We start from the raw sequence: 57,671 nt of genomic DNA, 5'->3' as shown, positions 1-57,671 counted from the left end.
AATCTAATGAGAAACAAACTACCGTTTCAGCTTCTGAAAGAGCCGATTTTAAAGCAGCAAAATATTCTCATTTACACAATCATACCCAGTTTTCGGTTTTACAATCTACAATCGGAATTGGAAATATAGTTTCGGCTACAGCCAAAAACGGAATGCCTGCGGTTGCGATGACCGATACCGGAAACATGATGGGTGCTTTTCACTTTGTGAGTGCCGTTATGAACCACAACAAAGCGGCATCTACGAAAAATAAAGCACTAGTTGAAGCCGGTGAAGAACCAACAGAAACAGAGATAAAACCAATCGTTGGTTGCGAATTTAATATTTGTGACAACCATTTAGATAAAAGTAAAAAAGACAATGGAAATCAGGTTGTATTGTTGGCCAAAAACAAAAAAGGCTATCACAATCTCGCGAAAATGTCTTCGATCGCTTTTACAGACGGATTTTATTATGTTCCGAGAATTGACCGAAATGTTATTGAGAAATACAAAGAAGATATCATGGTTTTGTCTGGGAATTTATACGGGGAAATTCCGAGTAAAATTCTGAACATCGGTGAAAATCAAGCCGAAGAAGCTTTGATTTGGTGGAAAGAACAATTTGGAGATGACTTTTATTTAGAAGTAATGCGCCACAATCAGGAAGATGAAAATCGTGTGAACAAAACCCTGATTGAATTTTCGCAAAAACACAATGTCAAATTAATTGCGACAAACAATACCTATTATTTAAATAAAGAAGATGCCAATGCACACGATATTTTATTGTGTGTAAAAGACGGTGAAAAACAGGCAACCCCAATTGGCCGTGGCCGTGGTTACCGTTACGGATTACCTAATCAGGAATACTATTATAAGTCGGAAGAAGAGATGAAAAAACTCTTTTCTGATCTGCCGGAAGCCATTATTAATATTCAGGAAATTGTAGATAAGGTGGAAGGTTATTCACTTTACCGCGATGTATTGCTTCCTAAATTTGATATTCCGGAAGAATTTATAGTTGCTGAAGATGAAGCAGATGGTGGAGTTCGAGGTGAAAATAAATACCTGCGACACCTTACCATGGTTGGTGCAGCAAAAAGATATGGCGAAATTACAGAATCGATTCAGGAACGTTTAGATTTTGAATTACTGACCATTTCGAATTCCGGATATCCGGGTTACTTTTTGATTGTTCAGGATTTCATTGCCGAAGCCAGAAAGATGGATGTTTCGGTAGGTCCGGGCCGTGGATCTGCGGCAGGTTCTGCCGTTGCTTATTGCCTCGGAATTACCAATATTGACCCAATTAAGTACGATTTGCTTTTTGAGCGTTTCCTGAATCCGGATCGTGTATCGATGCCCGATATTGATATCGATTTTGATGATGAGGGTCGTGGTCGTGTAATGGATTACGTAATTAATAAATACGGAAAAAATCAGGTAGCGCAAATTATCACTTATGGTAAAATGGCAACCAAATCAGCGATTCGTGATACGGCGCGTGTATTGGATTTACCACTATTTGAAGCCGACAGAATTGCAAAACTGATTCCGGGAATGATGCCGTCTAAATGGAATTTAGCTCGCTTTATTTCTGAAAGTGAAGAGGAGGTTAAAAAAGCACTTCGTTCGGATGAATTTGATAATGTAAAAGAGTTGATCGCCATTGCCAATGAAGGCGATTTAGCAGGAGAAACCATTCAACAGGCAAAAATCCTGGAAGGATCGATGCGAAATACCGGAATTCACGCTTGTGGTGTCATCATTACGCCATCGGATATTACGAATTTCGTTCCCGTTACCACTGCAAAAGATTCTGATTTATATGTAACACAGTTTGATAACTCGGTTGCAGAAAGTGCAGGATTGCTGAAAATGGACTTTCTGGGTCTGAAGACCCTTACGTTGATAAAAGATACCGTAAAACTGGTAAAGTACAGAACGGGAAAAGAACTGGATCCCGACACATTTCCGATTGATGATGAAGAAACCTATGCGCTTTTCCAAAGAGGAGAAACCGTTGGAATCTTCCAATATGAGTCGCCCGGAATGCAGAAATACATGAAAGATCTGAAACCGACGGTTTTTGGAGATTTAATTGCCATGAATGCCTTGTATCGTCCGGGACCTTTAGAATATATTCCTTCTTTCGTAAAAAGAAAAAACGGCGAAGAAGAAATTAAATACGATTTAGATGCATGTGAAGAATATTTAGGAGAAACTTACGGAATTACGGTTTACCAAGAGCAGGTAATGCTTTTGTCGCAATCGCTGGCTGATTTTACCAAAGGTGAGGCCGACGTTTTGCGTAAAGCGATGGGTAAAAAACAAAAGGACGTTCTTGATAAAATGAAGCCTAAATTTGTGGAGCAAGCGGCGAAAAAAGGTCATGATGCCAAAATTTTAGAGAAAATCTGGAAAGACTGGGAAGCCTTTGCGAGTTACGCCTTCAACAAATCGCACTCGACTTGTTATGCATGGATTGCGTATCAGACAGCATACTTAAAAGCACATTATCCGGCAGAATATATGGCAGCCGTACTTTCTAATAACATGAATGATATCAAACAAGTATCATTTTTTATGGAAGAATGTAAACGAATGGGCTTACAAGTTTTAGGACCAGATGTAAACGAATCGTACTATAAATTTACCGTAAATGATAATTATGCCGTTCGTTTCGGGATGGGCGCTATTAAAGGAGTGGGTTCAGGAGCTGTAAACACAATTGTAGAATGCAGAAAAGACGGAAGATATAAATCGATTTTTGATTTGGCTAAGCGAATTGATTTGCGTGCCGCTAATAAAAAAGCTATTGAAAACTTAGCACTTGCGGGTGGTTTTGATTCATTTGAAGGAACAACAAGAGCGCAATATTTTCATGATGACGGCGACGGAATTACGTTTTATGAAAAGGCAATTCGTTACGGATCTAAATTTCAGGAAAACGAAAATTCATCGCAGGTTAGTTTGTTTGGAGAAGCAAGCGAAGTGCAAATTGCAGAACCTGTTGTGCCTCCCTGTGAAGACTGGAGTACAATGGAAAAACTCGCTAAAGAAAAAGAAGTTGTCGGGATTTATATATCAGGACATCCGCTTGACGATTTTAGATTTGAGATGAAATACTTTTGTAATGCCCGACTGGAAGCATTAAAAAGTATGGAATTGTACGTTGGTAAAAACCTGAATTTTGCCGGAATTATCAATAACGTACAGCATCGTGTGGCTAAAAACGGAAAAGGCTGGGCAATGTTCAATTTAGAAGGTTATGATGAAAGTTATGAGTTCAGAATTTTTGGTGAAGAATACCTGAAATTTCGTCACTTTTTGATTCAGAATAATTTCGCATTCCTGAAGATTTTGATAAAAGATGGATGGGTAAATCATGATACAGGAAAAAAATCAGAACCAAGAATGCAATTCGTTGAGATACGACAGTTGCAGGACATACTGGAAGCCTTTGCAAAAAAATTGGTAGTATTGTTAAACATACAAGATTTACAAACAGAATTTATTCACAAGTTAAGCCATTTATTTAATCAAAATAAAGGAGATAATTCGGTGACTTTTGAAATCATGGAATTAGAAAAAATAAAACGTTTGGTCGAGGTAGAAACGACTAATGAATTTGAAGAAACTGAAGACGCCGTTTTTGTTGATGAAGAAAGTGAAAACGAAGATGTTGAAGCTATATCAGAAACTAAAATGCAGGAAGTCAAAGAGGTTGAAGAAATCAAGGTGGTTACGAAATTAACGATGCCAAGCCGAAGATTAAAAATCAAAATATCTGCAGAGTTACTGCAGGAATTAGAAAAAATGCAGGTTAATTTTAAATTGAATTAAATTTTAACAGTTAAATTTTAAAAGAATGCATTTTTATAATGTTAAAATTATGCATGCATAATACTTTTTTAGTAATATTGCTCGAAATTACAACGTTTTCGTTGAAAGTGTAACAAAACAAACTAGAAGAATATGTTAAAATGCTCTAAGTTTGTATAAAAACAATTAAAATCAGAATTATGAAAAAGAACCTATTTTTATTAGGATTATTGGTTTGCTCTTTGGCTACAATGGCGCAAACTGAAAAAGCAGACAAACCGGAAAGCTGGTATTTTAAATTAGGTGGATCTTATTTTAATCAAACTGCTTCGACAGAATTTCCAACCGTTGGAGGTAATGCAGCTTTAGATAGAACATATGTAGGAGGAAAATTAGTTTCTGAAAAAAGTGTAACAGGTTCTTTCGGACAAGGTTTTAGAACAGGTATCACTGCAGGATATCGCTTTTCAACACGTATTGGAGTTGAATTAGGTGTTAATTATTACACTAGTAATGATAAGAAAATGGCTCAAACAACATCTGATATACCTATCACACCAACAGGAGTATATAGTTTCAAATCAGTAGGTCAAATCACTGCGTTTGATGTAGCACCTGCAATTGTAATGTTTTTAGGAGAATCTAAAGGTTTTGAACCATATACTAAAGTTGGAATTTTAGTGCCTATTCATGGAGATCTAGAAATTACTTCTGATGCATATGCACCAATTGCTTTTACTCCTCAAGGAGCTCCGGCTGCTTTTGGATATGTTCACAGTGTTGATAAAGTAAAACCAAATCCAACATTAGGATTTACTGCTGCTTTAGGTACAACTTACAAACTTACTACACATCTTTCAGCTTTTGCGGAGTTAGAATATCGTAACTTTACAGTACATGGTGACACAAAAGAAACAACTGAATTTACAGTAAATGGACAAGATGCTTTAGCAACCAGAACTACGGCTCAAATTCATACAAACTATCAAGATCACTTAGATGTTAATTCTAATAATGCTTTGTTTAATCCAAACACAGCTACTCCTGATCAAAGAGACACTACAAGACCTAATGATGCAATGGACGAATTAAGTTCGTATGTTGGAATTTCAGGTCTAGGTTTGACTTTAGGTATTAAATACAGCCTATAATACTAAAGAATTTATAGTTTATAAAAAAGAGGATATTCGTTAGAATATCCTCTTTTTTTGTTTTTGTGTCATTTCGACGGAGGAGAAATCACATAACGCTGATTATACCGGCGAATATTATTCTATTTCGAATTCCTAAATTCCTTCAAAACTTCATCGATAACCCAGGTTGTTCTTGCGCCAGAAGTTCCTTTTGATGGAGAAAATCCTTCATTACCTAAAAGTTCTGCAACTACAGTTTCGATAAAAGGCTGTTGAATATGAAGCGGGTTTTCAATCGTAATACTTTCTTTTTCTCCGTTTGTATATTGAATATGAATTGGATCATTTCCGAAAGTTGAAAAGGAAATTTTACCTTTATCGCCTACAATTTCAGTATTGTCATAACGTTCAAAACTGGCAAAATTCCATAAACCAGTTCCGTGAATTCCATTCTCAAATAGAAATGACATCGAAACCGAATCTTCGGCAGGATAAGCCAAAAGCTGTGAACTTGCATGCCCACGAACCGATTTAATCGGACCAAAAACAAAATCAAGAAAATCTAAAGTATGGCAAGTCAAATCAACAAAGATTCCGCCGCCAGAAATGTGCGGCAAAACTGTCCAGGGTAAATTAATATCGTCATCATAGCGTTCTTCAAACGGATGATATAAAACACAATTTACATGCCTGATTTTACCTAATTTATTTTGATCTATTATCTCTTTTATTTTTAAGAATCTGGGTAAACTTCTTCTATAATAAGCAACAAATAACGGAACATTATGTTCTTTGCAAACGCTGATCATCTCGTTGCATTCTTCAAATGTCAAAGCCATTGGTTTTTCTACGTAAACCGGTTTCCCTGCTTTGGCGCACAAAATAGTATATTCTTTATGAGAAGACGGAGGCGTAGCAATATAAACCGCATCAACTTCCGGATCGTTAATTAAATCAACTGCGTTCGAATACCATTTCGGAACGTTATGGCGTTTGGCGTAATCTTCGGCAAGTGCAGCGTCTCTTCGCATTACGGCAACTAAAGCTGAGTTTGGAGCCTTTTGAAAAGCCGGACCGCTTTTAACTTCAGTTACATTTCCACAGCCTATAATTCCCCATTTTACAATTTTCATTTTTCTGGTTTTTTAGTTCTTTCAAATTTAAAAAAAGGTTTGCCACGAATTGCACTAATTTCCACGAATTATTTTTTCACGCAGATTTAAAAAGGTTTGAGCAGATGGGCACAGATTTTTTATTGATTAAATCAGCTTACAGATTAGTAAAAAAAGTTGCCACGAATTGCACTAATTTCCACGAATTATTTTCACGCAGATTTTAAAAGATTTGAGCAGATGGGGACAGATTTTTTATTGATTAAATCGGCTTACAGATTAGTAAAAAAGTTTGCCACGAATTGCACTAATTTCTACGAATTATTTCCACGCAGATTTAAAAAAATTTGAGCAGATGGGCAAAGATTTTTTACTAATTAAATCGGCTTAGATCTGCGTGAAATACAAAATAAAGCCACAAATCCAAAAAAAATAATTTGCGGATTTGTGGCTAAAAATGAAGAGTTAAAAATTTTACTTTTTTGGTAATTCTTTAAATCCCATATTGTAAAGCGTGAATGCCTGAATGTCTACATTTTCCTGAATTGTTGCCGCAACAGATTTTCCTGCTCCGTGACCTGCTTTTACATCAATACGAATCAAAACCGGATTATCTCCCGTTTGTTTGTCTTGCAGTTCAGCAGCAAATTTAAAACTATGCGCAGGAACTACACGATCATCATGATCTCCAGTAGTTACCATTGTTGCAGGATAGTGAACTCCTTTTTTTACGTTTTGAACAGGAGAATATCCTTTAAGGTATTCAAACATTTCCTTGTTGTCCTGTGCAGTTCCATAATCATAAGCCCAACCAGCGCCGGCTGTAAAAGTGTGATAACGTAACATGTCCATAACGCCAACGGCAGGTAATGCTACTTTCATTAAATCAGGACGTTGCGTCATTGTTGCTCCAACCAATAAACCTCCATTAGAACCTCCGCGAATTGCTAAGAAATCAGATGAAGTATATTTTTGAGCGATTAAATATTCCGCGGCAGCGATAAAATCATCAAACACATTTTGTTTATGCAATTTAGTTCCTGCATCGTGCCATTTTTTTCCATACTCACCGCCGCCTCTTAAATTGGCAACAGCATACACGCCGCCATTTTCCATCCAAACGGCATTCGAAATACTAAAAGCAGGCGTTAAACTAATATTGAAACCACCGTAACCGTAAAGAATGGTTGGGTTTTTACTGTTTAATTTTATTCCTTTTTTATAAGTGATAATCATCGGAATTTTTGTTCCGTCTTTTGAAGTATAGAAAACTTGTTTAGATTCGTAATCTTCACTTTTAAAATCCACTTTAGGTTTTTGATATACTTCTGATTTGCCTGATTTAGGATCAAAAGAAAAAATACTTCCGGGAGTTGTATAATTGGTAAAGCTGTAATATAATGCTTTTTCATGCTTTTTTCCTCCAAATCCGCCTGCAGTTCCTACGGCAGGAAGTTTGATTTCACGAACCAGTTTCCCGCTATAATCATATTGTAATACCAGTGAAACAGCATCTTTAGTGTAATTGGCAAAAAAATATCCGCCACCGGTTGAAGGCGACAAAACATTTTCAGTTTCTTTGATAAAATCTTTCCAGTTTTCAGGTTTCGGATTGCTAAAATCTACTGAAACAACACGTTTGTTTGGCGCATTAAGATCGGTTTCGATAAACAATTTAGTTCCTTCGTTTTCTATAATAGAATTGTCGCTGTTAAAATTATCTACAATGGGAATAATGGCACTGTTTGGAATTGTTAAGTCTTTAATGTAAAGCTCATTTCCGTAAGTAGAATTGGCTGCTGTAATGACTAAATAATGATTGTCTTCGGTAACGTAACCTCCAATATATCTTCTTTTTTGATCGGCACCAAAAATCACTTTATCTTCTTTTTGAGAAGTTCCCAACTTGTGGAAATACAATTTATGCTGGTCTGTTTTCGCAGATAATTCGCTTCCTTTTGGTTTGTCATAACTGGAATAATAAAAACCTTCATTTCCTAACCATGAAACCCCGCTAAATTTTACATCGACTAAAGTGTCTTCAACAATTTTTTTTGATAAAGCATCAATGATAATTACTTTTCTCCAGTCGCTTCCGCCTTCAGAAATAGAATAGGCTGCTTTGTTTCCATCTTTAGAAAAATCTAAACCGCCAAGCGAAGTTGTTCCATCTTTGGAAAAAGTATTCGGATCCAGAAAAACTTCTTCTTTACCATTTTCATCTTTTCTGTAAATAACAGATTGATTTTGAAGTCCGTTATTTTTAGAATAATAAGTAAATTTCCCTTCAATTGAAGGAGCTCCTATTTTTTCATAATTCCAAAGTTTTTCCATTCGCGTTTTAAGTGCTGAACGAAACGGAATTTTATCTAAATAACCATAAGTAACTTCATTTTCTGCTTTTACCCAGGCACCGGTTTCGGCCGATTTATCATCTTCAAGCCAACGATACGGATCGCTTACTTTAGTGTCAAAATAAAGATCAACGGTTTCGCCTTTTTTAGTTTCGGGATATTTAATATTTTGTCCAAATGAAATTCCTGCAGTAGTTATTGCCATTATAAGAATTGTTTTTTTCATAGTTTAAGTTTGTCGGTTGTAACAAAAATAGCACTTTTCGTGGAATAAAATTTAACCGCAAAGTGCGCAAAGATTTTATCTCACAAGTATCTTTAGAAAACACAAAGTTTGCAAAGCTTTGTATTGATCCTAACTTTGTGAACTTTGCGTTTTTAAAAACAAGTATGTGTAAAAAACTTTGCGTTCTTTGCGGTTAAATTAAAAATTTATAAGTTGAAATTCACACCCAGAACAATATTTCTTCCAATGTTCGGAATACCATCTGTTTTTAATCTTGAAAGATGCGCGATGTAACTTTTATCTAATAAATTGTTTCCGTTCAGGTTTACATCAAAAGCTGTTTTTCCTAATTTTACAGTTCCTCCTAAACCTAAATTTACCAAAGTATATCCTTTAGAAGCCGTTTCGAAACCACTTACATTATCCTGATCAAAAGTCGAAGAAACGTTTAAAGTTGCATAACCTTCCTCTAACCAGTTTTTGATTTTAAATTCAGTTCTAATCGTATTATTCCAGTTATTGGCAGGAATTAAAGGCAAATAATCATTGTTGTCTTTTTTACCCGTTACAGTTTCAAAACTCGTTTCAAAATGCAGCCAGTCTAAAGGATGCGGATGAAAATGCAATCCAACTTCGCCACCATATAATTTTGCATTATCCTGAATATAAGCAAAAACATCATTATCATCTCGGGTTTCTCCAGTAGGTGATGTATAGATATAATTGTTGATATGGTTGTAAAATCCGTTTACGAAAAACTCAAAATGCGAATTTTTGTATTCTAAATTCAAATCAGTCTGAACGTTTTGCTCCGTTTTCAAATCAGCATTTCCAATTTCATATCTATTAGTTCCTTCATGAACTCCGTTTGAAGTTAATTCGGCTAAATTTGGCGCTCTAAAACCAGTTGCTACATTCAATCGAAGCGTTAACGGTTCTGCGAGTTTCGTTTTGTATCCCAAAGAAGCATTAAAACTATCGAATGATTTGTCTAAAGCCTGAAAATATCCTTCTTCACCTTCAATTCCGTGTGCTTCAGAGGTAATGTTTCTGTTGTCGAAACGTAATCCGGCTTGTAAAACGCTATTTCCCCATTCGTAATTTCCGGTTCCAAAAACGCCAAAATCATTTGTTTTTGCATCCGGAATTAAATATTCTTCACCAAAATTAGTATTGGTTTGGTGCATTCCCTGAACACCTAAAATGGTTTCAATTTTGCCTAATTTCGGAAAATGATATTTTACATTGTAGTTTAAAGTGTTCAGTTTCATGCGAAGAGAAGCAGTGTTGCTGTCTTCAAATTCACTTCTGTCATTGGCGATATAACCCAAATCAACGTCTAATTTTGAATTTTCAAAGAAGATAACATTGTTTAAACTCAATAAATGATTGAAAATTCCCTGTCTCGGAAATTGAGTGTCTTTGCTTGAAGATTGCTCGCCAATTCCGTCTTCCGGAATTCCTAAGTCTAATTTATTGTAATTGTATCGTAAAACACTTGAGAAAGTCGAGTTGCTGTAGCCAATTCCGGTTTTAAAATCGGTTTCGTTATAACGTGTGTTCGTTACGCGATCGCCGTTATCGCCAATTTTGTAATCAGAATGAGTGTTGAAACTTCCGCGAGCCAGAAACTTCCAATTATCTGTAGACGTTTTTAATCCAATTGATGAATTGCTTCCTTGTGTATTCGTGAAATATTTTTGACTAAAATTTGCTTTAAAAGTATTCGCATCAGCAAACTTTTCAGGATTAAAATATAAAACACCGCCCAAAGCATCAGAGCCGTATAATAATGAAGCCGGTCCTTTAATTACTTCAACACTTTCGATTCCGGCATCGTTTAAGCCTAAACCATGTTCGTCTCCAAATTGTTGATTTTCGATACGAACACCTTGCGAATAAACCAAAACACGATTTCCGCTAAGTCCGCGAATTACTGGTTTCCCGATAGAAGTTCCTGTCGAAATTTGCGAAACTCCGGGAATAGTCGCCAAACCTTCAATCAATGTTGAAGTTCCTTTTTGCTGCAACGTTTTGATGCTTTCATGTTCGACTTTCATTACGTTTTGCGATTGTAATTTGTTGAAAGGAGTTGAAACGACAACTTCATCCATTTCAAAAATAGATTCCGAAAGAACAACATCTAAAGTGTTTTCTTTTAATAATTTAGCGATAGTTTTGTTTTGTGTAGTAAAACCGACAAAAGCAAAAGCAAGGCGTAAACTTCCGTTAGGAAGATTTTTAAATTCGTATTTTCCGTTCTCGTCAGTTGTGGTTCCTTTATGTAATTCAGGAGCATAAACAGAAACGCCTGGCAAGGGGTTATTTTCAAGATTTGTAACGATTCCTGAAACAGAATTTTGAGCAGAAAGTAGGCCCGAAAACCCTAAAATAAGGGCAATTATAATTTTTTTCATTTGAAAATGATGCTATAGTTAATTGAATTTTTTCTCTTTTTAGATGAAAAAAATAAAATAACAGTAAAGCTTTCCAATCCTGAAACAATTGCAAGACTGGGAAACCCAAAGTTTTTTTTCGATAAAAGAGTTTGATTTTTATTTCGAATATTTCGAAATCTAAGAAACTAGAGCTGTGGGCGGACCACGTAATAAATAAGCGCTTTCTGAAGCCGAAAATATTTTTTCTGAAAGCGTAAAGAAATAAGGAATGTCCTGATTGAAAGTATGAAATTGAAAAGCAAATTCCTGAGGAACTATATAACTTGCAAAAGTAAAATGACATACATAACAAAGATCGTAATTATGATGCTCGTGTGTTATTTCGCCACTCGGATCACTATAATTGTGATGGCATTGTTTTTCTGAAAGCTGCTTAACAATATGCTCATAACTGTGTATCGACTGAAACAATATTGAGAACAATACTGTTAGAGCCAAAGAAACACTTAATATGAGTTGTCTTTTTTTCATGCAGGACAAAGGTATAAAAGAGCAATGAATAATCGATTTGTTTTTTTGATTCTATTGCATTTTTATTAAAAATTCTTCAGGAATAGATTGTATTCTTTATGAAAAAGAGCATAATTAATCCTATCTTGAACTATCATTATATTATATTTGTAAGTGAAATAAATCAACTCTAAAAAACGTTTACTTGAAAACCTCCTTAAAACCAAAATACAATATGCGAATCCTTTTTAGTTGTTTATTTTTAGTTTCTTTTTTTAATGTTTTTTCTCAGGAAGAAGAAAAACCAAAAATAGAACCTGTTATAAAAATCGATTCTTTGTATCGTGAAGATCAGTTTTATTTTTCGGTTACCTACAATCTCTTGTCCCAGATTCCGCAAGGGCTTAGACAGGATAAGTTTTCTGCCGGACTTTCTGCCGGATTTCTTCGTGATATGCCTATCAATAAAAAAAGAACTATGGCTATTGCTGCGGGTTTAGGATTAAGTTATCAGAACTTTTTTCAGAACCTGACGATTTCTAAAGATGGAAGTGGTGCATTGGTTTATAATGTAAATGACTATAATGAAATTGTATCTAATAAATACCGACAATATTTAGTAGATCTTCCTATTGAGTTTCGATGGAGAAATTCTACTTATGAAAGTACTAAGTTTTGGAGAATTTATGCCGGAATTAAATTAAGCTATGCTTTCTCGACCAAATCTACTTTAGATGACGGAGAAACTACGTATAAAGTCGTAAACAATTCTGATATTAATAAATTTCAATATGGTCCTTATATATCAGCAGGGTATAATACCTGGAACGTTTATATGTATTACGGCTTAAACCCTTTGTTTAATAATGTAAGAACCCTTTCAGGATCAGATTTGGAGGTAAAAACAATGAATATTGGTTTGATTTTCTATATTCTATAACCACAAATATAAGAAGAGCAATTGCGGAAATATTCCGATAAATGTGCCAATTAGCAATTCGTTGTTAGAGTGCGCTTCCATGACCAAACGAGACGACGCTACAATGCCAGTTAATAATATTAAAAGCGCAGCCCAATATGGATTTTGCATTTGTAAATGAATATTCAATCCGATTACAAAAATCGCAAGCGAACTAATAGCCAGCATATGCAGACTTGCTTTTATTTGAAAAAGCGAACAAACTAAAGCTAAAATTGTACTGAACAAAGCTCCCAGAAAAAAGAAATGAAGTTCAGGATAACGCGCTATAACAATGCTTCTTTTTACCAACAATATATATAGAAAACATTGTAAAATAAGTGGGATTTTGCGCTGCGAAGTTTCATGAATCATAACTGATTTTACATGTCCCGTTGAACGAAGCAACAAAAAAAACAATATTGGCACTATAACTGTAATGATCAGAATTTGAAACAAAACATAATATTTTTCCTGAGTTGTAAAAATATCCCCCTTACAAAACAAATAAAATAAAGTAGCATACATCGAGATAAAAATCGGATGCAAAATATAGGAGAAGACAGGAAGGATTTTTTTCAAAATGAGGAAAATTTTGTGGTCTTCAACAAATATAATAATTTTTTTTGCCACGAATTTCACAAATTTTCACTAAATTATTTTTAATTTTTTGCCACAGATTACAATTAATTTCATTGGATTTTTAATCTCTGGCTTATTTTTAAATCGCTTAATGGTTTCACGCAGATTCAAGCAGATATAAGCCGATTTGATTAGTAAAAAATCTGTGCACATCTGCTCAAATCTTTTTAAATCTTCGTGAAAATAATTGGCGAATTTGTGGTTAACTTTTTAAGCAGTTTAATATAAATAATTCCTGAAAATTTGTGAAATTCGTGGCAAACCTTTTTTTAAATTTGACAAAAGAAATTCCCTAAATGAGCATAAACTTAAAAAGCCTAATTTCAGTTCTCGACGCCAAATTTATTGGTCAGGAAACGGATATTTTTATCGATCATATTTCTATAGACAGCCGTTCGTTGCAAAACGGTTTTCAAACTTTATTTTTTGCTTTATCAGGTATAAATAATGATGCCCATTTGTACATTCCGGAACTTATAGAAAAAGGCGTTCAGAATTTTGTCGTGCAATATATACCGGATAATTATGAAGGAAAAGCCAATTTTCTGGTTGTAAATGATTCATTAAAGGCTTTGCAGGAATTTGCAGGTTATTATCGTGATCTTTTTAATTTTCCTATTATCGGATTGACCGGAAGTAATGGCAAAACGATTGTAAAAGAATGGCTCAACTTTTTACTGAGTCCGGATTATAATATTATCAGAAGCCCGAAAAGTTACAACTCCCAGGTTGGTGTTCCTTTGTCTGTAATTGCCATTAATGAAAAACATAATTTGGGTATTTTCGAAGCCGGAATTTCTACGGTGAATGAAATGGTCAATCTCGAAAAAATCATCAAGCCAAATATTGGAGTTCTAACCAATATTGGTTCTGCACACGACGAAGGTTTTGAAAATTTAGAACAAAAAATCAAAGAGAAATTACAGCTTTTCAAAAAATCAAAAATAGTCATTTATCAAAAAAATGAACTTGTTGATCAATGTTTAGTTGATTTTTCTAAAGAGAATTTTCTAAGTGAACGAAAACTTTTTTCCTGGAGTTTTTCAGATCAATCAGCAGATGTTTTTGTTTTAAAGAAAGAAACTAAAGACGACATAACGGTTATTAAATATGAATATAAAAACGAGATTTTTAATTTGGAAATTCCGTTCCAGGATTCAGCTTCTATAGAAAATGCAATTTCCTGTTTGTTGGTTTTGCTTTATTATCAATATAATTCCGCAACAATTCAAAACCGTATGCAAATGCTGTATCCGGTAGAAATGCGTTTGGAAGTTAAAAACGGAATCAACAATTGCAGTATTATTGATGATAGTTACAGTTCTGATTTTCAGTCGCTAAAAATTGCTTTAGACTTTCTGGAAAGCCAAAAAAAGAATGCCTCTAAAACGGTTATTTTATCCGATATTTTTCAAAGCGGATTTTCAAACGAAGAACTATATTCTAAAGTAGCGCAACTAATTTTAGATAACAAAATAAACCGAGTTATAGGAATCGGGACAACTATTTCTTCTTTTAAGGACAAATTCCCGAAAAGCATTATGTTTCAAAATACGGCAGAATTTACAGCCAATTTTGAAAGTTTAAACTTCGCAAACGAAACTATTTTAATAAAAGGAGCAAGATCATTTCAGTTTGAAGAAATCGTGACTTTGCTCGAAGAAAAAACGCATGAAACGATTCTCGAAATCAACTTAAATTCGATAAGTCATAACCTGAATTTCTTTAAATCAAAACTAGCCAGCGATGTAAAAATGATGGTAATGGTAAAAGCATTTGGTTACGGAAACGGTGGTTTGGAAATTGCAAAATTACTCGAACACCATAAAGTTGATTATTTAGGTGTGGCTTTCGCTGATGAAGGAATTTCACTTAAAAATGGCGGAATCAAATTGCCAATTATGGTTTTGAATCCGGAATCGACGAGTTTTGCCTCGATTATTCAATATCAGTTAGAACCCGAAATTTACAGTATAAAAGGCTTAAATGCTTTTTTGAAAATTGCTCGAGAAAAGAATTTAAAAGATTTTCCTATTCATATAAAGTTAGATACAGGAATGCACCGATTGGGTTTTGAAGCCAATACAATTGATGAATTAATTGCTACTTTGAAAGGCAATTCAACCGTTCGTATTCAGAGTGTTTTATCGCATTTGGCCACAAGCGACGATATGAACCATTATGATTTTGTGATTTCTCAGATCAATTTATTCGAGAAATTATCATCAAAATTAATGACAGAATTAAAAGTAAATCCAATTCGACATATTTTGAACACCTCCGGAATTAGTAATTTTCCTTCGGCTCAATTTAATATGGTCCGATTAGGAATCGGATTGTACGGAGTTTCGAATGATGCATCAGAACAAAAATATCTGGAAAATGTGGGCACTTTAAAATCGATTATTTCTCAGGTTCGCACCATTCCCGCAGGCGACAGCGTGGGTTACGGCCGCCGTTTTATGGCTGAAAAAGAAACTAGAATCGCCACAATCCCGATTGGTTATGCTGATGGAATTTCGAGATTATGGGGAAATGGAATAGGGTATGTTATGATCAAAAACCAGAAAGCACCAATTACGGGAAGTATTTGTATGGATATGTTGATGGTTGATGTGAGCAAAATTGATTGTAAAGAAGGCGATTCAGTAATTATTTTTGGAGAAAATCCAACCGTTACTGAAATTGCAAATGCTTTAAAAACAATTCCGTATGAAATTCTGGCAGGTATTTCACAACGTGTCAAAAGGGTATTTTTTAGATAATTTGCAGGAATTTTCCCGAAAATTATGTATTTTCGGCATTCAATTAATTTTAAACTAAATAAGAATTATGGGATTTGTATCAGAATTTAAAGAATTTGCAACGAAAGGCAACGTAATAGATTTGGCTGTCGGTGTAATTATTGGAGCTGCTTTTAATAAAATTGTAAGCTCATTAATTGATGATGTAATTACGCCATTAATACTAAAACCGGCATTAGATGCAGCGCATTTATCAACAATTGAAGAACTGACGGCTTTTGGCGGAGTTAAATACGGTGTGTTTCTTTCGGCAGTAATTAACTTTGTAATTGTGGCTTTTGTATTATTCCTAATCATAAAAGGATTAAACAACCTTAAAAAGAAAGATGTTCCGCCACCTGCACCAACCGGACCAACGCAGGAAGAACTTCTTATTCAGATTAGAGATCTGTTAAAAAATAAACAATAATATATTATACCGCTACACTAAGTCTAACTTAACCGCTTCTTAATTGAGGCGGTTTTTTTGGTTTTTGTTTGTTTTGTAACATTTTGTTATTTTTTGTGAATCGCGTTGTTTTGACTTTTATTATGTATACTTTTGCAGAGTAATTTAGATTAATTCATACTAAAAATATAAAAATGAGAATAGCGGTTGTAGGTGCCACTGGTATGGTTGGCGAGATAATGCTTAAAGTTTTAGCGGAAAGAAATTTCCCTGTAACAGAATTAATTCCTGTTGCATCTGAAAAATCAATAGGAAAAGAAATCGAATTTAAAGGTACTAAATATAAGGTTGTAGGATTACAAACAGCAGTTGATTTGAAAGCTGATATTGCAGTTTTTTCTGCCGGAGGAGATACATCATTAGAATGGGCACCAAAATTTGCTGCAGCCGGAACAACAGTTATTGATAACTCTTCTGCCTGGAGAATGGACCCAACTAAGAAATTAATAGTTCCTGAAATCAATGCTTCAATATTAACAAGAGAAGATAAAATTATTGCAAATCCAAACTGCTCTACTATTCAAATGGTATTGGCTTTGGCGCCTTTGCATGCAAAATACAACATTAGAAGAATTATTGTTTCTACTTACCAATCAATCACCGGAACGGGTGTAAAAGCGGTTAGACAGTTAGAAAACGAATATGCAGGAATTCAGGGAGAAATGGCTTATAAATATCCAATTCACAGAAATGCGATTCCACATTGTGATAGTTTTGAAGACAACGGATACACTAAAGAAGAAATGAAATTGGTTCGTGAAACTCAAAAAATTCTTGGTGATAATACCATCAGAGTTACGGCTACGGCAGTTCGTGTTCCGGTTGTGGGCGGACATAGCGAAGCAGTAAATGTTGAGTTTACAAACGATTTTGATGTACATGAAGTTCGTGAAATTTTACACAATACTGATGGAGTAGTAGTTCAGGATAATTTAGACACTTTTACCTACCCAATGCCATTATATGCAGAAGGTAAAAATGATGTTTTTGTTGGAAGAATTCGTCGTGATGAAAGCCAGGAAAACACTTTAAACATGTGGATAGTTGCTGATAACTTAAGAAAAGGTGCTGCTACAAACACGATTCAAATTGCTGAATATTTAATTGCAGCAGGTTTGGTATAATTAGAGGTTAAATAAAATTGTTATAAAGAAAGCCGTAATTACAGCAATGTGATTACGGTTTTTTTGATTGTAAAAAGAAATGTAAATTGTATTTTGCATTAACATAAAATCAAATTTGTCAAAGAAGAGTAAAAATTAAAATTATGAGAAAAGAAACAAGTCATTTTTGGTTTGGGAATTTTAAGACCGAAAATGAATATTTTAATTTTGTAGGCGAAAGTGAAGATTATTATCTAGATGATGATGACGATGATGAAAAATACATTTCAGAATTTGCAAAATCACAAGGAAAATATTTTTTAGATCATGATTTTATGGAAAGTGGATTTGCAGTTGAAGAGATTTCATTTGAAGAAAAATTCAAAATCTATTCCTATTCGTCCCAATGGATTAAAATAGCCAAAGAAAGGCTGGAAAATTTGAACTATGATTTATCTCAAATTAATACGGTTGTTTTTATAACAAAAGAGTTGATTAAAAATCCGGTGTCAATTGATAATCTATTATACATTGGAGAAATCGAGTATGAAATCTAAAATAAATAAAAAAAGCGAGAACCTAAATTCTCGCTTTTTTGATATTTAATACTCGGGAGCCAGTTCTAACTCTAATCCTTCTAATTCTGTAGTAATTGGAATCTGACAGCCTAAACGACTGTTAGATTTAACATAAAACGCTTCCGAAAGCATAGCTTCTTCTTCATCTCCCATTTCAGGTAATGCAACATCATTAAGAACATAACACTGGCAAGAGGCACACATTGCCATTCCTCCACAGGTTCCTTCAACAGGAAGTTCGTATGCTTTGCATAACTCCATTATATTCATTGCCATATCAGTCGGAGCTTGTAACTCGTGTATAACTCCTTCTCGATCTTTAATCTTTATTAATACATCCATTTTAATTTTGGAATTTTCTTTTTAGGATTTTATAACGTGAAAAAATCCTTCTATTTATATTAGCTAGGTTTTATGCTAAATGCATATTCTTTATTGGTTTCTTCCTTTGGACGCATTTTTACGCCAAGAATATTTCCGTTTTTCTCTAGTATAATAACTACCGCTATTACAGAATAATAATCTCTGTCAGATTGAAAGATTAGTGTTCCTTCATAAGTTGAATTTACTACACCTTGTTTATCTGTAGTAACAGAAACTTTTCTAGGATGTGAAAACTCTGCTGCGCTATAAGTTGCTTTGTTTGCAAATTTAGCTTTTCCATCACAAAAGTCATATAAAAAATCGTAATTACCGATTCTTAAACTTCCTTCTTCTGCTGACGGAATAGTTGAAAAAACAATTTGTCCGGCATACTTAAAATCAGTCCATTCTTCAGACTCGTTTAGCCAAGCTTTGTCAACTACTAATGTTTGAGGACTTTGTTGCGCATAATTAGCTGAAACAAAGAATAATAAAAAAAATAGAGCGTAAAAATTCTTCATATAATTCGAATTAAGGGGTTACGTCACAAATTTAATTTAAAATTGTAACAATCCTATACGAAATCTCTTAAATCTTTAGAGACTTTTTTGTTAAAATCGCAAAAATAGATTAAATATTGATCATTATCCTTAATATTTCGAAATCAAAATGATTAAAGGTCAATTATTCTTGTTAATTCATCATATTGAATAACGAACAAAAAAGCTTGATTTATTACATTATATTAACCACAGTTTCTATTTGCGGCGCATATTTTTTTATCGTTGTTTCAACTCCTGCTTTCAAAGTCATTTGATTCACACTACAGCTAATGCACGCTCCTTCAAGACGAACTTTAACATGTTTATCTTCATCAATTGAAATAAGTGTAATGTCTCCTCCATCAGAATTTAAGAAAGGTCTGATTTCGTCAAGAGCCAATAATACGTTACTAGTTAATTCTTCTGTTGTCATAATTTAGATTGTTTGATTTTTAGACTGCTAGACTTAAAATTTCCGAACTATAAATAATCCGGAAATCTAAATGATCTAAAAATTTATTTTTTGCCTACTGCTGAACATCCTGCCATAGTTGTAATTTTAATGGCTTCTGTAGCAGGTAAACTATCGTTTCTGTTTACTGTTTCCTGTACAACGTTTCTAGTTATCTCTTCAAAAATAGTTTCTATTAAAGAAGCTGTTTGCAAAGCTGCAGGACGACCATAATCTCCTGCTTCACGAATAGATTGTACAATTGGTACTTCTCCTAAAAATGGAACGTTTAAATCTTCAGCAAGGTTTTTTGCACCTTCTTGTCCAAAGATATAATATTTATTGTCAGGTAATTCTTCTGGTGTAAAGTACGCCATATTTTCAATAATACCCAAAACAGGCACATTGATATTATCCTGCATAAACATGGCAACCCCTTTTTTAGCATCTGCAAGTGCTACAGCTTGTGGTGTGCTCACTACAACTGCACCGGTAATTGGTAATGATTGCATGATCGATAAATGAATGTCTCCCGTTCCCGGTGGTAAATCGATTAGCATAAAATCTAATTCTCCCCAATCAGCATCAAAAATCATTTGATTTAATGCTTTTGCAGCCATTGGACCTCTCCAGATTACTGCCTGACTCGGAGCTGTAAAAAATCCGATTGAAAGTATTTTTATTTCATAGCTTTCAACAGGTTTCATTTTCGATTTTCCATCAACAGTTATTGAAACTGGCTTTTCATGTTCAACATCAAACATAATTGGCATCGAAGGTCCGTAAATATCAGCATCAAGAACACCAACTGCGAATCCCATTTTTGCTAAAGTTACGGCTAAATTTGCTGTAACGGTAGATTTTCCAACTCCGCCTTTACCAGAAGCAACGGCGATTATATTTTTTATTCCGGGAATTGCACGACCTTTAATTTCGTTTTTCTCAGGAGTTTCTACTTTAATATTTACTTTAATTTTAGCTTCTGGTGATACTAATTCGTGAATTGTTTTTTTAATATCATCTTCGGCTCTCTTTTTTATGTGCATTGCCGGAGTATGCAATACTAAATCTACTACAACTTCATCGCCAAAAGTTATTACATTGGCAACAGCTCCACTTTCAACCATATTTTTTCCTTCTCCTGCTACTGTAATTGTTTCCAGAGCTTTAAGAATTTCTTTTCTGTCTAATTTCATTTTTAATGTCGTGTTTCAATTGATTGAAATTAATCTAAAAATTGTTTTTATTTAAACTGATTTCAGACTGCAAAGATAACAGATTATGTTCGGACTTTAACTTTTTTGGATTGGATTTGTTGATATAGAGATTAACGAAAATGATTGTGACAGGTGGACAGAGCTTCTTTATAACATGATTTTATTATTGAAAATAAAAATACCCGCCAAATTTTATAAATCTGGCGGGTATTCAAAAAAAATGGTCTACAAGCTTTTATTCGTATTTTAAATATTTCAAAATATCTATTTTGGTAACTTGATAAGCTTTGGCAGAAACAATTACTAAAGTCAAAATTAATAAAGACAGTAGGGCAATAGTAAACGGAACAACCGAAATTCCAATTCTAAAGGCGAAATTCTCCAGCCATTTTTGCAGCAAAAAATAAGCAGGAACAATTCCGATTCCGAAACCAATTAAGCAAAAAACGATATATTGTTTTGAAAGTTCTTTCAGTAAAACATCGGTTTCTGCGCCAAGCGTTTTTCTGATGGCGATTTCCTTCAATCTTCTTTCCATAGAAAAAGAAGCCAAAGCAAACAATCCAAAAACGGCAATGATAATTACGACCAGATTCAAAATAAAAAACAAATCTTTTTGTTTCACTTGTTCCTGATAGGTTTTAGCAAATCCTTTGTTTACAAATTCATAATCAAAAGGATAATCAGGATTTACATTTTTCTCCCAATACGTTTTTAGCTTATCCAAAGTTTCGGTTAAATTATTTGGAGAAACTTTTATATAAACATTGCTAAAGTTGTTCCATTCTAATGTTTGAAGATTAATGAAAACCATTGGAGGTACTTTATCTTGGAGTCCGGTAATATGAAAATCTTTTACAACGCCCACAATTTTAAATTTCATTTCTCCCTTCTCATTTCCCCAGCCAGAAGTTATTACGGTATTTATCGGATTTTTAAGTCCGAGAGTTTTGGCAAGAGTTTCATTTATAAGCCAATTGTCAATAGTGTCAGAAGCAAATTTAGGAGATAGGTCACGGCCTTCTACAATTTTAATTTTCATCATTTCCAGAAAACCAAAATCCATTTCGACATTTCTTGGCTGAACAAAAATTCCGTTGTGAGTAAATCCGGAACTCGAGCTGGTACTGTTACCAAAAGTTCCTGCAAAAGTAGAAACCTGCTGAACTCCCGATAATTTTTTGAGTTCTTGTTTCATTGCGAGAAACTTATTTGTTTTCTGTTTGTAATCAGGATAATTAAATGGAATTCTAATGATTTGATCACCGCTAAAACCAAGCTCTTTGTTCATCATATAATTTACCTGAGAGTTCACAATTAAAGCTCCGATGATAAAGAATGCTGCAATACCAAATTGAAAAATCAGCATCGAATTTCGAATCCAGATTCCGCTTTTGCTTCTGGAGAAATTACCTTTAAGAACCTTTAAAGTTTCAAAATTTGAGATATAAATGGCAGGGAAAATACCCGCAAGAACGATTACTAATCCAAAAATAAAAATGAGCTGCAGGTAAAATTCACCGCCATTCATAGTCAAATTTTTCTTTAAAAAGACATTGTAATAAGGTAATGAAAGCTCTACGATTGCTAAGGCAAACAAAATTGCAAGTATCACAATTATCGCAGTTTCAAATATAAATTGAGCAATAATTTGTTTTTTACTGGCGCCAACAATTTTACGGACACCTACTTCTTTAGCACGTTTTATGGCAGATGCTGTGGCTAAATTAATGTAATTAACAAGGGATAACAGCAAAATTAAAACTGATAAACCAACCATAATGTAAAGCAATTGCAAATTACCTTTTCCTTCAGGGAAATTGCTTCCGCTTGATTTTGTTCCGTGTAGTCGTGCCGTTTTCAGTTGATCTATAATTACGGTAGTCTGTCCATATTCTTTAACAAAATCTTTGACTGATTTACCACTTGATTTTGCTTCCTTTAAAGTTCGATTTACATAATCTACATTTTGCATTTTCTTCCAAACAGTAGCAGGATCAGCGTTTTTCTTCATTTTAACCATGAGGCCATAATTAAAATTTCCCCAACTGTCTGCATCCTGGTCACGCCTGATTCCTCCAAAAACAAAATTTGGTTCAATAGAAGAAGGCCTTGAAAGGCGATAAATAGATTTTACAACATAAGAATTGCTCTTAAATTCAACAGATTTTCCTATCGGGTCCTCATTTTTAAAGAGCAAATTTGCCTGATCTTCAGAAATAGCAACACTGTATTTTTCTTTTAATATGTTCTTTTTTGCTCCTTTTATTATTTCAAAAGGGAAAATATCAAAAAAACCGTTATCAGAAACTGTGATTTTTTTATCAAATAATTTCTTATTTTCAAATTTGACAACATCTTCATTGTACCAAATATTCATAAAAGAGATTTGTTCAATTTCAGGAATTGTAGCTTTGCAAGTTTCACCAAACGGAATAGAATTCGTAGCCCAAATGTCGCCAGTCATTCCTATTTGGTTAAGTACCTGATAAGAGTTTTCTTTTTCGGGATTCCATTGGTCATAAGAGTTTTCATTATTCCAATATAAAATGGCGAATATTACTCCTGCAACTCCAATGCTTAACCCTAAAACATTTAAAAACGAAAACAATTTGTTTTGCCTTAAATGATATATAAATATTTTAAACCAGTTAAAAATCATTTTGTAATTTTTTAGTTATTTGATTTGTTTTTGGTAAACCCAATTAAGGATTTAAATAATTGCCAATATTTTGCAAACGAATCCTATCAGAATTACAATTGCAGTTACAATAAATTTTATCATTTCGTTTTATTTGGCGTCCATGAAAACATCAACATTTCTCTGATTCAATCTTTCAGAAAATATTACACCATCTTTCATATGAATCGTTTTTTGAGAAAACGAAGCATCATAATCAGAGTGTGTTACCATCAAAATTGTGGCTCCTTTAGCATGCAAATCAGTTAAAAGTTCCATAACCTCATTACCATTTTTACTATCTAAGTTTCCCGTTGGTTCATCGGCTAAAATTATTTTAGGATCATTAACCAAAGCTCTTGCAACAGCAACCCTTTGTTGTTGTCCTCCCGAAAGCTGTTGTGGAAAATGTTTTAATCGATGTGAGATGTTTAATTTCTCAGCAATAGTTTCAATTTTTTGCTTTCTGTCCGATGCTTTTACGTTGTTGTAAAGCAAAGGCAATTCGATATTATCATAAACAGAAAGCTCATCGATCAAGTTGAAATTCTGAAAAATGAATCCGATATTTTCTTTACGAACCTTAGCTCTTCCTTTTTCTTTTAAGCCAATCATTTCCTGATCTAATAATTTATAACTTCCATCAGAAGCACTGTCTAAAAGACCAATAATATTCAATAAAGTCGATTTTCCACAACCAGAAGGTCCCATAATCGTTAAAAAATCACCTTTTTTTATTTCTAAAGAAACGCCACTTAGAGCAGATGTTTCTACTTCTTCGGTTCTAAAAACTTTGGTCAAATTTTGAATGGTTATCATATTTTTTAAGGTTTTAATTGTTGTTAATATTGTTTTTTGATTGATGATTGAAACTTTATGAATTATATTTTGTTGCTGTTTTTTGTGTCATTTCGACGGAGGAGAAATCACATCCAGAGAGCAACGAGCCGGAATTCCCTTATGTGATTTCTCCTTCGTCGAAATGACAAGATTGCGTTTTACTGTGAGTTTATCGATAACTCTTCAATATCCTTATAATCAGAATATGATGAGGTTATCACAGATTCTCCTTCTTTTAATCCTTCGAGAATTTCATAATACGAAGGATTTTCACGGCCTAATTTTATATTTCTTCTTTCCGCTTTATTTCCTTTTACTACAAAAATCCATTTCCCTGCGGTTTCCTGATTAAAACTTCCTTTAGAAACTACCAACGTTTTGTTTTTCTCCGATAAAATTAATTTCACGCCAAAACTAAGTCCGTCCTGCAAAGTGATATTTTCTTTTGATGTAAAAGCCAGTTCTACAATAAAATGACCACTTTTGACCTCCGGAATTACTTTGGTTACTAAAACTTCAAGTTCTTTTCCTTTAAATTCTACCTGGCCTTTTAAACCTTCTCTGATTTTTTCCAAATAAAATTCATCCACTTCAGCAATCAATTTATAACCTTGTTTCGAGTCAATTTTTCCGATGCTTTCTCCAGCCTGAAAAGTTTTTCCCAATACAGGTTCAAAAGATGTTAATCGGCCAGATTCCGGGGCAGTAATCAAAAAATTCTTTTTATTGTTTCTCAAAATATCCAAACTCATTTCCATTGTCTGAATCGAACGATTGATCTGCGAAATCTGAATTTGATTCGTTTGTTTTTCCTTTTGAATACTTTGCTGAATCGTTCTTTTTCGTTCTTCCTGAAAACGTAAACCTTCTTTAAAAGTATTCCAGTCATTTTTAGAAATCACCTCTTTAGCAAATAATTTCGAGTTCATGTCATACAATCTTTTAGCATCATTATAATCATGTTCGATCAAAACTAAATCTTTATTTAAGTTCAATTCCTGATTTCTAATGTTTAGTTTTCCAGTATTCAAATTGTTGATTTGTTCAATAATTGCCGTTTCCTGAGTCAGGTAATTCAGTTCTGTGTTCGGATTGTATAAACGTGCCAACGATTGCCCTTTGGTAACCATCGCGCCATTTTCTACAAAAATCTCTTTTACAGATCCTCCTTCTGTAACATTTACAAGCATTACGTTTAAAGGTTCAACTTTAGCCTGAAAAACTACAAAATCTTCAAAAAAAGCTTTTTCGATTTTTTGAACCGTTATTTCTTCCGCTTTTACATTTAAACTTCTTTTGGTGTTAAACGAAAAAAAGATGATGACAGCCAAAACTAAAAAAACTCCAATTACTATTGAGAGATACCTAAATTTTCTATTTTTACGAGGAATTACCTTGTCCATTTTTTTAATAATTTACTGATTACCAATAGGTAAATACTGTGCCATAAAATTTATTATTTGTAAAGCACTGATTTTAAAGAAGCTTTAAAAAACATTTAAAAAAAGGAGTGTTCGATAATGAACAGTTGACCGTTCGAAATCGGACAAAAATAAATAACATGCGAAAAAAACAAGCTCAAATATTGATTGTTGACGATCAGGAAGAAATTCTTTTTTCGGCAAAAATGATTCTTAAAAAACATTTTGAAACCATTTTTACAACAAATAGCCCCAAAAAGATTATTTCTATTTTGAATGAAAATGAAATAAATGTGGTTTTATTAGACATGAATTACCGAATTGGTTTTGAAGACGGACGCGAAGGAATTCACTGGCTCAAAGAAATTAAAACACTTTCGCCACAAACCGTTGTGATTTTAATGACCGCTTTTGGTAAAATTGATACAGCGGTTGAAGGCATAAAAATTGGCGCTTTTGATTATGTATTGAAACCGTGGCACAACGAAAAACTTCTTGAAACCATTGAAAAGGCTGTTGCCGAAAGTCGAAAAAACAGCAAAAAAAGCAAAGATGAAAAAACAGAAAAACGCTATTTTAGTGGCACTTCTGCTAAAATAAAACAAGCGTATTCTATTGCTGAAAAAGTGGCAAAAACCGATGCGAATGTTTTGATTTTAGGAGAAAATGGAACAGGGAAATATGTTTTCGCCGAATTTATTCACCAAAATTCAGCAAGAAAAAACGAACCTTTTGTTCACGTTGATTTGGGTTCTTTGAGTGATAATTTGTTTGAAAGTGAACTTTTTGGATATACCAAAGGCGCTTTTACAGATGCAAAAACAGATACACCGGGAAGATTTGAAACTGCCTCAAACGGCACTATTTTTCTCGATGAAATAGGTAATATTTCTTTGCATTTGCAAGCTAAATTATTGCATGTTTTGCAAACGAAAACGGTTACCCGTTTGGGAGAAAGCAAACCAAGACCTTTGAATGTTCGAATAATTTCGGCTACAAACAGCGATATTAAAGCTGAGGTAAAAAACAAAACCTTTCGCGAAGATTTATTGTATCGCATTAATACAATGGAAATTAATTTGCCTTCTTTGCGCGAACGAAAAGACGATATTGTTCCGATGGCGCATTTTATCTTAGATCAGATTGCCGAAAAATACAATCAGGAAAACTGGAGTTTTGAAGAAAACGTTGCGACTTATTTAGAAAAATATCCGTGGAAAGGAAACATCCGTGAAATGGAAAATAAGATAGAGCGCGCTTTAATATTAGCCGATAATAATACAATTTCTGTAAACGATTTGGATATTCTTGATTTTGAAGAAATTCAGGAAAACGATGACAATCCGTTATCTGAAATGGAAAAAAATGCCATCGAAAAAGCCTTGTTTAAACATCACGGAAACATCAGCAAAACTGCTGAAGAATTAGGTTTGTCAAGAGCGGCGCTTTATCGAAGAATTGAAAAATATGATTTGAAAAATACCTAAATAGCTTTACCACAGATTAGATAATTAAATGATTTTAAAAATTATTTCACGCAGATTTTGCAGATTTAAGCGGATTATAATTAAATTAAAAATCTTTTTAGATCTGCTTAAATCTGCAAAATCTGCGTGAAATTTAAGCTTCAGACAAAGTAAAAAAATCCATTTTTAATCCTTTAATCTGTGGCAGCAAAAAAATAAATAATGAAAAACTGGAAGTTCTATAACGCCTTATTTGTCAGAGTTTTGTTTGTAATGATGCTCTTTTTCTTTTGCATTTTTTTGATTTATAAGATGTTTTATTACAACGCACTTTTAGTTGGTTTTTTTGCCATTATCATGTTGGCAGAAATGTATTTTTATGTCAAAAACAGAGTGCTTTTTTACGACAGAACATTATTGTCAATCTTACAGAATGATTTTACGACTAATTTTCCCGAAGAGAATAAAAAAGATGGTTTCAAAAGTTTATACCTTTTATACGAAACACTAAAGGTGCAACAGCAAGAACAAACCTCAAAAGAAGTGGTGTATCAGTCAATTTTGAATAGTATTGATACAGGAACTTTAATATTGGAAAAAGAAAATGAAGAATGGAATATTTTTTTAATGAACGATTGTTTTTCAGACTTGTTTAAAGTTCCAAAAGTAACTCATTGGAAATACCTTAAAAATTACCTTCCATCACTTTGTAATGAAATTGAAAGCCTTGGTTTTATGGAATTAAAATCTGCTATTTCTATTAAAATTGAAGAACAGGATTTGCAGACTTTTATGCTGCAAACGTCGCTTACCAAAACCTATAATAAAGAATATTTCATTATTTTATTAGATAGTATTCAGCGTGTTATTGAGAAAAAAGAAAAGGAAGCCTGGATCAACTTGATGAAAATTATTTCGCATGAATTAATGAATTCGTTAACCCCAATTCGGGCGCTTTCGCAGAATTTATTGCAAATTGTTGATCAGGAAGAATTAGAAAAAGATGATTTTGAGGATATTAAAAGCAGTATTTCAACAATTATAAACAGAAGTGATCACTTACAGGTTTTTGTCGAAAATTACCGAAAACTGGCAATGCTGCCAACGCCAAACAAACAGATGACGCCTATAAATGCACTTTTTGATGATTGTCTCCGAATCATGAATCCGATTTTAAAATCGGAAAATATTCAATTAATCAATGAAATTAATAGTTCGCGTTCGATTTTGATTGACAAAAACCAAATGGAACAGGTGATTATCAATTTGATTACAAATAGTATTTATGCCTTAAAAGACAAAACCGAAAAGAAAATGTTTTTGTCGAGTTATACCGAGAATAACCGTTTTTTCATAACGATTTCAGACAACGGAAAAGGAATCGATCCTGAAATAAGAGATAAAGTATTTCTTCCGTTTTTTACCACCAGAAAAGATGGCGCCGGAATTGGTCTTACACTTTCTAAAAATATCATTGAAGCGCACGGTGGTTATTTAAGCTATCAAACCGATGAGGAAAAAACCGAGTTTGTGATTTGCCTGATTTGATTATTGAACCATATAAGTGATGTAAGTTCATTTAAAAATAATGCGTTTTAATTTTAAAACCTATGTTTCTATGTGTTTAAAATAAATACAGTTTCAGCTTAAAACTAAAATGAACTTATATCACTTATATGGTGAAATTTTTAAAGCTCAACTTCAGGTTTCCAAAAGTGTTTGTCGAAATCTACAATTTGATTATTTACTACTTTAATTCCTTCACTTTCTAAAAGCTGCTGCATTAAATTAGTTCCCTCAAAGTGAAATTTTCCCGTCAAAAGTCCTTTTTGGTTTACAACTCTGTGTGCTGGGATATCGTCCATGTTATGACAGGCATTCATCGCCCAGCCTACCATTCGTGCAGAACGCGCTGTGCCTAATGCTCTTGCAATTGCGCCATAAGAAGTTACTTTTCCGTACGGAATTTGTCTGGTGATCACATAAACTCTTTCAAAAAAATTCTCTTCAGCCATAGGTTGGTTTTTTTGCCACAGATTACAAGGATTAAAATGATTTCACTAATGAAATTTTCACGCAGATTTTGCAGATTTAAGCAGATCTAAAAAAGGATTTTTTGATTTAATTTGCCTAAATCTGCTCAAATCTGCAAAATCTGCGTGAAACAAATTTTAAAAATCATTTTATATTCTTAACCGAAATAGTAATTCAGTATATTAAAAAGCGTCACGATAGCAACTAAACCGGTAATGCTTCCAATAATTGTATTCATGTTGCGCATTAAGTAATCGGTTTTCTTTTCTATTCTTCCAAAGAAGGCAATATAACTGTATAAAACAGCAAAAGATCCTAAAACCGAACCCAAAACAAAAGTAAAAATAGCGTTGGTTTCAAACACAAAAAGATGATAAGAAGCCAAAGTAACACTAACCACAACATAATACGGAATAGGGAAGAAGTTCAATCCCGAAAGTAACATACCTAAAAAGAAGCGGCTTTTTTTACTGCTTTTTTTAATCTTCGATTTCTTTTTTGTTATCGGTTCTTTGGTAATAAACAAAAAGTAAATCGTTAAAATAGCAAAAATTACAAATCCAACTTCACGCAATAAGGTTACAACGTCTGGTCTGTTGTCGATTACATGCGCAAATAAAACCGCTGCATAAACCTGAAAAAAAATCACGACCACCGCGCCTATTACAAACCACATTGCATTCTTTTTTCCTTCTTTCAAATTTATTTTTGCTGCCGTCATGTTGATTAATCCGGGAGGAATAATTCCGATGAAAGCGGCAATAAAACCTGAAAGTAAAGGAGCAAGTAATGCCATTCAGTTGTTTGATGGGTTAGAAAAAGTGTTTTTGAAAATTAAATTAATCTTTAATTTTGAAGCGAATATACGTAATTGCCTTATTAATTTCTAAATATTGTTTTTCATAAAAAGTCTGAAAAGCAGTAACTTCTTCCGGACTTCCTTCATTTGTATATACATTATGGTTTGCATATAAAACTTCATGTCCTTCTCCGTGCAGCAAACCTAAAGTGTAACCGTGCATAAATTCGCTATCGGTTTTAAGGTTTACAACGCCGTCTTTTTTCAGGATTTTTTTATACAATTTTAAAAATTCAGAATTTGTCATTCTGTGTTTCGTTCTTTTGTATTTGATTTGCGGATCCGGAAAAGTAATCCAGATTTCGTCAACTTCATTTTCGTTAAAAATATGATCGATCAATTCGATTTGAGTTCGAATAAATGCCACATTATGAAGTCCGGTTTCAACAGCGGTTTTAGCACCTCTCCAAAAACGCGCACCTTTAATATCAATTCCGATAAAATTTTTGTTAGGATATCTTTCTGCCAGTCCGACAGAATATTCTCCTTTTCCACATCCTAATTCTAAAACTAATGGATTATCATTTTTAAAGAAATCAGCGTTCCATTTTCCTTTTAAAGGCATTAAATCACCTACAACTTCTTCTCTGGTTGGTTGAAAAACGTTTTGAAATGTTTCGTTTTCTCTGAATCTTTTTAGTTTATTTTTACTTCCCACTTTTACAAAAATTTTCAGCAAAATTAAGGAATATAAACGAATGAAAATAGCGCAATTCCGTTTAAAGTTTTTTGCAGCGAATTGCAGGAATTTTCACGAATTAATTTTGCCACAGATTATGGGGATTAATTTTTTTTTTTTTGAAAGATCAATTATCAAATTGAGTTTATATATAGTCCCTACGGGACAACTTCAAATTATGATATGTTTTTTACCAACATATAATCTCTCCGAGATATACTCCTTTAGGAGTTAAATATTGGTAGAAAAAATTGTAAATAGCGTTAGAAATGTCCCGTAGGGACTATATATGTTTAAATTTTCCGCCACCAATTGCGCAAATTTTCACGAATTAATTTAACCTAATTGCAGAAAAAAAATTAGCGAAAATTAGTGGAATTCGTGGCAAAAAATAATTCGTAGCAAAACAAAAATTAACCGTAATGTGGTTCTGTAATTGGTTTTAATTTTGGATCGAGTGTTTCGTCGTGTTGCGATAAGTCAAGTCCGATGTGTTCGTTTTCTTCAGAAACACGCAACGGAATAATGAATTTCGTTACTTTAAATAAGAAATAAGCTCCGAAGAAAGTAAATATCGAAACCAAAACCAACGCCATCATATGATGTGCAAATACGTTCCAGCCACCATGTAACAGACTTGCATTTTCGCCGTGAGCAAATATGGCAGTTAAAATCATTCCCATAATTCCGCCAACACCGTGACAGGCAAAAACATCAAGAGTATCATCAAATCTTTTTGAGAAACTGCAGTTTACAACCGAATTAGAAACCAAAGCTGTAATGAATCCGAAGAACATACTTTCCGGAACCGAAATATAACCTGCTGCCGGCGTGATTGCTACCAGACCAACGACAGCGCCAATACAAGCGCCTAATGCCGAAACTTTTCTTCCGTTCATTCTGTCAAAGAAAACCCAGGTTAACATGGCTGCAGCCGAAGATGTTGTCGTTGTTGCAAAAGCCATAGCGGCAGTTCCGTTAGCTGCAAGTGCAGATCCGGCGTTGAAACCGAACCAGCCAAACCATAACATTCCGGTTCCTAATAATACAAACGGAATATTGGTTGGAATATGATCGCTGTTTTTTCTTTTCCCTAAAACCAGAACGCCGGCCAAAGCCGCAAATCCTGAACTCATATGAACCACAGTTCCTCCGGCGAAATCTTTCACGCCAAAATAACTGCCTAAAACGCCTGTTGGATACCAAACGGAATGGCACAAAGGCGCATAAATGAAAATGGTAAACAAACTGATGAAAAGTAAATAGGATATAAATCGAACGCGTTCTGCAAAAGAACCCGTGATAATTGCAGGAGCGATAATAGCAAATTTCATTTGAAACAAAGCAAATAACATAAACGGAATCGTGCTGGCCAATTGTTTATGTGGCAAAACGCCCACATAATCCATAAAAGCAAAAGTAGTCGGATTTCCGAAGAAACTATAAAAATGATCTCCTGAACCAAAACCAACCGGATCTCCAAACGCTAAACTAAATCCGACTGTAACCCACAAAAGTGTTACAACGCCTAAACAAATGAAACTTTGTAACATGGTCGAAATAACATTTTTTTTGCCCACCATTCCGCCATAAAAAAATGACAATCCAGGTGTCATAATCAAAACGAGACAGCAAGAAGTTAACATCCAGGCAACATCGGCAGGAACAATATGGTCTATAGTGCCAAATTCAGATAAAACATAACTATTTTCAGTAACCGTTGGCCAAAATGCGCCCGTAATACAAACAATGCTTATTATAATAAAGGAAATGATCCAGCGTCTTTCTATTTTCATTTTCAAATACTTTAAAGAACCCTATTTTTTTTGGGGTCAAAGTTAAAAAAAAATAAAGATTTTGATTTTCAGTACCGTTAAAATAGAGGTGTGTGTTTGATTTTAGTCAATATTTTAGATTTATGTTGCTTTTTTTGAGAGTTTATTATTTTTGAGTTCCAAAAACAAGCCGTTATTGCTAAATATATTAAAATGAAATTAATACGTTGTTTCGTAAAGCGCCAGAAAAGTTAGGATTATAATAACAAAGGCCGAAATTGTTTATTTTTTCTTAAGCTTATTTATCAAAACATCTTCGATAGGTGCTTTTATTTTGATCACCGCATCAACTTCGTCATTCGGAACTGTCATTGATAAAACGTAATGTTGAATTTTCCATTCTTTACCAATTTTTACCAAAACGCCGGAACCGCGGCAGATTTTCATTTGCGTATTTAGTAATTCATCAAACCAGGCAATTTTTCCGCTTTTATCAAAAAAGATGTGACGTTCAAGAGCAGTGAAATTCCACGTTGTTCCTTTGTCGAAAAAAGGTTTTGCCCAAACTTTAAAATCAGCTTTTTTCCAGTTCTCTGTCGCGTCAGTTCCAATATAGATGGCGTCATCCGCAAGTGCATTAAAGTATGCGTCAAATTTTACATCGGCAGCAGCTTTGTGCCAGGCGTCAAGCGTTTGATTGATTTTTTCTTTTTCAGCATTTTGTGCATTGGCAAATGTTGCAACGAATAAAAGGAGTAGAATTGATTTTTTCATGATTGAGATTATTTGAGTTTAAAGGTAAGAATGATTTTTTAGACGTTAGAAAGTTTCACGCAGATTATTGTCAATAAATTAATCGCGCAAAGGCGCAAAGACGCGAAGTTTTTTTGCTGCAAATTATTTCACGCAGATTTCAAAAAGATTTAAGCAGATACACACAGCTGATTTTTGCAAGTGATTTTAATTAAAAAAATCTGCTTAAATCTGTAAAATCTGCGTGAAACAAAACCTTTGCAGCTTAACGTCTTTGCAAGAGATAATAAGTTAAAAACTTAATTATCTTACATCACTTATAGGGTTTATTACTATATTTGAGAGCTCTTAAAATCTACAAACATGAATCCGAAAATAGTTATCAGTTCGTTAGTTCTTACGTCATTGCTTTTTATTTCTTGTAAAAAAGAATTAGAACCTCAGGAAAACACACCAACTTCAGAATTGGTAAAACTAGGGTTGATGAAAGATACAACGAAAGTTAATTCTGTAGCTCAAACACAACAGCCTGCAACAAATCCAAATACCGTTTTAAGTTCAAATGCCGGATTAAATCCTGCACACGGACAACCCGGACATCGTTGCGATATTGCTGTTGGTGCGCCATTAAATTCGGCTCCAACGCAAGGACAAACGCAAACCGCGCAACCGGCACAAACGGTTCAGGTAAATGCGCCACAACAAAATGTGGTTACAACAACTACAACAGCCGCAGCGCCGGTAAAAGTAGGAAAGGGAATGAATCCGTCGCACGGGCAACCCGGACATAGATGTGATATTCCGGTAGGATCGCCTTTAAATTCACCTGTAGCGACTAAACAAACTGCTGCTGCACCACAAAGCGGAAGCACTTCTCAAAGTTTTACCGTAACTCCTCCGCCAGCAAATAATAATGTTCCTGCTTTATTAAGTACAGATACTCCAGCAGTTGTTGCCGAAGGAATGAATCCAGCACACGGAAAACCCGGACATCGTTGCGATATCGCCGTTGGAGCTCCGTTACCGAAATCGTAAGTACAAGGTACAGAGGTACAAAGTGACAAAGGTGCAGAGGTAAAGAAATACAAAATGACAAAGGTACAAAGATGCTAAGAAAACCTTAGAGCCTTTGTACCTTTGTTACTTTGAATCTTTAAGAAAAATTTAATGTGCTTTCATTTTTTCAAAAGTAGTCGTAAGCGATTTTTTTGCTTTTGCTAAAGCACCGCTAAATGCTTTTTCAATTGTATCGGCGTGTTCTGTTACGGTTAGCGGTTGTAAGTTGGCAATACGAACTTCAATCACGCATTTTTTATCATTTAAGCTAAATTTCTCTCCGTTTTCGTCTCCAAAATGCACTTCTACGCGTGTTATTTTTTCCTCAAAACGAACTAATCCTTTTTCTAATTCCTCAGAGAAATAAGTTGCTAATCTTTCGTGTCCTTCAATGTTTTTGTCTGTATTGATTTGAATCTTCATATCGGTTTGTATTTTAATGATTGTTTCTCAAAGCTATTTTTTTTAGATTGAAAAGACAAGTGAGTTAATAAAACATTATGAAAATTTGTGAGGAATTTAAAACAAAAGGCAACTATTTAAAAGGTCGTACTTTTGTTAAAAATTGTGTCTAAATGATATTCTAGAAATTCTTTTCGAGGTAAATATTTTTGAGCTACAATGATTTTTTGATTTTCAATTGAATTAAAATATTTATTAAAGAATTCAGTTTCTTTTTTCTTTTTAATTGATTCAGAAAATATTATTTCATGGTTTGTATTTATTCCTATTAATCCTTTATCGAAAGCTTTATCATAAAGTGCTGAAAAACAAATGCCATTTTCAGGATTTAATCGGTGTTCTTCGTTTTTGGACCAAGGGATTATATGGCTGGCTAACAAAAGTTCCGGAATGTCAATTCCTGTAATTGCACATTTATTATTATAATTAGATAAAATCATTTGTCTAAAAACAGATTGATTTACTCTTGTTTTTACTGCTCTAATAATGTCTTGTCCCTTTAAGTTTTTTATATCGAAAAGCAAATCTTCGTATTTCTTTTCAATTGATGTATTTTCTTTTTGAGCAAGAATTTGTTCGCTTAAAAACATCAATTCTTCCTGATTATGGAAAAATTCATCCCAAATGGGTTGAACTTGATTCATTCCATTTTTTAAACCACTAATGCCTCTATTAATATGAAATGGATCAATACTAGCAAAATTTCCTAATCTCATTACTATAGACGCTGGAGTTCTACCAATAAGATTAGCTAATTCAATTATTTTTGGATTACCTGAATGTGTTTTTCCAAATTCTATTTTTAAGTATAAATTAAAAGCTAAGATTAATTCTTCTTTTGTCCAGAGTCTTGGTGGTGGCATTATTTCTAATTTGGATATTAATATCAAATATAGATATAAAATAAGAAAAATAAATTTTAAAGATTTAGTCTAAAAAGAATAAAGATTAAATTCAAACATTTATCTAATAAACACAAATTTTAAATTTTTTATATATTCAGATTTTCAGGATAATTAATATTGAAATAATTTTCAAAAGCCTTGCAAAGTAGTTCTTTGTCAACTTCAAATAACTCGTTCCTAATATCCCAATCTTTAATGTATTCCTCGTCTTCTTCGCTAATTTCTTCGCCTCCAAGTTTTCTAGTTAAGATGTCACTTAACAAAACACTATTGCATTGATGATATTTCGGGTAGTATTTATAAATAAATGCCCAATAATCAAATTTATCTTCATCTTCTTTTTTATCATCCTTATGATCTTTCTGTTCGAATTCTTTTATTACTTCAAATTCAAGCCAGCCGATTGCTTCACCAATTCCTTTATAAAATGCATTTCTTTCCAATCGGGTTTCAAAAGAGTAATTTTTTACATTTATAATTTTTTCACAATCAGTTAAAGTTTCATCATTATGATATTTTAATAGTTGTTCTCTTCCGAAGATTATTTTTGCTAAATATTTCATTTTTTGAAAGAGGTTTTTTGATTAAATACTTCTATATTCAAAAGTAATTTTTACAGAACAAGTGAGCTGCTTACTATTGACCTCATTAGATATAAAAGTAAAATCTTTGTTGAATTTCGAGTGTGATTTCTCCTCCGTCGAAATGACAATATTGAGGGAATTCATTTTTTTAGGTGATTTTACTTCTCCTTCTTCCCCCACTTAATTTTCATTTTCCCTTCGTCATCCAAAGCAATTAAATGCAATACAAGACCACGTTCTCGAACCGCATCGCGCTCGGCTTTGCTGGTTAATTGGGCATCGTTTTTAGAATTTCGGAGTGGGATGGTGAGGGCTAAGTTGGTGCCTCGGCCAAAGGAATAAATACCTTCAGCATCCATATTTAAAACGCTGGAACTAATAATAAAGTCGCTCACGTCTATTTGTTCGCCGCGGACTTTAAGACTGCCGGATAAATCACTAAACGTAATGTTTTTGACATCGCGAAACGGAAAAGCAAATTTGCCCACTTTTACAATAGGTTCAAAGTTCAGCAAAGCACCCTGAGTGACATTAAAGTTCAGATTTCCGCGCATAGAGTTCGTAATCATTTCGCCTTTGCCGTTTATTAAAGCGGTGACATTTGCATTGCTGCTGAGTTTCCCCCGAATGTTATTCGGATTAAAAGACTGGATTCCGAAATTGTTGAACGATCGTAAAAAACTCGCAATATCAACATGATTTACCTGCGCGTTAGAACTAAAAGTGTAGTTTTTTCCCTGAGGTGTTAGAGCACCACTAAAAGTGACATTTCCGCCGGAAGTTTGCACAGAACCATTTTTTACCAACAATTGAGAATTGATCATCTGAATCGTGGCTTTGGTATTGGTTGCCGTCAATTTATTATAAGTAATATTATCTGCTTTGATGTCGATCACGACTACACATTTTTCGATAGCCGTTCGCATCTGGTTCGAAATCGTGCTTTTTTTCTTGGGTTGGTTTGCGGTTTTTCTTTTCTGCGAAACTGCTAAAACGGCCAGTAATTGTTTAACATCAATATTGGGACAATAAACATTCCAGTTGACAACCATTTTTTCGGGTGCATCGTAATATAGATTTAGAAAATTATCGATTTTTCCATCAATGAAAATGGTGTTTTTCTTGTGTTTATAAGCGATTTTTTTAATGATCAGTGCTTTTTCGGTAAAGTCTAATTGTACGTTGGTTTTTATGGCGCGAACATCATTTGGAATATAATGAAATGAGGTATTGCTAACATTTACGTTCCCTATAAAACGCGGTTTGGTAATATATAAATCGACAATATCAAACTGAAATTTTAAATTAGCCGTGGCGTGACCTTCTAAAAACTGAATCCATTTGTCGCTGCTTATTTCGTTTAGTTTGGTGACATCAAAATCAGAATTTACAATGCCGGTTGCGATTGGTTTTTTTAAATTATTGATAACAGCCTGCGGAATCGTAAGCGGAATATTGCGATAATTACCTGTAAAATGACTCAGAATAATAGCTGAATTGGCATCGTTGAAACCTTCTTTCGGCTTAAAATTATTGGTAAAAATGCCTTTAAAATTACAATCCGTAAGTAATCCGTCTGGAATACTCAATTCGTTGTCTTTTATTTCGGCCTGAACGACAATTTTCGGATCGCCTTCGGCATTAAAATCACCTCTGATGTCACAATTCACATCAATTTCTTTTTTTAAATCAAATCGATTAAGCTTTGAGCTTATGTTTGCCGATAATAATTTCGAAGCATTTTTCCATAAAATAGTCGTGCTAATGTTGATTCCGAAAAGGGCATTTCCTTTGGCGAGATTAAAAAAAGCAATAATGTCAAAGCCATTTTTTCCTATTGTAAGGTTTTTAGTGACAACGTCTATTTTTTCTTTCTCGGCTGAATAAGAAACGGAAAAAGTTCCCTGAAGTTCTTTTTGTTTGGCAAAACTTCCGTGAACGGTATTAAAGGCTAGACTGCTAATTTGAGTATCTAAATAAACATCTGTCTGCCAGTCGTCTCCATCATAATCTACTTTCGATTTTAGACTTTCAATATCAAAATCAAATAATTTATGACCCACATGATTGTCTAAAGTAAAATGAACATTGTTGAGGTCAATCTGGTCAATTGTAGTTTCACTATCTGATTTGTTTTCTGGCGCTTTCTTCTTTTTAGGTTTAAAGATATCAGCGTTCGAATAGCCATTTTCAGCTTTATAAACGTAAATATTAGCGTCATTAATTAGTATTTTATGAATGTTGATGTCGTTTTGCAATAAACTCCAGATATTCAATCGCGCTTCAATTTCCTTCGCCTTTAGTAAAGTATGTTTGTGCGTTTGCCATTGTTTGTCTTTTATTTCAACATCTTTTAAGGCCAGAGTGAAGTTTGGGAAACCTACTAAAAATTTATAGTGAACATCGCGTATGTGAAATTCGCCATTAATATTTTCGTTAATTTTAGTGTTGATTTTGGCAATGATTTCTGTTTTATTCTGGTTAAAATAAAGAGACAATCCACCACATACAAGAAGCAACAATACAATTAGTCCTAAGATAAAAAAGCCAAAACGCTTGGCATACTTTTTAAAATGAGCTGATTGTAAAAAAAGTTTTATTTTTTGCACTGTTGCATTCATCGGGATAAGATTTTCTGGATTATTAAAGATAAGCTAAAAAAAGATGTAGTACTAAAAAAGATCAAACGCAATAAATTGTAAGCTTAAACTTTCAAATATTATTTTTGTTGTTGATATAATTATTGACAATACATTTATAATTAAAACTAATTTGGTAATGACGTTTGATTGGTTTTTAATTTCTAAATTTGTACTCAGTTAAAACACATTTAAAAACTGTAACCCTTAGCAAAGTCAAAAGGGATAACTTAAATAAAAATATTATGGCATTAGCAATAACAGATGCTACTTTTGATGAAGTAGTTTTGAAATCAGATAAACCAGTAATGGTAGATTTTTGGGCAGCATGGTGCGGTCCTTGTAGAATGGTTGGTCCAATCATCGATCAAATCAGTGAAGAATACGCTGGTAAGGTAGTTGTTGGTAAAGTAGATGTAGATGCTAACCAGGAATTCGCTGCAAAATATGGTGTGCGTAACATACCAACCGTTTTGGTTTTTCATAACGGTGAAGTAGTAGGAAAACAAGTAGGAGTTGCTCCGAAACAAACCTACGCTGATAGTTTAGACGCTTTGTTGTAATCTTAAGATTATAATTTATATTTAAAAAAGGTTTGATGAAAGTCAGGCCTTTTTTATGCTTAAAAGTTTTTGCCACGAATTTCACGAATTTACTCTAATTTTTTGCCACAGATTAATAGATTAAAATGATTTTTAATTTGTGAGAATCATTTAATCTTTGGCTAAATTTTTAAAATATCAAAATAAATAATTCGTGCTAATTTGTGTAATTCGTGGCAAACTTTATCGTAAAAGTAGTTCCTAAATCAGGTTTTGAACAGACTTCGATTTTACAATTGATTGCTGTTGCCAGATCCCGAATTAGGTGCAAGCCCAAGCCAGATTTGATTCCGATAACTTCTGAATCATTATAAAGGGCTTTAAATTTTTCCTGACTTCCGCCTGAACCGTTATCTGTAATCGAAAGATAATTTTGATCGTTTTCCTGCCAGGCTTTCCAGATTATTTTTCCATTAGGAGTTTTATCAAGCGCTTTTATGGCGTTTCCGGTTAAGTTTCTGATGATGGTTTTCAGGTAATTTTCATCTGTAATCAAATTGATATTTTCCGGATTTTCGAATACGATTTGAGTGTTTTCAACACTTGAAAAATGCTTTTCTGTTTCTTCAAATAAAACCGAAACAGGAACTTTTTGAAGATGAGGTTTAAAGTTTTCCATTTGTCCTTTACTCCACAACAAAATATCTTCCATAGACGATAATAAATTCTCTGCTCCCGTAATTACTTTCGTTTGCATACGTAAAGCTGTTTCTTCATCAATCAATTCCGGGCTTTCTTTTTGAAGATGTAGAAAGTGAATTAAATTAGAAACCGGACTTCGTAAATCATGATTTAAAATACTAAAAAAGCGTGCTTTAATTTTATTGGCTTCGTCAAGTTCCTGATTTAAAACCTGTAATTTCTGATTGGTTTTCTTTCGGTTTTGGTTTTGTTTGAATAACAACAATCCGATGATTCCAACCAATAAAAGTCCCGAAATTAAAAAAATACGCTGTTTTCTGGCATCTTTTATCTGAATGTTTTTAATCGTATTTTGAGCCGAAAGATTTTTTATTTCCTGCCCTTTAGATTTGTTTTGATAATGTGCTTCGGCATTGGCAATGTTTTTTTTAGCCGATTCCTGCATTATTTCATCATTATACTTGCTGTAGATTTCGTTGTATTGATAGGCTTGTTTCCAGAGTCCTAATGCAGCATAACTTTCAGATAGTTTTTTATTGATGATAACATACGATTCCTTGTCATATGTTAAAGCATTTTTTGATGCCAGCGTTAGGGTTTCAATCGCTTTTTTGTAATCACCTTTTTCAAATAATACTCTTCCCATTACAGTATTGGCTTCCATTAAAATGTCTTGATCATTCGATTTTTCTGCCAGTAAAACCGCTTTTTTAGCATAATTGTAGGCCGTTTTTATTTGATGTTTGTCAATGTAATATTCAGAGAGACTGCGGTTGGCAAAACTCAAATTAAGAAACAAAGGATCTTTTTTAGAAGGATACGTGTAAACCAAGTTGTAATATTTTTGAATACTATCCAGTTTCTTTTGCGGCACAAAACATTGCAAATAATAATTGCACGAAAAAGCACTAATATATGCTGAGGTTTTAATATAAGGCTGAGCTTCATTTAAATAATCAATTGCTTTATCCAATTGTTTCATTTTGGTATACGCAGCTGCAATCTGAGTGTATGAAACGCCAATTGTTTCATCATTCGCCACACTTTTTTTAAGCAGTTTTTTATAATTAATGGCTTTTAGCTGATAGCTAATAAAGGTTTCATATTCAGCTTTGTCAAGATAATATTCGCCAAGACTTCCGTACAAAACAGATTTAGTATAAGTGCTTTTTGTAGTGTCCAGAACTTGTTTTATGTATTCTATTAATTGTTTTCGTTTTGAAGTTTCATTAAGAGCATAATAAGCATAACTTAGGCGCATCAGAATTGAGGTTTCATTTTTAAGATGCCTGGCCTTTTTAGCATATTTTAATGCAAGCTCATAATTAATCATCGCCTGTTTATTCTGATTATTGTTGAATTCGTAGGCATTTCCTTTTAAAAAATAAAATCTGGATGTATAGGCGAGATGATTTTTAGAAAGCTCAATTCCTTTTTGTGCAACGATTACCAGTTTGGGATAATCTTCAGAATCTAAAACTTCATTTGTATACTCCAGCCACACTTTAAGCTTTTCATCAATAGTTTGATATCGTCCTAAATTCGGTTCTTGTTGCGCAAAAGCAGAAAAACTGATAAAAAACAGAAACAAAAAACCTAGTTTTCTCATGAGAACAGGTTTAGGTTTTCTTTATAGCTTCTTCCCACCGGAATTGCAATGTTGTTGTTTAAAATAATTTCGGTTGAATTTATTTTTTGAATAAACTGTTTCTGAACGGCAAAACTTCTGTGAATTCTAATAAAAGACTGAAAGTGATCTTCTTTTAAAAGATTGCCAATACTCGATAAAACGCAATGTCTTTTTTTGTCGGTAATAATCAGTGTGTAATCTTTTAAAGCTTCGAGATATAAAATTTCGTGAAGTTTTACTTTCGTCTGGTCGTGGCCTTCCTTAATATAAATCGTGTCACCGCCAATACTGGCTTCAAAAAGAGAAGCTTTCAGTTTCACTTCCATAAACTCTTCAATACGGCTTAGGGTTTGCGCGAACCGATCCAGTTTTAAAGGCTTTACAATAAAATCTAATGTTTCAATTTCAAAACTTTCAACAGCGTGTTCGGGATGTGAGGTTATGAAAATACAGGCAGGAATTTCTAATGCTTTTTTTCTGAATTCAATACCGCTTAAACCCGGCATATCGATATCCAGAAACAAGATATCTATTTTTTCTGTTTCGATAAACAACAGCGCTTCTTCAGCCGATTCAAAAACACCTAAAATATCCAGAATCGGAAATTTTTTGGCAAACGATACCACCGTGAGCCTGTCGATTTCGTCGTCATCAATAATAATGCAAGTGTATTTTTTAATCATTTAATTCGATTTTACGTCGTCTGTCTATTTAAAATGTCGTCTGTCTATTAGCTGTTTTTAGGGCTGTTTTATTGCTGCAAATTTGCTTCAGAATTAATTCATCAAACAAAAATAATGATCATTTAGATCCTTATGGCTTTTACAAAAATAATGTTATTGAATTAAATACTAACTATTTAACTAATATTAAAACGAAATTATTTATGAAAACTTTAAAAACCATTTTTGCCATTTTATTTGCTGCTATTTCTACAATTTCATGCAGCAGCGATGACGGAACTGACGGAGTAAATGGAGCTGATGGAAAAACAGGAACAGCAAATGTTATTTACAGCGCCTGGATAACCGCTCCAACGGCAGCTGCAGAAACTGTCGATGGCACTTCTGGAATGTCTACCACTATTAATGCGCCTGAATTATCAGACGACATTCTTGCAAAAGGCACCATATTGGTTTATGTATCCTTCGGAACCGGAACATTTACCTTGCCTTATACATCAACAGCAGGCGGATTTGCTAATACAATCTCTGCTATTTCTTCCTTAAAGAAAATTAAATTATTCAGATTCAGACATGATGCAGGAGGAACAGTAAATCTGCCAACAACTCTTACTTGGCGCTATATTTTGATTCCGGGAGGCGTTGCCGCTGCAACAGCAAAAACTGCAAAAGTTGATTACTCTAAAATGAGCTACGAAGAAGTGTGTGAACACTTTAATATTCAACCTTAATTTTTGAAAGAAAAAATAATCCAATAAAATAGAACCAAATAAGAACCAGTTAAATTAAATTATTATGAAAACTTTAAAAACATTTTTTGCCATTTTATCAGTTGCATTTATTGCATTTTCATGCAGCAGCAACGACGACAACAAACCAGAAGCGATTAAATATGCAGAAGAAAACCCTTTAGATGCTTACATGGCAGGTTCAGGATTTAGCCAAAAAGCGGTTGACGTAAAAAACTCAGGAATCTATGAATATGGTTTCAGCTTTAAACCAACAGTAACCGGAAAAATAAACGCTCTTATTGTGAAAATTCCAGATGTAAATGGAGCTTTAAGAATTACGCTATGGGATGCAGCAACAAAGACAGTTATAAAATCTGAAACTGTAAATGTAGCAACAGCAAATGTTACAATTGAAAAAACCATTACACCAATTGCGCTTACTAAAGACAAAGAATATTTCTTTACAGTAAACAGCGATGACTGGATCAACAGAACAAAAACAGACGGATCTGCAGCAACATATCCTATTGTAGCGGGAAATATTACAATTACAGGTTATGCTTATATTTCGAGCACAGCGACAGAAACTGTTTTCCCTACCAATGCGCGTAATACGTATTATGCAGGAGATATGACTTTTAAATTTCAACAAACAGAATAGAATAATTTGTTAGATAGTTTTGAATTTAGTAATTAAAAAGGTTTGGCGTAAGTCAGGCCTTTTTTATTTTAGAGCACAACAGCTTTTTAACTTTTAAATGATTTAATCTTTTAATACATTTGAAAGATGAAGATCGAATCGGAAATAGAAAAAGTTTCAAGTTTTCAGCATCTCGAAATGCTGGCCAATCAGGTTGTAGAAGGGTTTATATCCGGAATGCATAAAAGTCCGTTTCACGGCTTTTCGGCTGAATTTGCTGAGCATAAAGTCTACAACGCCGGAGAAAGCACCAAACATATCGATTGGAAATTATTCGCCAAAACAGATCGTTTGTACACAAAACGTTTTGAGGAAGAAACCAATTTACGCTGTCATATTATTGTAGATAATTCATCATCAATGCATTATCCGGAACTAAAATCGAATCAGCCTTTCTATGAAAAAAAGATTGGTTTTGCGGTTTTGGCGTCGGCAGTTTTAATGAATATTTTAAAGAAACAGCGCGATGCCGTTGGATTGAGTGTATTCTCGGATAATTATGAATATTACGCACCGGAAAAAGGAAGCGATCGTCATCATAGAATGCTGCTCAATAAATTAGAGCAATTATTAGTACAGCCAAAAATCAAAAAAACTACAGACACAATAACATATTTGCATCAGATAGCAGAAAAAATGCACCGTCGTTCGATGATTATTCTGTTCACAGATATGTTTCAGTCTGAAGATGATGAAAAGCTTTTTAATGCATTGCAGCATCTTAAACACAACAAACATAAAGTAGTTTTATTTCATGTAATAGATAATGAAACAGAGCTAAAATTTGAGTTTGATAACACACCAAGAAAGTTTATTGACTTAGAATCAGGCGAAGAAGTATCGATTTTTGCAGATAATGTAAAAGTAGAGTATGAAAAAAGAGCAGGAGAGTACTTTAAAAACCTGGCTTTAACCTGCGCAAAGAACCAAATTAAGTACGTTCCGGTTAATGTTGGCGATAATTTTGAAAAAATATTGACTACATATTTAGTTGAAAAACAAAACTTTGGCTAAGAATTTGAAAATATATTCAATTTTTTTTATCAAAACACTTGCAGAAATGAAATTCTGTACTATCTTTGCAACCGCAATAACGCAGAGGTTTGGTAGTTCAGTTGGTTAGAATACATGCCTGTCACGCATGGGGTCGCGGGTTCGAGTCCCGTCCAGACCGCAATATTGGGGAAAGCCTTTCGTAACAGAAAGGCTTTTTTGCCCAAATACGGTATCTAAGATTAGTTGTGTTGTTTTGCTACGACTTTGTAACTCGTAGCTGGTTTAGTAGTTAGACCAATGAAAAGCTTTCCACTTTTGTGGATGGCTTTTTTGATTTACAACACTTTTGATTTAACCGCAAAAAAATAAAGGTTTGCAAAGTTTATTTTCAGCTTTGCAAACCTTTATTTTTTAACCTTTATTAAATTTGAATTCAAATCAACTACTTCCTAGCTTTGGTCGTCATCCTTAACACATCTTGGAAGTTTTCTAGGATTTGGACAATAAGCCGGTCCGGTAATACAAGTGTCTTTAACATCTGCTACCGGGCAGGTTGGATCAACGCCACCTTTAATAGATTTTAATTCGTTAATGCTTAATTTTTCAGCACCTTTTAAGTTTTCTAACATAATCTTCGGTTTTTTATTTTGATTAATATTCCAATCAATTAAGACACTTGGAATTTGTGTCTGCCCAATTACCAATATTTTAAATAGTAAAAAATTGACGTAATAACTTTACAAATATTAAGTTTTTATTCAATATAAATACTTTTATATCAGACTTTTAAAATTATGACACAGATAATTTATAAATTGTAACTTCTGGAAAATGCAACCTCAAATTATCGCAAAAATTTAGAATTTAATGCATTTAAGCAATGTAAGCATGCATTATTATAAGTGTAAAGAAAAGCGCTTAACGTTTACTATATTGCTAAGATGATTTAAAATTGGCACTTTTTGTTTTTCTACTTTAATAGAAATCAATTGGTTAAAAAAATAACGTATTTATTTGTTTAAAAAACGTAAAAAACCTTGTAGAATCCAAGTTCTATCGTATTTTTGCAGTCACAATAACGCAGTTGGTTTGGTAGTTCAGTTGGTTAGAATACATGCCTGTCACGCATGGGGTCGCGGGTTCGAGTCCCGTCCAGACCGCAATATTGGAAGAAGCCTTTCTTAATGGAGAGGCTTTTTTGTTTTTAGCAACTTATCTCAAATTTTCTTCCTTGATATTCAATTACTTTAATTGAAAAGAAGATTTGGATAAGCTGAGAAGTATAAAATCAAAATTCTAATAAAAAGTAAATTATTAAATAGCCTCCAGTTTTAACTGGAGGTTTTTTATGTTTAAAAGAGAAAGGCTTTAGCCGAAATTTGATTTTGTATATGAAAAAATAAAATAGAATTGAACTCATATATGCGCCCAAATGCAAAATAAATCTCGTGATTTTTGTAATATAAATTAGAATTATGAGTGAAAACAGTTTTTCAAAAGAAACCCAAACCAGATTAATAGATTTTTTCACAAATACCATTGATTCTGATGAAATGGCAAAGATAATACGACAAGTAAATTATGTTCTTTCTTTATGTGTCATGCGAGGTTGCGAAACGGTAGAATCTGAAGTAAAAAACATCGAAGATAATTTTTATTAGCTCAATAAATTAGCCGAAGCTTTAGACCCTTATTTGGATGTTGAATAGAAATAAGGATTGTTTTATGAACCGTTTGTCATTTCGACCAAAGGGAGAAATCACACTCGTAGCTCCACATAGATTAACGACATTCTGTGCAGAGTTTCTAGTGTGATTTCTCTCTTCGGTCGAAATGACAATATTGGGGTTACTTTATGTTTCAAGGGATTAAAATCCCTAGCTACAAAATAATCATTCCTTCGGAATTTATGAAGCGTTCCTTAAGAACAAATTATATTGTAGAGATGGATTTTAATCCATTCTTGGCTAAAAACAAAAAAGCTTCTGATTTCTCAGAAGCTTTTTTCGTGCACCTTATAGTACAAAACTCGAACCATTTGGTCGAAGATTTGGGGCTTATGAGTGAAATATTAATTGAGGTTTAAGGCCTCCTTATCAACTTCGGTAGCTAATTCGATAACTTTATGGATTAAGAAAGCCTCAACCAATGAAAGTGCATAGTCCCGATCGATGGGTAGCATATCTGGTTTTATAACTTCTTCAATATATTGCTCAGGACTCCATAATTTACGTACTATTTCAGGATGTGTATGCTCAATACTTTGCAGTGTATCCTCAAATTTTTTATTTGCTACCTCAATGAATTCTTTAAGATCTGCTTCAGTTAAAGGCAGGACGGTAATTTTAATTATAGATTTCTTTTCCATAGGTTTACTTTTTTTACTTTCAATTAATGGTTTCTCTCTTTTACCCAGACGGTAGTCGTAACCATCACTTTGGTGGCCATCTACATCAGCAAAAACTGTTTTGAAAATATCCAGTTTGTCCTTGTCATCTAATGTTTCATTGTTTTCATTTTCTACATCCAAAATATAATATTCCCACTCTTCATTTCTGATTTTGTGCATATTGTCGAACAGCAACTTACCTAATTCCAATGCCGGCGGAGAAGCCTTAAGTATTTCTGTCCATTTTTCAAATCCCACCAATTTCGCAATGATGTGCTGGGCGTTCATAAGTGTAAAATGGTTTTCATCGATGTCGAAGTCATTAAGCAACGCATCTACATCGAAAAATTTTGGTGCATACTCAAAGAGGTTGTCCCCTAACGAAGAATTGAAATAAGGTTTTTGTGTTTTAAAATCTTTCTGAAGATTTTTTGCCTGGAGTTTGAAGTACTCAATAGTTTTCATAATACATTCCTTTTGTACCAACTTAATTATCCTGGATATTTGCGTTCGTAATCTTTATTTGGATAATAAGCAGGTAGGTTAGCATTATTAAACTATTGGCTGATGAAATCTTTGCACGAACGAGCAAGCTTGCCAACAAGCATAGTGCAATATTAGAAATAAAATTTTAATCCACCAAACTTATTGTACTGGTTTAGAATCACATGGACACTAGATGGGTATTTATATTTCAATATTATGCTTAGTTAAAATGCACATCAACAACATAAAAATTGAGGAATTTCGAAATCTCAAGGATAGTCAAATTGAATTCAATGAGGGCGTAGATGCTATTAGCGGGCATAACTACACTGGGAAAACAAATCTCTTTAGTGCAATGTCCCTTTTATAAGACAATAAACTTTCAGAAAAGAAATATCGATGATTTTAATAAAAATATCCTAATTCTGATTGAACTATCCATCTACCAAAAGGGACCTATAATACCAAAGAGAAACAATGTATATGAAAGTAACGAAAGATTGATACGAAATCTAAACTTCTATAATAACTCTTTATCTAAATTTTAAAAAGAAAAAAATATGGTGTTTGTATGACTCGATGCCAGTGTCTCATTTTAGGGAATAAATGGCGCAAGTTCAAAAAATAGTCAAAGAAATTCCCTGTCCTAAATTATAATTATAGAATGTTATTAACATTGTTAAGTATAAGTTACTGTTTAAATACTATTAGACATGGTGCAATGATGTTGATAAAGTTTTAAAATCTTCATATATACCACTATTACATTTAATAAATTTGACACTTAGTGTCAAATGAAAATATGTCAACAGAAACTTTAGGAGGAAAGCTAAGAGAACTGAGAGAATCAAAACATTTTCCCTTACGAAAAATTGCGGCAATGTTAGATATCGATGTGGACATTTTAAGTAAAATGGAGCGCGGAGAACGAAGATTAACAAAAGAAGCTATTTTAAAGCTAGCAGAAATTTACCAATATAATTCTGATGAGCTTTTAATATTATTTCTATGTGAAAAAATCATGTCTGACATTCAAGGCGAAGACTTAGGTGAACAAGCACTTATAGTTGCAAAAAAGAGATTTAAATATTTGAAAGATAATAAAGCCAATGACAATTAATCAGCTAATAGAAAAATATAAGTCTGATAGAAAATATTATTTGTCAGATAAATATAATGAAACATTACTACGTAGTGATTTCTTAGATCCATTCTTTGAATTACTCAAGTGGGATATAAAGAACCATGCAGGTAAATCGACTAATGAAAGAGAGGTTATTCTTGAAGAAACATTAAAATCGAATGCTTCGGAACATTCTAAAAAGCCGGATTACACTTTCAGGCTTTTTTCAGAAAGAAAGTTTTTTGTGGAAGCAAAAAAACCTCATGTAAGAATTGAATCTAGTGATGAAACGGCTAAACAAATTAGACGTTATGGTTTCACCGCTAAACTTAAAATTTCGGTTTTATCAAATTTCGAGTATTTAATATTATATGATGTGTCAGTGAAGGTTGATCATACAGATAACTTTCAAAAGGCGTTAATTAAAAAATATCATTATACGGAGTACGAAGAGAAATTTGAAGAAATAAAAAACTACTTAGGCAAGGACTCTGTATATTCAGGTCAATTTGATTTAGAGTGGAAAGATATCGAAGCTAAAATTCAACTCTATTCAATCGACAATCTATTTCTAAATCAAATTAATGAGTGGAGAACTCTACTCGGCTCTGAAATTTATAGATATGAGACCACTATTAACGTACAACAGTTAAATGATACTGTACAGAGTTATCTTAATCGGATCTTATTTTTAAGGGTTTGTGAAGATCGAAATTTAGAAGATTATCAAACTCTATTGAAATTTGCAAGCGCTAATGATTTTAATGCTTTAATAAGCAAATTTCAACAAGCGGATATAAAATATAATTCAGGATTGTTTGATCAGCTTTTAGTCGATAAAATCGTTGAAAACATATCTTCCGTTTTTTGGTCGATAATTAAACAATTGTACTATCCAGAAAGCCCCTATTCATTCGCTGTATTTTCATCAGATGTTTTGGGTACTATATATGAAATTTTCCTATCAGAACAACTGATTGTACAAGATGATGCTGTCATACTTATTAAAAAACCTGAGAATGCTGATCGAGATATTATCACTACACCAACTTTTATAATTAATGATATTCTTCGTAAAACAGTACAGGTTAAATGTGTTGATTTAGATTATACTGAAATCTGCAAATTAAAATTCGCAGATATATCTTGTGGGTCAGGTGCTTTCCTTTTGGAACTTTTTCAATTATTAAATGACAATGTTATTGACTATTTTTTACGTACTGATAAAACCAAACTTATACATACAGCTTTAGAAACTTATAAACTACCTTATGATATAAAACGTAATCTTTTATTAAGTTGTGTATACGGAATTGATAAGGATTATAATGCTGTAGAATCAGCAAAGTTTGGGTTACTATTGAAACTTTTAGAGAATGAGGACGCTGCTTCAATTTCTGGGCGAAATCCAATACTTCCAAATTTAGATCAAAATATATTTTTTGGTAACAGTCTTATAGAGCCTAATCAAGTTTTTTTAGATAATGAGCAAATTATTATCAATCCATTCGATTTTGCAAGTCTTAGATTTGATGTAATTGTAGGTAATCCTCCTTATATGAAGTCCGAAGACATGAAAAACATAACACCTCTTGAACTTCCTATTTACAAAAAGAACTACATATCAGCTCATAAACAATTTGATAAGTACTTCCTTTTTATTGAACGCGGTTTAAACTTATTAACTTCCAATGGAATATTAGGATACATTGTTCCAAGTAAATTCACAAAAGTTGGTGCTGCGGTAAATCTAAGAAAAGAATTATCTGTAAATGGTTATTTGCACTCCTTGGTATCCTTTGGTGCCAATCAAATATTTGCAGATAAAACTACTTACACAAGTATTTTAATCATCGGCAAGAGTAGTCAGGAAAATTTTACTTACACTGAAATAAAAAATCTTACACAATGGAAGATTCGAGATTTTAAAAATATTAATACAGATGAAATCGAAACAAACACTCTTTCTAGTGAACTTTGGTTTTTAGTGCCTCCATATTTGAAACTAGCATATGAAAAAGTTTTAAAACAGAGCGAGAACCTTAAAAAAATCGTCGGGAAGGATAATATAAATAATGGAATACAAACTAGTGCCAATGAAGTTTACATTATTCAAGCTACGAAAGAAGACAATAACACAGTGTACTTTATCAAAAAAGGCGTAACCTACAGTATTGAAAAGGATGCGCTTAGACCGTATTACGTAACTGTTCGTACTAAGGGTGCAGAAAAATTAAATACTTACCGCACAATCGTACCTAATGCTTATGTAATTTTTCCATATATCTTCCAAAATGGCAAAACTGAGTTTATTTACCCTGACGAATACAAGAAATTATACCCATTAGCATATAAATATCTCGAATTAAATAAACCAAAACTTACTGAAAAACGAGACGTCAAACCAGTACCAAAAACAGATCAGGAATGGTATCGTTTTGGTCGTAGCCAATATTTGGAATTAGGTGAAATAAAAGAAAAAATAATCATAGGTGTTATGTCAACAGGTGAAAAATATCCAATAGATTTTTCACAAACTTTGCACACCGCTGGTGGAACTGCGGGCTATTGTAGTTTATTCTTGTCTCCTGATAGCTTATATTCAATCTATTACATACAAGCTATTCTAAACTCTAAATATGTTGAGTGGATAATTCATCTTAAGGGTGAAGTATTTCGTGGAGGATATATTGCACGCGGAACAAAGGTGTTGAATAATTTACCAATCCGTAAAATTGACTTCAAGAATCCCTTAGATAAAGAATTGCATGATAACATTGTAAAAACGCAGATAAAGCTGATTGAAATTCAACAGAAAGTAGACTCAAATGTTGGAAATAAAAGATTACAAACCCCACTTTTAGGACAATTTGAAAGAACAAAAGCAATAATGGATGATTTGCTTAAGAAATTATATAACCTTGGCGCCGATGACTCGCTAATCCCAACAATAAAAGATTTATATGAAATTAATTGAGAATGCAACTGCAGAAAAACTTAGAGGCGGTTTTTATACACCGGACGCGATAGCTGCATTTATTCTTAAATGGGGAATTAATGGCAGCAGAGATTATGACATCTTAGAACCGAGTTGCGGAGATGGAGTATTTTTGGAGCAACTTAAATATAATAACCATCAATTCAAATCTGTTACAGCAGTAGAGTTTGATCATAAGGAAGCCAAAAAAGCTAATAAAATTCAGCTTAATGATAAAACAGTTATAAATACAGATTTTCATTTATACTGCAACGAAACTACTAAAAGATTTGATCTTGTTATAGGAAACCCCCCATATATAAGATTTCAATATTTTGATAGTGAACAACAAAAGGAAGCTGCAAAAATTTTTAGCAAAGCTGGATTAAAATATTCAAAACTTAGTAATGCATGGGTATCATTCGTAGTAGGATCAAGTCTACTTTTAAAAGAAGACGGTAAGATTGGTTTTGTTATTCCGGCAGAGCTTCTTCAGGTTTCCTACGCACAGCAACTTAGGGAGTTCCTGGCTAAATTTTATAACAAAATAAATATTATCTCCTTTGAAAAGTTAGTTTTTCCTGACATTCAACAAGAGGTAGTTTTGCTTCTTTGCGAAAAAAATGGCACGGACACACATTTGATAGAACATTTAGAATTACACGATGCAAGCGATTTGGAAAATTTGAACGTAGAAATTTTAAAAAGCCCATCCAAAAAAATTGATTTTAAGTCGAACAAGTGGACATATTATTTTTTGGAGCAAGAAGAAATTGATTTCCTTGAAAATATTGCTGCCAAAAGAAATATACCTTCAATTGGTACTTTTGCAAAAGTTGAAGTTGGAATAACAACTGGTGCCAACAGTTACTTTACTGTGCCTTTAACAACAGTCCAGCAATATGACCTGGATCAGTTTGCCAAACCTATGGTGGGTAGAAGCATTCAAGTAAACAGCTTAATTTTTACGAAAGAAGACTGGGAATTAAACCGTAAATCTAAAGCAAAAGCTCACTTACTCGTATTTCCAAATCGAAAAGAATTAGGTGAACATTCAGGGGCTCAAAAATATATTAAATTTGGTGAAATTAACGAAGTAAATAAGGGATACAAAACTGGAATAAGGGATGATTGGTTTGTTGTTCCGTCTATAAGGGTTTCAGATGCGTTTTTTATTAGACGTAATAATTTATACCCAAGGCTTATTATTAATGATGCTAAAGCTTATACTACTGATACAATGCATCGAGTTTCGATAAAACCAGAGGTTGAAATAGAAGCATTCACATCTAGTTATTATAACTCTTTATCTTTGGCTTTCTCAGAAGTGACGGGTAGAAGCCATGGTGGAGGTGTTTTAGAACTAATGCCAAGTGAAGCTGAAAGAATCTTATTGCCCTACAAAACAATAAATAAAAAATTATTACCTCGGATTGATGAAATGTTACGTAATAAAAATAACATTGATGAAATTTTAAAAATTACAGATGAATTAATATTAAAAAAAGGTTACGGACTTACCCAAAAAGAAGTTAATTTGGCTAATCAGATATGGAAAAAATTATCTAAAAGACGAATTAATAGGAGTAAATAGTTATAAAATTGAGGATAGTTAATCTTAGCATTATAACACTTACACTTTTAATATAATGTCTACGATCCAGCAATATTTCGCACAATATGAAAATCAAAAAAATCAAGATTGAAAATTTTCGATTACTTAAAGACTTTGAGTTACATCTTGAAGATGAACTTTCGTTAGTCATTGGAAAAAATAACTGCGGCAAAACATCTTTATTATCAATATTGGATAAGTTTTTAAGCCATGCTGAAAAGACAAAATTCTCTTTTGATGATTTTAATATTGAATTCAAAAATGACGTAAAACAAACTGTCGAAGATCTAGCCCTAAATGAAGAAACATATCATCCAATTGGAATAAAATTGAAGCTGTTCATTGAATATGGTGAAAAAGACAATCTTTCAAATATTTCTAAGGTTATGATGGACTTAGATCCAGACAATAATTTTATCGTTCTAGGATTTGAATATTTATTAGATTTTGATGGATTGATCCGTCTAAGAAAAGATTTTGCAGAATTTAAAACGAAGGAAAAAAGCAAGCTTAAGGATACAAAAGAGACTAGTTTAAAAACAGAAAAAAACCTATTCTATTTTTTAAAACTAGAACAATCAGGATACTTTCACACCAGGCGTAAATCAATTGAATTTGATGTAAAAACAAAAATTGAAAATGACGATAAATACCTTGATTTAGACATAGAAAAAATTAGTTTGAAGGAAATTATTAACTTCAAGTTTATTAGTGCAAAACGTGACGTCTCTAACAAAGAGATTGATAAAACTTTGTCGATTCAAACTTCTTCCATTTATAAAAAAACAGAAGCTAGCGACGAACAAAAGGATGCTATTGATGATTTTAAAGATAAGCTTAGCGAGACAGATATAGTACTTAGTGGAATATATTCAAATCTCTTTAAAAACGTAATTGAAAAAGTCAGAAATTTTGGAGGGATAAAGCAAGATGACTCCCTAATTGACATAATTTCAACTTTACAGCATAGAGAACTACTTGAAGGCAATACTACGGTTATGTATAATCATGGGGGAAGCTCCTTACCTGAGAATTACAATGGTCTTGGGTATATGAATCTTATTAGTATGATTTTTGAAATTGAGATCCTTCTACAAGATTTTAAAAGGAAAAAGGAAGAGAGACCGTCTGATATAAATATCCTTTTTATTGAGGAACCGGAAGCACATACTCACCCCCAGATGCAATATATTTTTATAAAAAACATCAAATATCTACTGAATCAGGGTATTCAACGTGAGGACGGTCAAATCGCCGAACTGCAATCAATAATAACCACACACTCTTCTCATATTGTTGCAGAGAGTAATTTTGATGATATTAAATATCTAAAAAAAGAGAGTGAAATTTCAGTCATTGCTAAAAATTTAAAAGACTTGCAATATGACTACAAGGCTAATACCAAACAATATCAATTTCTAAAGCAATATTTAACGATAAACAGGGCTGAGATATTTTTTGCAGACAAAGCAATTCTAATTGAAGGAGATACAGAACGAATCTTGTTGCCTACTCTGATGAAAAAATTTGATTTGGATGAGGAAAAAATATTTAAAGCAAGTGGAGGAAAAGATAAGTTTCTTCCTTTGCTTTCTCAAAATATTTCTATTATCGAAGTTGGTGCATACTCCCAAATCTTCGAAAAATTTATAAATTTTATTGGTGTAAAAAGTTTGATTATCACTGATCTCGACGCAACTGATGCAGCTGGCGAGAAATGCGAACCATCATTAGGAGTCAATTTTTCTAACTCCGCATTAAGTTTTTTCTTTTCTACTGCTACTCTAGCAAACCTTAAAAGTTATAGTGTTGCAGAAAAGACATTTATTAATGATTCCGGAAAATGGAAAATAAATGCTGATGGTAATCTTTTAATAGTTTATCAGATATTGGAGAATTCTTTTATAGCTAGGAGTTTTGAAGATTCTTTCATTAATTTAAATAGAGCTTTTATTACACCAATAAAAACTCAGTTTGAAGGTCTTAAAAACTTTGCGGAATTTGACAATCTTGGCAACAATCCCTACTTTTTAGCTGAAAAATGCATTAAGAAAAAGACCCATTTCGCTTTAGATATTTTGTATCATAGCAATGAAGATTTTAGTAATTGGAATATTCCGGGGTACATTAAAGAAGGTTTGTCATGGCTGAAACAAAATTAGAACAGATTGCAAAGGATGAGTTTCATCAAGTTATGGAGCACATTAATAATGGTGATAATTTTCTTTTGAGTGGTGGTGCTGGAAGTGGAAAAACATACTCTTTAGTCCAGATTATTAGAGAAGTTATTGAAAAAAATCCGACGGCTAAAGTAGCATGTATGACCTATACAAATGCTGCAGTAAAGCAAATTGAAGAACGTGTTGATCACAACAATTTAAATGTTACCACAATTCACGATTTTCTTTGGGATAATATCAAGCATTTTCAAAAAGAACTAAAAACAGCAATTATTAACCTTAATAATGATCCGGACAACACGAAGATTAGCTTTGAGGATCAATTACTGCCTAATACTTTTTTTGATAACCTGGATAAAGGAATACAGTATAAGGAATATTTGAGGCTTCGAGAGGGCATTATTTCTCATGATGAGCTTTTGCTAATCGCTAGTTATATGTTTGAAAATCACACTAAACTCTGTGACATTTTAAAAGATAAATATAAATTTATATTCATTGACGAATATCAAGATACAAATACGGAAGTTGTAGAACTGCTACTAACACACCTACAAAAAAGTAAAAAGAAAAATGTTATTGGCTTCTTTGGTGATGCGATGCAGTCCATATATGATGAAGGTGTTGGTAACTTAGATGCCTATAAGGGCGCAGATGCAGGGAAAGTTAAAGAAGTAAAAAAAGAAGTCAATAGAAGAAATCCAAAATTAATTTATGAACTAGCTAATAGGCTGCGTACTGATGGTATAGTTCAAACTCATTCGCTTGAAGACGCACCAAACATTTTTAACGGTAAAGTTAAAGACGGTAGCATAAAATTTATTTATTCATCAACCGCTGATCTTGTTTCAGTAAGAACACACCTGACAGCTTTAGGGTGGAACTTTAATAATCCTAAGCAAACAAAGGAACTTAATTTAACGCATAACCTCATTGCAGATAAAGCAGGCTTCAGAAACCTGATGGATATTTATGATAAAGATCCAGTGATAGGATTAAAATCTGATATTTTAGCTAAAATAAAAGACAATAAAAAGAACAATCGTGCTGAAATCCAGATTGCCGAAACAGATACATTCGACCAGGTCGTTAATAAATTTCAATTAAAGAATAGACAACGAATATTAAAAAAGGATATCATTCTTAAAGAACCTGATCACAAAAAAATGTATAATTTACTTAAAGATCAAAGTTTTGCAGAAGTCAGAAGGATTTATTTAGACAAAGACTCTTTAGTGGATGACAAAAAACAAGACGGAGATGATGATAACAAGAAAGGTTCGAAGAGAGACAATTTAATCAAACATCTTTTTAAGATACAAAACAATATTTTCTATTACGAAAACAAAAATTATAATGAATTTTTGCGCGCTACAGATTATAAAATTCATGTCACAAGCATCAATCAAAAACGAATTTTAAAAGCCAGTATAGAAAGTCTAGTTAAAGTTGGTGACAAAACTATTGAAGAAGTAATTAAAGAAGCAGATGAAAAAAATATATGCTTGATTGACCAGCGACTTGAAAAATTTATTCTCAACAATGAATATATATACAATCGTGTAAAAAAAATTAAATATTCTGAGTTTCAAAAACTGTATGAATATTTAGAAGGTTTTACACCCTTTTCAACACAGCACAAAACAAAAGGTGCAGAGTTCAATAATGTTCTTGTAATTCTTGATAATGGGGACTGGAATAAATACAATTTTGAGAACCTTTTTAGTGAGTCTGGGACAGCAAGTGTTTTGGAGAGAACTCAAAAAATATTCTACGTTTGTTGTACGCGATCCAAAGAAAATCTCGCAGTCTTCTACCATAATCCAAATCCTGTTGTCATAGCCAAAGCGAAGGAATGGTTTGGTGAAGAAAATGTACTTTCTTTAAATTCATAATTATATTAATTATTTTCTTGATGCTTTAATATTTATATAATAGGTAACAGGAGTCTTTGTAATAACCTCATTATCCGGCTTAAATGGGTTTCTTATAGGCCAAACTTTTGGCGCCGCAGAAGTTACGTTGGATATTCTGGATAAAGTGAGCACCTAATTCTGGATAAAAGTGAGCAGTATAAATGAACTCAAAAAGGTGTCTAAAAAGTAGTTTAAAAGTATA

General features: G+C 33.1%; 46 protein-coding genes and 2 tRNA genes (1 of these 48 running past the window's edge). 23 read left to right on the top strand and 25 right to left on the bottom strand.

The window, feature by feature from the left end; all coding sequences use genetic code 11:
- Both dnaE and EV143_RS00235 read left to right on the top strand, forming a co-directional pair.
- Positions 1 to 3,827 carry the 3' portion of a DNA polymerase III subunit alpha gene (gene dnaE / locus EV143_RS00240; RefSeq protein ID WP_133505860.1) on the top strand. The gene continues 718 nt to the left of window position 1, outside the view, so the window shows 3,827 of its 4,545 coding nt (coding positions 719-4,545); the start codon falls outside the window, past its left edge; the stop codon is at positions 3,825 to 3,827.
- Positions 3,828 to 4,006: 179 nt separating this feature from the next.
- Positions 4,007 to 4,957 carry an outer membrane beta-barrel protein gene (locus EV143_RS00235; RefSeq protein ID WP_133505858.1) on the top strand — a complete coding sequence of 317 codons (951 nt, stop codon included), beginning with the start codon at positions 4,007 to 4,009 and terminating at the stop codon, positions 4,955 to 4,957.
- Positions 4,958 to 5,079: 122 nt separating this feature from the next.
- Here the strand turns inward: EV143_RS00235 and EV143_RS00230 are convergent, their stop codons facing one another.
- The 4 genes from EV143_RS00230 to EV143_RS00215 form a co-directional block, all read right to left on the bottom strand.
- Positions 5,080 to 6,072 carry a Gfo/Idh/MocA family protein gene (locus EV143_RS00230; protein ID WP_133505856.1) on the bottom strand — a complete coding sequence of 331 codons (993 nt, stop codon included), beginning with the start codon at positions 6,070 to 6,072 and terminating at the stop codon, positions 5,080 to 5,082.
- 453 nt (positions 6,073 to 6,525) lie between these two features.
- Positions 6,526 to 8,631 (bottom strand): prolyl oligopeptidase family serine peptidase, encoded by a 2,106-nt coding sequence (locus EV143_RS00225; protein WP_133505854.1) that lies wholly within the window; start codon positions 8,629 to 8,631, stop codon positions 6,526 to 6,528.
- 206 nt (positions 8,632 to 8,837) lie between these two features.
- Positions 8,838 to 11,048, bottom strand: a complete 2,211-nt coding sequence (locus EV143_RS00220) for a TonB-dependent receptor (RefSeq protein WP_133505852.1) — start codon at positions 11,046 to 11,048, stop codon at positions 8,838 to 8,840.
- Positions 11,049 to 11,207: 159 nt separating this feature from the next.
- Positions 11,208 to 11,561, bottom strand: coding sequence for a hypothetical protein (locus tag EV143_RS00215; protein WP_133505850.1), 354 nt, complete (start codon positions 11,559 to 11,561; stop codon positions 11,208 to 11,210).
- Positions 11,562 to 11,745: 184 nt separating this feature from the next.
- Between EV143_RS00215 and EV143_RS00210 the strand changes: the two genes are divergently transcribed.
- Entirely contained in the window at positions 11,746 to 12,480 is a 735-nt protein-coding gene (locus tag EV143_RS00210; RefSeq protein WP_317128056.1) for a porin family protein, read from the top strand.
- On the opposite strand, the gene EV143_RS00205 is transcribed toward EV143_RS00210, so the two are convergent.
- The gene (locus tag EV143_RS00205) at positions 12,475 to 13,080 is read right to left on the bottom strand and encodes a hypothetical protein (RefSeq protein WP_243739765.1); all 606 of its coding nucleotides are present in this window, start codon (positions 13,078 to 13,080) and stop codon (positions 12,475 to 12,477) included. The two genes, EV143_RS00210 and EV143_RS00205, sit on opposite strands and share 6 nt — an antisense overlap.
- Positions 13,081 to 13,436: 356 nt before the next feature.
- On the opposite strand from EV143_RS00205, the gene EV143_RS00200 reads away from it, so the two are divergent.
- From EV143_RS00200 to EV143_RS00185, 4 genes are all read left to right on the top strand, one after another.
- Positions 13,437 to 15,905, top strand: coding sequence for a bifunctional UDP-N-acetylmuramoyl-tripeptide:D-alanyl-D-alanine ligase/alanine racemase (locus tag EV143_RS00200; RefSeq protein ID WP_133505848.1), 2,469 nt, complete (start codon positions 13,437 to 13,439; stop codon positions 15,903 to 15,905).
- 67 nt (positions 15,906 to 15,972) lie between these two features.
- Positions 15,973 to 16,353 carry a large conductance mechanosensitive channel protein MscL gene (gene mscL, locus EV143_RS00195; RefSeq protein ID WP_133505846.1) on the top strand — a complete coding sequence of 127 codons (381 nt, stop codon included), beginning with the start codon at positions 15,973 to 15,975 and terminating at the stop codon, positions 16,351 to 16,353.
- A 173-nt stretch (positions 16,354 to 16,526) separates the two neighbouring features.
- A complete protein-coding gene (locus EV143_RS00190; protein WP_133505844.1) occupies positions 16,527 to 17,516 on the top strand; it encodes an aspartate-semialdehyde dehydrogenase in 990 nt (329 codons plus the stop codon).
- Between the two features lie 143 nt (positions 17,517 to 17,659).
- Positions 17,660 to 18,052: an immunity 22 family protein gene (locus EV143_RS00185; protein ID WP_133505842.1), complete on the top strand. Its 393-nt coding sequence runs from the start codon at positions 17,660 to 17,662 to the stop codon at positions 18,050 to 18,052.
- Between the two features lie 45 nt (positions 18,053 to 18,097).
- On the opposite strand, the gene EV143_RS00180 is transcribed toward EV143_RS00185, so the two are convergent.
- The 7 genes from EV143_RS00180 to EV143_RS00150 all read right to left on the bottom strand — a co-directional run bounded on the left by EV143_RS00180 (position 18,098) and on the right by EV143_RS00150 (position 25,569).
- Positions 18,098 to 18,415 (bottom strand): 2Fe-2S iron-sulfur cluster-binding family protein, encoded by a 318-nt coding sequence (locus EV143_RS00180; protein WP_026982672.1) that lies wholly within the window; start codon positions 18,413 to 18,415, stop codon positions 18,098 to 18,100.
- A gap of 59 nt (positions 18,416 to 18,474) precedes the next feature.
- A complete protein-coding gene (locus tag EV143_RS00175) occupies positions 18,475 to 18,957 on the bottom strand; it encodes a hypothetical protein (RefSeq protein ID WP_133505840.1) in 483 nt (160 codons plus the stop codon).
- 214 nt (positions 18,958 to 19,171) lie between these two features.
- Entirely contained in the window at positions 19,172 to 19,411 is a 240-nt protein-coding gene (locus tag EV143_RS00170) for a NifU family protein (protein WP_095385495.1), read from the bottom strand.
- Between the two features lie 83 nt (positions 19,412 to 19,494).
- Positions 19,495 to 20,625 (bottom strand): Mrp/NBP35 family ATP-binding protein, encoded by a 1,131-nt coding sequence (locus EV143_RS00165; RefSeq protein ID WP_133505838.1) that lies wholly within the window; start codon positions 20,623 to 20,625, stop codon positions 19,495 to 19,497.
- A 256-nt stretch (positions 20,626 to 20,881) separates the two neighbouring features.
- Positions 20,882 to 23,308 carry an ABC transporter permease gene (locus EV143_RS00160; RefSeq protein WP_133505836.1) on the bottom strand — a complete coding sequence of 809 codons (2,427 nt, stop codon included), beginning with the start codon at positions 23,306 to 23,308 and terminating at the stop codon, positions 20,882 to 20,884.
- Between the two features lie 129 nt (positions 23,309 to 23,437).
- The gene (locus tag EV143_RS00155; protein ID WP_133505834.1) at positions 23,438 to 24,145 is read right to left on the bottom strand and encodes an ABC transporter ATP-binding protein; all 708 of its coding nucleotides are present in this window, start codon (positions 24,143 to 24,145) and stop codon (positions 23,438 to 23,440) included.
- A 179-nt stretch (positions 24,146 to 24,324) separates the two neighbouring features.
- On the bottom strand, positions 24,325 to 25,569 hold the full coding sequence (locus tag EV143_RS00150) for an efflux RND transporter periplasmic adaptor subunit (protein ID WP_133505832.1): 1,245 nt from the start codon (positions 25,567 to 25,569) through the stop codon (positions 24,325 to 24,327).
- Positions 25,570 to 25,727: 158 nt separating this feature from the next.
- On the opposite strand from EV143_RS00150, the gene EV143_RS00145 reads away from it, so the two are divergent.
- Together EV143_RS00145 and EV143_RS00140 are read left to right on the top strand one after the other, a co-directional pair.
- Positions 25,728 to 27,074, top strand: a complete 1,347-nt coding sequence (locus tag EV143_RS00145; RefSeq protein ID WP_133505830.1) for a sigma-54-dependent transcriptional regulator — start codon at positions 25,728 to 25,730, stop codon at positions 27,072 to 27,074.
- 201 nt (positions 27,075 to 27,275) lie between these two features.
- Positions 27,276 to 28,601, top strand: a complete 1,326-nt coding sequence (locus EV143_RS00140; protein WP_133505828.1) for a sensor histidine kinase — start codon at positions 27,276 to 27,278, stop codon at positions 28,599 to 28,601.
- 140 nt (positions 28,602 to 28,741) lie between these two features.
- Here EV143_RS00140 and EV143_RS00135 read toward each other — a convergent pair whose 3' ends face one another.
- From EV143_RS00135 to EV143_RS00115, 5 genes are all read right to left on the bottom strand, one after another.
- Entirely contained in the window at positions 28,742 to 29,068 is a 327-nt protein-coding gene (locus tag EV143_RS00135) for an MGMT family protein (RefSeq protein WP_133505826.1), read from the bottom strand.
- Between the two features lie 176 nt (positions 29,069 to 29,244).
- Positions 29,245 to 29,883: a LysE family transporter gene (locus EV143_RS00130; RefSeq protein ID WP_133505824.1), complete on the bottom strand. Its 639-nt coding sequence runs from the start codon at positions 29,881 to 29,883 to the stop codon at positions 29,245 to 29,247.
- A 43-nt stretch (positions 29,884 to 29,926) separates the two neighbouring features.
- Positions 29,927 to 30,604, bottom strand: coding sequence for a tRNA (guanosine(46)-N7)-methyltransferase TrmB (gene trmB, locus EV143_RS00125; protein ID WP_133506635.1), 678 nt, complete (start codon positions 30,602 to 30,604; stop codon positions 29,927 to 29,929).
- 434 nt (positions 30,605 to 31,038) lie between these two features.
- The gene (locus EV143_RS00120) at positions 31,039 to 32,421 is read right to left on the bottom strand and encodes an ammonium transporter (protein WP_133505822.1); all 1,383 of its coding nucleotides are present in this window, start codon (positions 32,419 to 32,421) and stop codon (positions 31,039 to 31,041) included.
- A gap of 261 nt (positions 32,422 to 32,682) precedes the next feature.
- Positions 32,683 to 33,174 carry a nuclear transport factor 2 family protein gene (locus EV143_RS00115; RefSeq protein ID WP_133505820.1) on the bottom strand — a complete coding sequence of 164 codons (492 nt, stop codon included), beginning with the start codon at positions 33,172 to 33,174 and terminating at the stop codon, positions 32,683 to 32,685.
- Positions 33,175 to 33,516: 342 nt separating this feature from the next.
- Between EV143_RS00115 and EV143_RS00110 the strand changes: the two genes are divergently transcribed.
- Positions 33,517 to 34,188 (top strand): hypothetical protein, encoded by a 672-nt coding sequence (locus EV143_RS00110; protein ID WP_133505818.1) that lies wholly within the window; start codon positions 33,517 to 33,519, stop codon positions 34,186 to 34,188.
- A gap of 129 nt (positions 34,189 to 34,317) precedes the next feature.
- Here EV143_RS00110 and EV143_RS00105 read toward each other — a convergent pair whose 3' ends face one another.
- From EV143_RS00105 to EV143_RS00090, 4 genes are all read right to left on the bottom strand, one after another.
- Positions 34,318 to 34,632, bottom strand: a complete 315-nt coding sequence (locus EV143_RS00105) for an HPF/RaiA family ribosome-associated protein (protein ID WP_133505816.1) — start codon at positions 34,630 to 34,632, stop codon at positions 34,318 to 34,320.
- A 116-nt stretch (positions 34,633 to 34,748) separates the two neighbouring features.
- On the bottom strand, positions 34,749 to 35,561 hold the full coding sequence (locus tag EV143_RS00100; RefSeq protein WP_243739764.1) for an HNH endonuclease: 813 nt from the start codon (positions 35,559 to 35,561) through the stop codon (positions 34,749 to 34,751).
- Between the two features lie 101 nt (positions 35,562 to 35,662).
- Positions 35,663 to 36,139, bottom strand: a complete 477-nt coding sequence (locus EV143_RS00095) for a hypothetical protein (protein WP_133505814.1) — start codon at positions 36,137 to 36,139, stop codon at positions 35,663 to 35,665.
- A gap of 179 nt (positions 36,140 to 36,318) precedes the next feature.
- The gene (locus EV143_RS00090; protein ID WP_133505813.1) at positions 36,319 to 38,781 is read right to left on the bottom strand and encodes an AsmA-like C-terminal region-containing protein; all 2,463 of its coding nucleotides are present in this window, start codon (positions 38,779 to 38,781) and stop codon (positions 36,319 to 36,321) included.
- A gap of 188 nt (positions 38,782 to 38,969) precedes the next feature.
- On the opposite strand from EV143_RS00090, the gene trxA reads away from it, so the two are divergent.
- The gene (gene trxA, locus EV143_RS00085) at positions 38,970 to 39,362 is read left to right on the top strand and encodes a thioredoxin (RefSeq protein WP_262710968.1); all 393 of its coding nucleotides are present in this window, start codon (positions 38,970 to 38,972) and stop codon (positions 39,360 to 39,362) included.
- 196 nt (positions 39,363 to 39,558) lie between these two features.
- Here the strand turns inward: trxA and EV143_RS00080 are convergent, their stop codons facing one another.
- Positions 39,559 to 41,652, bottom strand: a complete 2,094-nt coding sequence (locus EV143_RS00080) for a tetratricopeptide repeat-containing sensor histidine kinase (RefSeq protein ID WP_133505811.1) — start codon at positions 41,650 to 41,652, stop codon at positions 39,559 to 39,561.
- On the bottom strand, positions 41,649 to 42,356 hold the full coding sequence (locus tag EV143_RS00075; RefSeq protein WP_133505809.1) for a LytR/AlgR family response regulator transcription factor: 708 nt from the start codon (positions 42,354 to 42,356) through the stop codon (positions 41,649 to 41,651). The genes EV143_RS00080 and EV143_RS00075 overlap by 4 nt, the downstream gene beginning before the upstream one ends.
- Before the next feature lie 203 nt (positions 42,357 to 42,559).
- On the opposite strand from EV143_RS00075, the gene EV143_RS00070 reads away from it, so the two are divergent.
- From EV143_RS00070 to EV143_RS00055, 4 genes are all read left to right on the top strand, one after another.
- Positions 42,560 to 43,087, top strand: coding sequence for a hypothetical protein (locus EV143_RS00070; protein ID WP_133505807.1), 528 nt, complete (start codon positions 42,560 to 42,562; stop codon positions 43,085 to 43,087).
- 64 nt (positions 43,088 to 43,151) lie between these two features.
- A complete protein-coding gene (locus EV143_RS00065) occupies positions 43,152 to 43,748 on the top strand; it encodes a DUF4082 domain-containing protein (RefSeq protein WP_133505805.1) in 597 nt (198 codons plus the stop codon).
- Between the two features lie 126 nt (positions 43,749 to 43,874).
- Positions 43,875 to 44,801, top strand: coding sequence for a DUF58 domain-containing protein (locus EV143_RS00060; RefSeq protein ID WP_133505803.1), 927 nt, complete (start codon positions 43,875 to 43,877; stop codon positions 44,799 to 44,801).
- Positions 44,802 to 44,887: 86 nt separating this feature from the next.
- Positions 44,888 to 44,961, top strand: a tRNA-Asp gene (locus EV143_RS00055).
- Positions 44,962 to 45,232: 271 nt separating this feature from the next.
- On the opposite strand, the gene EV143_RS00050 is transcribed toward EV143_RS00055, so the two are convergent.
- Complete coding sequence (locus tag EV143_RS00050; protein WP_133505801.1) at positions 45,233 to 45,412, bottom strand: bacteriocin; 180 nt, start codon at positions 45,410 to 45,412, stop codon at positions 45,233 to 45,235.
- Between the two features lie 457 nt (positions 45,413 to 45,869).
- On the opposite strand from EV143_RS00050, the gene EV143_RS00045 reads away from it, so the two are divergent.
- Positions 45,870 to 45,943: transfer RNA gene (locus EV143_RS00045), tRNA-Asp, on the top strand.
- Between the two features lie 315 nt (positions 45,944 to 46,258).
- The gene (locus tag EV143_RS00040) at positions 46,259 to 46,444 is read left to right on the top strand and encodes a hypothetical protein (protein ID WP_133505799.1); all 186 of its coding nucleotides are present in this window, start codon (positions 46,259 to 46,261) and stop codon (positions 46,442 to 46,444) included.
- Positions 46,445 to 46,854: 410 nt separating this feature from the next.
- Here the strand turns inward: EV143_RS00040 and EV143_RS21630 are convergent, their stop codons facing one another.
- Entirely contained in the window at positions 46,855 to 47,637 is a 783-nt protein-coding gene (locus EV143_RS21630; protein ID WP_208111240.1) for a hypothetical protein, read from the bottom strand.
- 214 nt (positions 47,638 to 47,851) lie between these two features.
- On the opposite strand from EV143_RS21630, the gene EV143_RS21985 reads away from it, so the two are divergent.
- The 6 genes from EV143_RS21985 (at position 47,852) to EV143_RS00005 (ending at position 57,448) form a co-directional block, all read left to right on the top strand.
- Positions 47,852 to 48,028, top strand: a complete 177-nt coding sequence (locus tag EV143_RS21985; protein WP_133505797.1) for an AAA family ATPase — start codon at positions 47,852 to 47,854, stop codon at positions 48,026 to 48,028.
- Between the two features lie 432 nt (positions 48,029 to 48,460).
- Positions 48,461 to 48,778, top strand: a complete 318-nt coding sequence (locus tag EV143_RS00025; protein WP_133505795.1) for a helix-turn-helix domain-containing protein — start codon at positions 48,461 to 48,463, stop codon at positions 48,776 to 48,778.
- Positions 48,768 to 51,758 (top strand): Eco57I restriction-modification methylase domain-containing protein, encoded by a 2,991-nt coding sequence (locus EV143_RS00020; protein WP_133505793.1) that lies wholly within the window; start codon positions 48,768 to 48,770, stop codon positions 51,756 to 51,758. The genes EV143_RS00025 and EV143_RS00020 overlap by 11 nt, the downstream gene beginning before the upstream one ends.
- Positions 51,745 to 53,352 (top strand): Eco57I restriction-modification methylase domain-containing protein, encoded by a 1,608-nt coding sequence (locus EV143_RS00015; RefSeq protein ID WP_133505791.1) that lies wholly within the window; start codon positions 51,745 to 51,747, stop codon positions 53,350 to 53,352. The genes EV143_RS00020 and EV143_RS00015 overlap by 14 nt, the downstream gene beginning before the upstream one ends.
- 86 nt (positions 53,353 to 53,438) lie before the next feature.
- Positions 53,439 to 55,535 carry an AAA family ATPase gene (locus tag EV143_RS00010; RefSeq protein WP_133505789.1) on the top strand — a complete coding sequence of 699 codons (2,097 nt, stop codon included), beginning with the start codon at positions 53,439 to 53,441 and terminating at the stop codon, positions 55,533 to 55,535.
- Entirely contained in the window at positions 55,517 to 57,448 is a 1,932-nt protein-coding gene (locus EV143_RS00005; RefSeq protein ID WP_133505788.1) for a UvrD-helicase domain-containing protein, read from the top strand. The genes EV143_RS00010 and EV143_RS00005 overlap by 19 nt, the downstream gene beginning before the upstream one ends.
- Positions 57,449 to 57,671: the final 223 nt, after the last annotated feature.

It is taken from the genome of Flavobacterium chryseum (assembly GCF_004362015.1).
Lineage (GTDB): Bacteria > Bacteroidota > Bacteroidia > Flavobacteriales > Flavobacteriaceae > Flavobacterium.
The sequence above is the reverse complement of the archived record's forward strand: the minus strand, read 5'-3'. Positions and strand labels throughout refer to the sequence as shown.

Excerpts from the sequence above, each read along its gene's own strand:
- EV143_RS00005 (WP_133505788.1), top strand. The coding sequence starts at position 55,517 with ATGGCTGAAACAAAATTAGAACAGATTGCAAAGGATGAGTTTCATCAA.
- EV143_RS00190 (WP_133505844.1), top strand. The coding sequence starts at position 16,527 with ATGAGAATAGCGGTTGTAGGTGCCACTGGTATGGTTGGCGAGATAATG.
- EV143_RS00120 (WP_133505822.1), bottom strand. The coding sequence starts at position 32,421 with ATGAAAATAGAAAGACGCTGGATCATTTCCTTTATTATAATAAGCATT.
- EV143_RS00165 (WP_133505838.1), bottom strand. The coding sequence starts at position 20,625 with ATGAAATTAGACAGAAAAGAAATTCTTAAAGCTCTGGAAACAATTACA.
- EV143_RS00115 (WP_133505820.1), bottom strand. The coding sequence starts at position 33,174 with ATGAAAAAATCAATTCTACTCCTTTTATTCGTTGCAACATTTGCCAAT.
- EV143_RS00060 (WP_133505803.1), top strand. The coding sequence starts at position 43,875 with ATGAAGATCGAATCGGAAATAGAAAAAGTTTCAAGTTTTCAGCATCTC.
- EV143_RS00015 (WP_133505791.1), top strand. The coding sequence starts at position 51,745 with ATGAAATTAATTGAGAATGCAACTGCAGAAAAACTTAGAGGCGGTTTT.
- EV143_RS00080 (WP_133505811.1), bottom strand. The coding sequence starts at position 41,652 with ATGAGAAAACTAGGTTTTTTGTTTCTGTTTTTTATCAGTTTTTCTGCT.
- EV143_RS00065 (WP_133505805.1), top strand. The coding sequence starts at position 43,152 with ATGAAAACTTTAAAAACATTTTTTGCCATTTTATCAGTTGCATTTATT.
- EV143_RS00175 (WP_133505840.1), bottom strand. The coding sequence starts at position 18,957 with ATGAAGAATTTTTACGCTCTATTTTTTTTATTATTCTTTGTTTCAGCT.
- EV143_RS00180 (WP_026982672.1), bottom strand. The coding sequence starts at position 18,415 with ATGGATGTATTAATAAAGATTAAAGATCGAGAAGGAGTTATACACGAG.
- mscL (WP_133505846.1), top strand. The coding sequence starts at position 15,973 with ATGGGATTTGTATCAGAATTTAAAGAATTTGCAACGAAAGGCAACGTA.
- EV143_RS00235 (WP_133505858.1), top strand. The coding sequence starts at position 4,007 with ATGAAAAAGAACCTATTTTTATTAGGATTATTGGTTTGCTCTTTGGCT.
- EV143_RS00140 (WP_133505828.1), top strand. The coding sequence starts at position 27,276 with ATGAAAAACTGGAAGTTCTATAACGCCTTATTTGTCAGAGTTTTGTTT.
- EV143_RS00225 (WP_133505854.1), bottom strand. The coding sequence starts at position 8,631 with ATGAAAAAAACAATTCTTATAATGGCAATAACTACTGCAGGAATTTCA.
- EV143_RS00155 (WP_133505834.1), bottom strand. The coding sequence starts at position 24,145 with ATGATAACCATTCAAAATTTGACCAAAGTTTTTAGAACCGAAGAAGTA.
- EV143_RS00160 (WP_133505836.1), bottom strand. The coding sequence starts at position 23,308 with ATGATTTTTAACTGGTTTAAAATATTTATATATCATTTAAGGCAAAAC.
- EV143_RS00050 (WP_133505801.1), bottom strand. The coding sequence starts at position 45,412 with ATGTTAGAAAACTTAAAAGGTGCTGAAAAATTAAGCATTAACGAATTA.
- EV143_RS00130 (WP_133505824.1), bottom strand. The coding sequence starts at position 29,883 with ATGGCATTACTTGCTCCTTTACTTTCAGGTTTTATTGCCGCTTTCATC.
- EV143_RS00185 (WP_133505842.1), top strand. The coding sequence starts at position 17,660 with ATGAGAAAAGAAACAAGTCATTTTTGGTTTGGGAATTTTAAGACCGAA.
- EV143_RS00150 (WP_133505832.1), bottom strand. The coding sequence starts at position 25,569 with ATGGACAAGGTAATTCCTCGTAAAAATAGAAAATTTAGGTATCTCTCA.
- EV143_RS00135 (WP_133505826.1), bottom strand. The coding sequence starts at position 29,068 with ATGGCTGAAGAGAATTTTTTTGAAAGAGTTTATGTGATCACCAGACAA.
- EV143_RS00075 (WP_133505809.1), bottom strand. The coding sequence starts at position 42,356 with ATGATTAAAAAATACACTTGCATTATTATTGATGACGACGAAATCGAC.
- EV143_RS00025 (WP_133505795.1), top strand. The coding sequence starts at position 48,461 with ATGTCAACAGAAACTTTAGGAGGAAAGCTAAGAGAACTGAGAGAATCA.
- EV143_RS00095 (WP_133505814.1), bottom strand. The coding sequence starts at position 36,139 with ATGAAATATTTAGCAAAAATAATCTTCGGAAGAGAACAACTATTAAAA.
- EV143_RS00220 (WP_133505852.1), bottom strand. The coding sequence starts at position 11,048 with ATGAAAAAAATTATAATTGCCCTTATTTTAGGGTTTTCGGGCCTACTT.
- EV143_RS00020 (WP_133505793.1), top strand. The coding sequence starts at position 48,768 with ATGACAATTAATCAGCTAATAGAAAAATATAAGTCTGATAGAAAATAT.
- EV143_RS21985 (WP_133505797.1), top strand. The coding sequence starts at position 47,852 with ATGGGTATTTATATTTCAATATTATGCTTAGTTAAAATGCACATCAAC.
- EV143_RS00170 (WP_095385495.1), bottom strand. The coding sequence starts at position 19,411 with ATGACAACAGAAGAATTAACTAGTAACGTATTATTGGCTCTTGACGAA.
- EV143_RS00070 (WP_133505807.1), top strand. The coding sequence starts at position 42,560 with ATGAAAACTTTAAAAACCATTTTTGCCATTTTATTTGCTGCTATTTCT.
- EV143_RS00010 (WP_133505789.1), top strand. The coding sequence starts at position 53,439 with ATGAAAATCAAAAAAATCAAGATTGAAAATTTTCGATTACTTAAAGAC.
- EV143_RS00090 (WP_133505813.1), bottom strand. The coding sequence starts at position 38,781 with ATGAATGCAACAGTGCAAAAAATAAAACTTTTTTTACAATCAGCTCAT.
- EV143_RS21630 (WP_208111240.1), bottom strand. The coding sequence starts at position 47,637 with ATGAAAACTATTGAGTACTTCAAACTCCAGGCAAAAAATCTTCAGAAA.
- EV143_RS00145 (WP_133505830.1), top strand. The coding sequence starts at position 25,728 with ATGCGAAAAAAACAAGCTCAAATATTGATTGTTGACGATCAGGAAGAA.
- EV143_RS00105 (WP_133505816.1), bottom strand. The coding sequence starts at position 34,632 with ATGAAGATTCAAATCAATACAGACAAAAACATTGAAGGACACGAAAGA.
- EV143_RS00200 (WP_133505848.1), top strand. The coding sequence starts at position 13,437 with ATGAGCATAAACTTAAAAAGCCTAATTTCAGTTCTCGACGCCAAATTT.
- EV143_RS00040 (WP_133505799.1), top strand. The coding sequence starts at position 46,259 with ATGAGTGAAAACAGTTTTTCAAAAGAAACCCAAACCAGATTAATAGAT.
- EV143_RS00215 (WP_133505850.1), bottom strand. The coding sequence starts at position 11,561 with ATGAAAAAAAGACAACTCATATTAAGTGTTTCTTTGGCTCTAACAGTA.
- EV143_RS00110 (WP_133505818.1), top strand. The coding sequence starts at position 33,517 with ATGAATCCGAAAATAGTTATCAGTTCGTTAGTTCTTACGTCATTGCTT.
- EV143_RS00230 (WP_133505856.1), bottom strand. The coding sequence starts at position 6,072 with ATGAAAATTGTAAAATGGGGAATTATAGGCTGTGGAAATGTAACTGAA.